At 72.1% G+C, this 56,280-nt stretch carries 52 protein-coding genes (2 of these 52 only partly in view); 17 read left to right on the plus strand and 35 right to left on the minus strand.

Annotation, left to right across the window (positions count from 1 at the left end; genetic code table 11):
- From OG408_RS06700 to glpK, 3 genes are all read left to right on the plus strand, one after another.
- Positions 1-986, plus strand: partial view of a lipid-transfer protein gene (locus OG408_RS06700; RefSeq protein ID WP_266776382.1) — the 3' portion only. 205 nt of this gene lie to the left of the window's left edge; the window shows 986 of its 1,191 coding nt (coding positions 206-1,191); the start codon falls outside the window, past its left edge; its stop codon occupies positions 984-986.
- Positions 987-1,220: 234 nt separating this feature from the next.
- Positions 1,221-1,982 carry an MIP/aquaporin family protein gene (locus OG408_RS06705; protein WP_266776384.1) on the plus strand — a complete coding sequence of 254 codons (762 nt, stop codon included), beginning with the start codon at positions 1,221-1,223 and terminating at the stop codon, positions 1,980-1,982.
- Between the two features lie 38 nt (positions 1,983-2,020).
- Positions 2,021-3,535, plus strand: a complete 1,515-nt coding sequence (gene glpK, locus OG408_RS06710; RefSeq protein WP_326668853.1) for a glycerol kinase GlpK — start codon at positions 2,021-2,023, stop codon at positions 3,533-3,535.
- A 97-nt stretch (positions 3,536-3,632) separates the two neighbouring features.
- On the opposite strand, the gene OG408_RS06715 is transcribed toward glpK, so the two are convergent.
- From OG408_RS06715 to OG408_RS06730, 4 genes are read right to left on the minus strand one after another with little or no spacing between them, the layout of a single operon-like run.
- Entirely contained in the window at positions 3,633-4,238 is a 606-nt protein-coding gene (locus OG408_RS06715) for a GTP-binding protein (RefSeq protein ID WP_266776388.1), read from the minus strand.
- Positions 4,219-4,641 carry a DUF742 domain-containing protein gene (locus OG408_RS06720; RefSeq protein ID WP_266776390.1) on the minus strand — a complete coding sequence of 141 codons (423 nt, stop codon included), beginning with the start codon at positions 4,639-4,641 and terminating at the stop codon, positions 4,219-4,221. Before OG408_RS06720 ends, OG408_RS06715 begins: the two co-directional genes overlap by 20 nt.
- A 9-nt stretch (positions 4,642-4,650) precedes the next feature.
- On the minus strand, positions 4,651-5,094 hold the full coding sequence (locus OG408_RS06725; protein WP_266776392.1) for a roadblock/LC7 domain-containing protein: 444 nt from the start codon (positions 5,092-5,094) through the stop codon (positions 4,651-4,653).
- Positions 5,091-7,967, minus strand: coding sequence for a sensor histidine kinase (locus OG408_RS06730; protein ID WP_326668857.1), 2,877 nt, complete (start codon positions 7,965-7,967; stop codon positions 5,091-5,093). The genes OG408_RS06725 and OG408_RS06730 overlap by 4 nt, the downstream gene beginning before the upstream one ends.
- Before the next feature lie 550 nt (positions 7,968-8,517).
- Here OG408_RS06730 and OG408_RS06735 point away from each other — a divergent pair.
- Positions 8,518-8,865, plus strand: a complete 348-nt coding sequence (locus tag OG408_RS06735; RefSeq protein ID WP_323178038.1) for a hypothetical protein — start codon at positions 8,518-8,520, stop codon at positions 8,863-8,865.
- 66 nt (positions 8,866-8,931) lie between these two features.
- Here the strand turns inward: OG408_RS06735 and OG408_RS06740 are convergent, their stop codons facing one another.
- From OG408_RS06740 to OG408_RS06760, 5 genes are all read right to left on the minus strand, one after another.
- A complete protein-coding gene (locus OG408_RS06740; protein ID WP_326668858.1) occupies positions 8,932-13,728 on the minus strand; it encodes a hypothetical protein in 4,797 nt (1,598 codons plus the stop codon).
- Positions 13,729-13,817: 89 nt separating this feature from the next.
- Positions 13,818-14,756: a hypothetical protein gene (locus OG408_RS06745; RefSeq protein ID WP_266776398.1), complete on the minus strand. Its 939-nt coding sequence runs from the start codon at positions 14,754-14,756 to the stop codon at positions 13,818-13,820.
- Between the two features lie 118 nt (positions 14,757-14,874).
- Positions 14,875-16,401, minus strand: a complete 1,527-nt coding sequence (locus tag OG408_RS06750; protein WP_326668861.1) for a hypothetical protein — start codon at positions 16,399-16,401, stop codon at positions 14,875-14,877.
- A 115-nt stretch (positions 16,402-16,516) separates the two neighbouring features.
- On the minus strand, positions 16,517-17,938 hold the full coding sequence (locus OG408_RS06755) for a HEAT repeat domain-containing protein (RefSeq protein ID WP_326668862.1): 1,422 nt from the start codon (positions 17,936-17,938) through the stop codon (positions 16,517-16,519).
- A 218-nt stretch (positions 17,939-18,156) separates the two neighbouring features.
- Entirely contained in the window at positions 18,157-18,549 is a 393-nt protein-coding gene (locus OG408_RS06760) for an ankyrin repeat domain-containing protein (protein WP_326668863.1), read from the minus strand.
- Positions 18,550-18,862: 313 nt separating this feature from the next.
- Between OG408_RS06760 and OG408_RS06765 the strand changes: the two genes are divergently transcribed.
- Positions 18,863-19,057, plus strand: coding sequence for a hypothetical protein (locus OG408_RS06765; protein WP_018103962.1), 195 nt, complete (start codon positions 18,863-18,865; stop codon positions 19,055-19,057).
- 38 nt (positions 19,058-19,095) lie between these two features.
- Positions 19,096-20,688: a hypothetical protein gene (locus tag OG408_RS06770; protein WP_326668865.1), complete on the plus strand. Its 1,593-nt coding sequence runs from the start codon at positions 19,096-19,098 to the stop codon at positions 20,686-20,688.
- A 78-nt stretch (positions 20,689-20,766) separates the two neighbouring features.
- Here the strand turns inward: OG408_RS06770 and OG408_RS06775 are convergent, their stop codons facing one another.
- The gene (locus tag OG408_RS06775; RefSeq protein ID WP_266776405.1) at positions 20,767-22,266 is read right to left on the minus strand and encodes an SCO1417 family MocR-like transcription factor; all 1,500 of its coding nucleotides are present in this window, start codon (positions 22,264-22,266) and stop codon (positions 20,767-20,769) included.
- Positions 22,267-22,368: 102 nt separating this feature from the next.
- Here OG408_RS06775 and yczE point away from each other — a divergent pair, with 102 nt between their 5' ends.
- The 4 genes from yczE (at position 22,369) to OG408_RS06795 (ending at position 25,874) form a co-directional block, all read left to right on the plus strand.
- Entirely contained in the window at positions 22,369-23,031 is a 663-nt protein-coding gene (gene yczE / locus OG408_RS06780) for a membrane protein YczE (RefSeq protein WP_266776407.1), read from the plus strand.
- A complete protein-coding gene (locus OG408_RS06785) occupies positions 23,028-23,792 on the plus strand; it encodes a glycerophosphodiester phosphodiesterase (RefSeq protein WP_266776409.1) in 765 nt (254 codons plus the stop codon). The genes yczE and OG408_RS06785 overlap by 4 nt, the downstream gene beginning before the upstream one ends.
- A gap of 46 nt (positions 23,793-23,838) precedes the next feature.
- A complete protein-coding gene (locus OG408_RS06790) occupies positions 23,839-25,224 on the plus strand; it encodes an MFS transporter (protein WP_266776411.1) in 1,386 nt (461 codons plus the stop codon).
- A gap of 275 nt (positions 25,225-25,499) precedes the next feature.
- The gene (locus OG408_RS06795) at positions 25,500-25,874 is read left to right on the plus strand and encodes an RNA polymerase-binding protein RbpA (RefSeq protein WP_003959706.1); all 375 of its coding nucleotides are present in this window, start codon (positions 25,500-25,502) and stop codon (positions 25,872-25,874) included.
- Between the two features lie 230 nt (positions 25,875-26,104).
- Here the strand turns inward: OG408_RS06795 and fxsA are convergent, their stop codons facing one another.
- The 4 genes from fxsA to OG408_RS06815 form a co-directional block, all read right to left on the minus strand.
- Entirely contained in the window at positions 26,105-26,680 is a 576-nt protein-coding gene (gene fxsA / locus OG408_RS06800; RefSeq protein ID WP_266776412.1) for an FxsA family membrane protein, read from the minus strand.
- Between the two features lie 67 nt (positions 26,681-26,747).
- Entirely contained in the window at positions 26,748-27,515 is a 768-nt protein-coding gene (locus OG408_RS06805; RefSeq protein WP_266776414.1) for a polyprenol monophosphomannose synthase, read from the minus strand.
- A gap of 527 nt (positions 27,516-28,042) precedes the next feature.
- Complete coding sequence (locus OG408_RS06810; protein WP_326668872.1) at positions 28,043-29,683, minus strand: amidohydrolase; 1,641 nt, start codon at positions 29,681-29,683, stop codon at positions 28,043-28,045.
- Between the two features lie 47 nt (positions 29,684-29,730).
- Positions 29,731-30,171: an Lrp/AsnC family transcriptional regulator gene (locus OG408_RS06815; RefSeq protein ID WP_024493538.1), complete on the minus strand. Its 441-nt coding sequence runs from the start codon at positions 30,169-30,171 to the stop codon at positions 29,731-29,733.
- Between the two features lie 202 nt (positions 30,172-30,373).
- Between OG408_RS06815 and OG408_RS06820 the strand changes: the two genes are divergently transcribed.
- Positions 30,374-30,775, plus strand: coding sequence for a hypothetical protein (locus OG408_RS06820; protein ID WP_266776418.1), 402 nt, complete (start codon positions 30,374-30,376; stop codon positions 30,773-30,775).
- 433 nt (positions 30,776-31,208) lie between these two features.
- Here the strand turns inward: OG408_RS06820 and OG408_RS06825 are convergent, their stop codons facing one another.
- Positions 31,209-32,381: an acyl-CoA dehydrogenase family protein gene (locus OG408_RS06825; RefSeq protein WP_285566181.1), complete on the minus strand. Its 1,173-nt coding sequence runs from the start codon at positions 32,379-32,381 to the stop codon at positions 31,209-31,211.
- 453 nt (positions 32,382-32,834) lie between these two features.
- Here OG408_RS06825 and OG408_RS06830 point away from each other — a divergent pair, with 453 nt between their 5' ends.
- Positions 32,835-34,109: a glycoside hydrolase family 18 protein gene (locus OG408_RS06830; RefSeq protein ID WP_326668877.1), complete on the plus strand. Its 1,275-nt coding sequence runs from the start codon at positions 32,835-32,837 to the stop codon at positions 34,107-34,109.
- Positions 34,110-34,399: 290 nt separating this feature from the next.
- Here OG408_RS06830 and OG408_RS06835 read toward each other — a convergent pair whose 3' ends face one another.
- Complete coding sequence (locus tag OG408_RS06835) at positions 34,400-34,552, minus strand: SCO1431 family membrane protein (RefSeq protein ID WP_266776425.1); 153 nt, start codon at positions 34,550-34,552, stop codon at positions 34,400-34,402.
- Positions 34,553-34,894: 342 nt separating this feature from the next.
- Positions 34,895-35,080 carry a hypothetical protein gene (locus OG408_RS06840; protein ID WP_326668880.1) on the minus strand — a complete coding sequence of 62 codons (186 nt, stop codon included), beginning with the start codon at positions 35,078-35,080 and terminating at the stop codon, positions 34,895-34,897.
- Positions 35,081-35,382: 302 nt separating this feature from the next.
- Between OG408_RS06840 and OG408_RS06845 the strand changes: the two genes are divergently transcribed.
- Complete coding sequence (locus OG408_RS06845; protein WP_326668882.1) at positions 35,383-35,832, plus strand: hypothetical protein; 450 nt, start codon at positions 35,383-35,385, stop codon at positions 35,830-35,832.
- 40 nt (positions 35,833-35,872) lie between these two features.
- Here the strand turns inward: OG408_RS06845 and OG408_RS06850 are convergent, their stop codons facing one another.
- The 6 genes from OG408_RS06850 to OG408_RS06875 all read right to left on the minus strand — a co-directional run bounded on the left by OG408_RS06850 (position 35,873) and on the right by OG408_RS06875 (position 40,332).
- Positions 35,873-36,028 (minus strand): hypothetical protein, encoded by a 156-nt coding sequence (locus tag OG408_RS06850; RefSeq protein WP_326668885.1) that lies wholly within the window; start codon positions 36,026-36,028, stop codon positions 35,873-35,875.
- Between the two features lie 70 nt (positions 36,029-36,098).
- Positions 36,099-36,872, minus strand: a complete 774-nt coding sequence (locus OG408_RS06855; protein WP_285566171.1) for a class I SAM-dependent methyltransferase — start codon at positions 36,870-36,872, stop codon at positions 36,099-36,101.
- Positions 36,873-37,122: 250 nt separating this feature from the next.
- Positions 37,123-38,211 carry an ABC transporter ATP-binding protein gene (locus OG408_RS06860; RefSeq protein WP_285566169.1) on the minus strand — a complete coding sequence of 363 codons (1,089 nt, stop codon included), beginning with the start codon at positions 38,209-38,211 and terminating at the stop codon, positions 37,123-37,125.
- Positions 38,208-39,068, minus strand: coding sequence for a molybdate ABC transporter permease subunit (gene modB, locus OG408_RS06865; protein WP_326668889.1), 861 nt, complete (start codon positions 39,066-39,068; stop codon positions 38,208-38,210). Before modB ends, OG408_RS06860 begins: the two co-directional genes overlap by 4 nt.
- Positions 39,065-39,886 carry a molybdate ABC transporter substrate-binding protein gene (gene modA / locus OG408_RS06870; protein ID WP_326668891.1) on the minus strand — a complete coding sequence of 274 codons (822 nt, stop codon included), beginning with the start codon at positions 39,884-39,886 and terminating at the stop codon, positions 39,065-39,067. Before modA ends, modB begins: the two co-directional genes overlap by 4 nt.
- 35 nt (positions 39,887-39,921) lie before the next feature.
- Positions 39,922-40,332, minus strand: a complete 411-nt coding sequence (locus OG408_RS06875) for a TOBE domain-containing protein (RefSeq protein WP_326668892.1) — start codon at positions 40,330-40,332, stop codon at positions 39,922-39,924.
- A gap of 138 nt (positions 40,333-40,470) precedes the next feature.
- On the opposite strand from OG408_RS06875, the gene OG408_RS06880 reads away from it, so the two are divergent.
- Together OG408_RS06880 and OG408_RS06885 are read left to right on the plus strand one after the other, a co-directional pair.
- Positions 40,471-40,953 carry a molybdopterin-dependent oxidoreductase gene (locus tag OG408_RS06880; RefSeq protein WP_266776440.1) on the plus strand — a complete coding sequence of 161 codons (483 nt, stop codon included), beginning with the start codon at positions 40,471-40,473 and terminating at the stop codon, positions 40,951-40,953.
- Between the two features lie 242 nt (positions 40,954-41,195).
- The gene (locus tag OG408_RS06885; RefSeq protein WP_326668896.1) at positions 41,196-42,773 is read left to right on the plus strand and encodes a PucR family transcriptional regulator; all 1,578 of its coding nucleotides are present in this window, start codon (positions 41,196-41,198) and stop codon (positions 42,771-42,773) included.
- Positions 42,774-42,836: 63 nt separating this feature from the next.
- On the opposite strand, the gene OG408_RS06890 is transcribed toward OG408_RS06885, so the two are convergent.
- Both OG408_RS06890 and OG408_RS06895 read right to left on the minus strand, forming a co-directional pair.
- Complete coding sequence (locus OG408_RS06890) at positions 42,837-43,229, minus strand: TOBE domain-containing protein (RefSeq protein ID WP_266776442.1); 393 nt, start codon at positions 43,227-43,229, stop codon at positions 42,837-42,839.
- A 252-nt stretch (positions 43,230-43,481) separates the two neighbouring features.
- Entirely contained in the window at positions 43,482-44,852 is a 1,371-nt protein-coding gene (locus OG408_RS06895; RefSeq protein WP_285566161.1) for a peptidase C39 family protein, read from the minus strand.
- Positions 44,853-45,026: 174 nt separating this feature from the next.
- On the opposite strand from OG408_RS06895, the gene OG408_RS06900 reads away from it, so the two are divergent.
- Positions 45,027-45,656: a uridine kinase family protein gene (locus OG408_RS06900; RefSeq protein ID WP_266776444.1), complete on the plus strand. Its 630-nt coding sequence runs from the start codon at positions 45,027-45,029 to the stop codon at positions 45,654-45,656.
- A gap of 359 nt (positions 45,657-46,015) precedes the next feature.
- The gene (locus OG408_RS06905) at positions 46,016-47,929 is read left to right on the plus strand and encodes an AAA family ATPase (RefSeq protein WP_266776445.1); all 1,914 of its coding nucleotides are present in this window, start codon (positions 46,016-46,018) and stop codon (positions 47,927-47,929) included.
- Between the two features lie 53 nt (positions 47,930-47,982).
- Here the strand turns inward: OG408_RS06905 and OG408_RS06910 are convergent, their stop codons facing one another.
- The 10 genes from OG408_RS06910 to ribD form a co-directional block, all read right to left on the minus strand.
- The gene (locus tag OG408_RS06910; protein WP_285566158.1) at positions 47,983-49,080 is read right to left on the minus strand and encodes a hemolysin family protein; all 1,098 of its coding nucleotides are present in this window, start codon (positions 49,078-49,080) and stop codon (positions 47,983-47,985) included.
- Positions 49,077-50,444, minus strand: a complete 1,368-nt coding sequence (locus OG408_RS06915) for a hemolysin family protein (protein ID WP_326668898.1) — start codon at positions 50,442-50,444, stop codon at positions 49,077-49,079. Before OG408_RS06915 ends, OG408_RS06910 begins: the two co-directional genes overlap by 4 nt.
- Before the next feature lie 184 nt (positions 50,445-50,628).
- Entirely contained in the window at positions 50,629-51,081 is a 453-nt protein-coding gene (locus tag OG408_RS06920; protein ID WP_266776448.1) for a PH domain-containing protein, read from the minus strand.
- Positions 51,082-51,101: 20 nt separating this feature from the next.
- Positions 51,102-51,950, minus strand: a complete 849-nt coding sequence (gene hisG, locus OG408_RS06925; RefSeq protein ID WP_326668900.1) for an ATP phosphoribosyltransferase — start codon at positions 51,948-51,950, stop codon at positions 51,102-51,104.
- 68 nt (positions 51,951-52,018) lie between these two features.
- Positions 52,019-52,291: a phosphoribosyl-ATP diphosphatase gene (locus OG408_RS06930; RefSeq protein ID WP_018524273.1), complete on the minus strand. Its 273-nt coding sequence runs from the start codon at positions 52,289-52,291 to the stop codon at positions 52,019-52,021.
- Positions 52,292-52,326: 35 nt separating this feature from the next.
- The gene (gene ribH, locus OG408_RS06935; protein WP_266776450.1) at positions 52,327-52,812 is read right to left on the minus strand and encodes a 6,7-dimethyl-8-ribityllumazine synthase; all 486 of its coding nucleotides are present in this window, start codon (positions 52,810-52,812) and stop codon (positions 52,327-52,329) included.
- A 45-nt stretch (positions 52,813-52,857) separates the two neighbouring features.
- A complete protein-coding gene (locus OG408_RS06940) occupies positions 52,858-54,156 on the minus strand; it encodes a bifunctional 3,4-dihydroxy-2-butanone-4-phosphate synthase/GTP cyclohydrolase II (RefSeq protein WP_266776451.1) in 1,299 nt (432 codons plus the stop codon).
- Complete coding sequence (locus OG408_RS06945) at positions 54,153-54,797, minus strand: nicotinamide mononucleotide transporter family protein (RefSeq protein WP_266776452.1); 645 nt, start codon at positions 54,795-54,797, stop codon at positions 54,153-54,155. The genes OG408_RS06940 and OG408_RS06945 overlap by 4 nt, the downstream gene beginning before the upstream one ends.
- Positions 54,794-55,411: a riboflavin synthase gene (locus tag OG408_RS06950; protein WP_266776453.1), complete on the minus strand. Its 618-nt coding sequence runs from the start codon at positions 55,409-55,411 to the stop codon at positions 54,794-54,796. Before OG408_RS06950 ends, OG408_RS06945 begins: the two co-directional genes overlap by 4 nt.
- Positions 55,412-56,280, minus strand: the 3' portion of a protein-coding gene (gene ribD / locus OG408_RS06955; protein ID WP_326668902.1) for a bifunctional diaminohydroxyphosphoribosylaminopyrimidine deaminase/5-amino-6-(5-phosphoribosylamino)uracil reductase RibD. It continues 232 nt past the right edge of the window; the window shows 869 of its 1,101 coding nt (coding positions 233-1,101); its start codon lies off the right edge, out of view; it ends in the stop codon at positions 55,412-55,414. It lies immediately after the preceding gene.

Here is a 56,280-nt window from a genome sequence, read left to right on the forward strand (position 1 = left end):
CGCTGGGCTGGCAGGGCGCCCGCGTGACGAGTGTGTACGCGGCCTGCGCGTCGGGGGCCCAGGCCGTCAACACCGCCAGGGCGCAGATCCTGGCCGGCATGGCGGACGTGGTGCTCGTGGTGGGTGCGGACGCGGCGCCCAAGGGGTTCTTCGCCCCGGCGGGCGGCGACCGGCCCGACGATCCGGACTGGCTGCGGTTCCGCGTGCTCGGTGCGACGAACCCCGCGTACTTCGGGCTGTACGCCCGCCGCCGGATGGCCCTGCACGGGGACACTCCTGAGGACTTCGCGCTGGTCAAGGTGAAGAACGCGGCGGCCGGCGCGCTGAATCCCAACGCCCGCTACCGGGCCCCGGTGACCGCCGAGCAGGTCGCCGCCTCCGCGGTGGTGGCCGATCCGCTGCGTCTGCTGGACATCTGCGCCACCTCCGACGGCGCGGCGGCCCTCGTCCTGTCCAGCATGGATTTCGCCCGGCGGCACGGGACCGCGGACCCGGTCCGTATCCGCGCCGTTTCTACCGTGACGCCCACCTACCCCAAGGCCGTGCTGGACCTGCCGGACATCGCGACCGACTCGGCCGTCGCCGCACAGCCCTCGCCCCTGAGCTTCCGCGCCTCGATCGCACAGGCGGCGTACGAGGAGGCGGGCATCGGTCCCGGGGACCTGTCGCTCGCGGAGGTGTACGACCTGTCCACCGCACTGGAGCTGGAGTGGTACGAGGACATCGGGCTGTGCCCGCCCGGCGAGGGAGCGGGTCTCGTCCGCTCCGGGGCCACGGCGCTCGGCGGACGTATTCCGGTGAACCCGAGCGGCGGACTCGCCTCCTTCGGCGAGGCGGTACCGGCCCAGGCCATCGCCCAGGTCTGCGAGCTGACCTGGCAGTTGCGGGGCGCGGCGGGGGAACGGCAGGTTCCGGGAGCGCGGGCCGGGATCACGGCGAACCAGGGGCTGTTCGGTCACGGTTCCGCCGTCGTGGCGGTGCGCTGAAGCGGCATCCGTCACCGGCACGTGCCGTCAACAGCGTTTGTTGTCCGCGTCCTTGACGACCCATCAAGCGCGGTGAACACTCCATTCCCAGCCGATGCCGTCCTCCCACACACGGCGGCCGGCTGGTCCCACGCTCGTCACGGTCGCCGGGCGGGGCACGGCTCCTGCCTGCTCCCGGCCTCCGTAGCCATGGAAGCGCCCGGCGAAACCCGCCGGACAACCACTGGGAGCGCCATGAGCAATGGAGACATCTTCACCGGGGAAGTCCTCGGAACGGCCATCCTCATCCTCTTCGGCGCCGGCGTCTGTGCCGCCGTCACGCTCCACCACTCGAAGGCCAGGGCCGCCGGCTGGGTCGTCATCGCCTTCGGATGGGGCTTCGGCGTACTGGCCGGCGCCTACACCGCCGCCCCGCTGTCGGGCGGCCACCTCAATCCGGCGGTGACCGTCGGCATCGCCGTCGACACCGGCGAGTGGGACAAGGTCCCCGTCTACATCCTGGGTCAGCTGACCGGCGCGGTCATCGGCGCGGTGCTGGCCTGGCTGACGTACTACGCGCAGTTCCGCGCCAACGCCGACCAGGAGACGTCCGGGCCCACGCTCGGCATCTTCGCGACCGCGCCGGAGATCCGGAACCCGGTGGCCAACCTCGCCACCGAGATCATCGCGACGGCCGCTCTGGTGCTGCCGATCCTGGCCTTCGGGAAGAACGCGGGAATCGGGATCGGACCGGTCGCGGGGGCCGGCGCCGGTATCTACGGCTCCGGGATCTCCGTACTCCTGGTGTCCCTCCTCGTGGTGGGGATCGGCCTCTCGCTGGGCGGGCCCACCGGCTATGCCATCAATCCGGCCCGTGACCTCGGTCCCCGGCTGGTGCATTCGCTGCTTCCGATACCCAACAAGGGCACGTCCGACTGGGGTTACGCCTGGATACCGGTCGTGGGGCCGATCGTGGGCGGGCTGCTGGGCGGGCTCGTGTTCAACGCCGCGTTCTGAGGCCTGGGCCGGAAGGATCCGACGGACAAGGGGACATCATGACGAACAGGTTTGTCGCCGCCATCGACCAGGGCACCACCTCCAGCCGCTGCATCATCTTCGACCAGGACGGTGCCGCCGTCGCCGTCGACCAGCGCGAGCACCGGCAGATCTTCCCCCGGCCCGGCTGGGTGGAGCACGACGCCTCCGAGATCTGGACCACCGTGCAGGCCGTCGTGGCCGGCGCCCTGGACCGGGCCGGACTGCGGGCGGACCAGCTCACCGCCCTCGGCATCACCAACCAGCGCGAGACGACCGTCCTCTGGGACCGGGCCACCGGGCTCCCCGTCCACAACGCCATCGTGTGGCAGGACACCCGTACCGCCGCCCTCTGTCACGAGCTGGGCGGCGCCGACGGGCAGGACCGGTTCCGCGCCACCACCGGCCTCCCGCTGGCCAGCTACTTCTCCGGGCCCAAGGCGGCCTGGCTGCTGGACCACGTGCCCGGCCTGCGTGAACGGGCCGAGCGGGGCGAGATCGCGTTCGGCACCATGGACTCCTGGCTGATCTGGAACCTCACGGGCGGCACCGACGGCGGCGTCCACGTCACGGACGTGACCAACGCGTCGCGCACGATGCTGATGGATCTGGAGACGCTCCGGTGGGACCCGTCCGTCCTGGCGGCCATGAACATCCCGGAGGCGGTGCTGCCGGAGATCAGGTCCTCGTCCGAGGTGTACGGAACGGCCGTGGGCGCGCTGGCCGGGGTGCCGGTGGCCTCCGCCCTGGGCGACCAGCAGGCCGCCGTCTTCGGGCAGGCCTGCTACGACCCGGGCACGGCCAAGAACACGTACGGCACCGGCAGTTTCCTGCTGCTCAACACCGGGAACCGTCCCGTGCCGTCCAAGAACGGGCTGATCACCACGCTGGGCTACCGGATCGGCGACGAGCCTCCCGTCTACTGCCTGGAAGGGTCGATCGCGATCACCGGGGCGCTCGTCCAGTGGTTCCGCGACCAGCTCGGGATCATCGGCAGCGCGGCGGAGATCGAGACGCTGGCGGAGAGCGTCGAGGACAACGGCGGGGCGTACATCGTGCCCGCGTTCTCCGGGCTGTTCGCCCCCTACTGGCGCTCCGACGCCCGGGGCGTGATCACCGGTCTGACCGGCTATGTCACCAAGGCGCATCTGGCCCGCGCCGTCCTGGAGGCGACCAGCTGGCAGACCCGTGAGGTCGTCGACGCGATGTACCAGGACTCCGGGGTGCCGATCACCACGCTCAAGGTGGACGGCGGCATGACCGCGAACCGTCTCCTCATGCAGCACCAGGCCGACGTGCTGGGCGTTCCGGTGATCCGGCCGAAGATCTCGGAGACCACCTGCCTGGGCGCGGCGTACGCGGCGGGGCTCGCGACCGGGGTGTGGTCGGGGCTCGACGAGCTCAAGACGCACTGGCAGCGCGATGTGGAGTGGCAGCCCCGGATGGAGCCGGAGGTCCGCGAGCGCGAGTACGGCAACTGGCGCAAGGCTGTGGAGCGGAGCCTCGGCTGGCAGGACGAGGCCGGCGGGCGGTAGGGAGCCGACGCTCCCCGTCCGTCCCATGGACGCGCGGCCCGTACCCTCGTCGGCGGGGGTACGAGCCGCGTTCCGCTGTCCGGACGGGGCCGGCGTCCTACGTCGTGGCGGGCTCGCGGAGCCGGTCCACCCGGGCCACCGCGTGTTCCACGACGGCCACCAGCACGTCCCGTACGGACGACCGGTCCCGTGCGTCGCACATGAGCACCGGCACCTGCGGATCCAGGTCCAGTGCCGCCTGCACCGTCTCGGCGGGGAAACGGCCCGCGCCCTCGAAGCAGTTGACCGCGACCGCGAACGGGATCTCCCGCCGCTCGAAGTAGTCGACCGCCGCGAAGCAGTCCTCCAGGCGGCGGGTGTCCGCGAGGACGACCGCCCCCAGCGCACCCTGTGCGAGTTCGTCCCAGAGGAACCAGAAACGGTCCTGCCCCGGGGTCCCGAAGAGATACAGCACCAGGTCCTCGCGCAGCGTGATCCGCCCGAAGTCCATCGCCACCGTCGTCGTGGTCTTCGCCTCGACCCCGTCCAGGTCGTCCACCGGACGCCCTGCCTCGCTCAGCATCTCCTCCGTACGCAGCGGTCTGATCTCGCTGACCGCTCCCACCAGGGTCGTCTTGCCCACTCCGAAGCCGCCCGCCACCAGGATTTTCAGGGTAACGGGCTCCACGGGCCGCCTGCTGCGGCTAGAGCGCCCGAAGGCCATTGATCACCTCGCGAAGAATGTTCACGTCCGGCAGCTCGGCCGGCGGAACGGGACGGGTTACGTGCACCAGCTCGTCCTCGACGAGGTCACCGACCAGGACCCGGACCACCCCGACGGGGAGGTCGAGACCGGCCGCGAGCTCGGCGATCGACTGGGGCATGTCACTGCAGAGTTCGACGATCTCCACGTGTTCCGGGGAGAGCATCTGGTCCCTGCCGGGGTCGTCCGCCGCGGGTTCGGGCATGACGATCGCGATCAGGTCGAGGCGATGCCGGGACGCACTGCTGGTGCGTCCCCTGGTCATCGCGTAGGGGCGCACCACTGGTCCCGCGTCGGCGTCGTACCAGCGCGAGGACTGCGGGTCGCCGGGGGTCTCCGGAGTGGGGGAGGTATCGGCGCTCATGCCATCCACTCACCCTCCGGAGGGCAGACCGGTCGTCCGGGGAGCGTTGGCCAGGTGGGCACCCACGCGCTTGACCATCAGCGTCATCTCGTACGCCACCTGCCCCACGTCCGAGTCCGAGTCGGCCAGTACGGCGAGACAGCTGCCGTCGCCGGCCGCGGTGACGAAGAGGAACGCCTCGTCGAGCTCGACGACCGTCTGCCGGACCCTGCCCGCGTCGAAGTGGCGGCCGACGCCCTTGGCGAGGCTGTGGAACCCGGAGGCGACGGCGGCCAGGTGCTCACCGTCCTCCCGGGTCAGGTCCTTGGACGCGCCGGTGGGGAGACCGTCGCTGGAGAGCACCAGCGCCTTGCGGATGCTGGCGACGCGTTCGACGAGTTCGTCCAGGAGCCAGTTGAGTTCACCCGACCCCTGTCGTGCGGAGTTGAGTGCTGAGGCGTGCGGTGCGGTCATGGACCGTCCCCTCCCGAAGTGGTTCCTTGAGCTGTGTCGCCGGGGCCGGTCACGTCCTCGGCGTTCTGCAGGCGTCCGCGCTGCCAGCCGCGCTGGAGCGAGGCCATGCGGCTGCGTACCTCGTCCGCGTCCCGCTCGATGTCCTCGGCGCTCTCCACCGGATCCGGCCCGGCGGTGTGCGCCGAGCCCTCGCGGAGCTGCGGGGCGAGGCTGGCCTGCCGGATGCGGCGGGGCAGTCCGCCCACGGTGTCGGGCGCGGCCTGCCCCGACGGCACCGACGACGCGGACGGCACGGCTGATGTGGAGGACCGGGGCGCCGGTACCGACGGCGTGGCGGGCCCGGCGGGTGTCCGGAAGCCGCTGGGCTGCCGGGGCTCGGTGGGGCGGCGCCGGTCCACGGACGGGACGGGGCCGGTGGCGGGGCGGGCGGGCTCCTGCTCGGCGTTCGACGGGTGGGCGCGGCCGCTCTCGTCGACCCGGCGGCCCCGGTCGGTGACGAGGGTCGGCGGGGTGCGGCGGGGCAGCGGGCGTACCCCGTCCGGCCGCAGGGCCCGCACACCGTCCGGTCCCGCCGTGTGGTCGGCGGCTTGCTGGTGCTGCTCGTGGTCGCCTTCGCGCCGGAGTTCGCGGGCGCGGAAGATGCCGCCTCGTTCGCTCTCGGTGTCGTCCAGGTCGGAGACGCCGTCGAGTGCGGGGTCCAGGCCCCGGCCCGCGACGGCTTCGAGGACCGGGTCACGGTCGAAGTCCAGCGGTGCGACCGGTCCTTCGAGCTCCACCGGACCGTCCAGCAGGGCCGGGTCCGCGAGCCCGCTGGGGACCGGTGAGAGGCTGCCGGGCCGCTCCGGCGGGCGGGCGGCGGTGAGCCGGCGGTCGGAGGAGTCCTCGCCCCGGCCGTCCTTCCGGGCGCTGCCCGGCCTGCTGCTGGCGATGGCCTTCTCGGACCTGCGGTCGAGGCGGAATCCGCTCCCGTGCGAGTCCGGGGCGTCCGTGAGCAACGGTGCCGGGATGAAGACGACGGCGGTGGTGCCGCCGTACGGGGAGGTCTGGAGCGACACCCGGACGTTCTGCCGTTGCGCCAGCCGGCTGACGACGAAGAGGCCGAGCCGGTCGGTGTCCGAGAGTTCGAACTCGGGGGTCTCGGCGAGCCGGAGGTTGGCGTCCAGGAGCACCTCGGGGGGCATGCCGAGGCCGCGGTCGTGGATTTCGAGGGTGAAGCCGTTGGCGACCTGCTCGCCGTGCACCTGGACCGCGGTGTGCGGGGGCGAGAACACCGTGGCGTTCTCCAGGAGTTCGGCGATGAGGTGGGTGAGGTCGGCCACGGCGGGGCCGCCCACGCCGATCCGCGGGAGCCTGCGGACCTCGATGCGTTCGTAGTCCTCCACCTCGGCGACCGCCGCGCGCACCACGTCCATGAGCTGGATGGGCTTGCGCCACTGCCTGGACGGGGCGGCTCCGGAGAGGATCACGAGGCCCTCGGCGTGGCGCCGCATCCGGGTGGTGAGGTGGTCGAGGCGGAACAGGTCCGCGAGTTCGTCGGTGTTCTCGGTGCGGCGCTCCATGGTGTCCAGGAGCGTCAGCTGGCGGTGCAGGAGGACCTGGTTGCGTCGGGCGAGGTTGACGAACACCTCGGAGACGCCGCGGCGCATGTCCGCCTGCTTGACGGCCGCCTCGACCGCGGCGCGCTGCAGGGTGTTCAGTGCCTGGCCGACCTGGCCGATCTCGTCGCGTTCGTAACTCAGGTGCGGGGACTCGGTCTCGACGTCGACCTGTTCGCCGGCCGCGAGCCGGCGCATCACGCTCGGCAGCCGGACCCCGGAGACCTCGTGGGCGTCCTTGCGCAGCCGGGAGAGGTCACGGACGAGTTCGCGGCCGATGCGCACGGAGACGAAGACGGAGACGAGCAGGGCCAGGAAGCCGAGGACGCCGGCGACCCCGGCCTTGATCAGGACGCCGTAGCCGGCGGGCCGGCCGCGGTCCTGGAAGCGGTTGTTCATCTCCGTCGAGTCGTTGGCCAGCCGGTCCAGGACCGGTGGGGCGACCTGCTGCCAGCGGGCGGCGTCCAGCGCGCGGGAGTCGCGGGTGGCGCCCTGGGCGATGAGCTTGTCCTCGGCGGTGCGCAGCGGTTCGCTGTCGGGGCCGGTCCAGTACTGCTCGACGCGGCGGCGCTCGGACTCGGGGAGGACCTGGAGGTTGATCTCGTACAGCAGCTCGCGCTTGGCCACGAGGTCGGAGACCTGCCGGAGCTCGGGGGCGGTGAACCGCCCCGCCAGGAGTCCCGAGGCGACCAGCGCGTCTTCCCTGGAGAGCATCTCGCGGGCCCGTGAGACACCGGTCAGCGCCCGGACCTGCTTGTCCATCGAGACGTTCTCCATCGTGTGGAGACCGGTCAGGAAGAGGTAGCAGGGGTCGATGAGGCGGTTGTAGTAGTCCATCGCCTTCGCCCGGCCGATGGTGCGCCGGTCGACGGAGTCCCGGAGGGCGTCGAGTTCCTCGACGGCGCCGAGGATCGAGCCGAGCTGCGATTCCGCGTCGGTGCTCAGGGCGTCGCGGATGTCGTCCTGCTGGGCGCTCGTGTTGACGCGTTCCACGACGCGGTCGGTGACCACGCGCTGCCTGCGCAGGACCGGCAGGGCGTCGGACGCGCGCGGGTCGGCGAGGAAGACCAGGGTCTGGCGGCGCTCGTTCTGGACCGCCCTGACCGTGTCCTCCAGGGGGTGGCCGACCTTCTCCACGACGGTGCTCGCGCTCAGGAGCTGCCCGGCCTCACGTCCCGTGAGATAGGTGGCGAAGCCCCAGAGTGCGGTGAGGGAGACGAGCGGCACCAGAAGCAACGCCACGATCTTCCTGCGGATGGACTTTCCGCGAAAGCGCATGGCCTCCCCCAGCTCGGCCCCGCGGTGCGGGAATCGTGTTCCGTCAACAAACGGCGCGAGCCTACTACCGACACACAGACAACTCGAAGGCATGTCCGGACGATTTTCGGCCGCCTTACTGGGAGTTGACCATGACTTGTCCCGGTATTCCGGGAGATGAAATTCGCGAAAGCGACAGAAGAGGCCCGCCAGAGCGGCATATTCCTCCCCGCAGCGGTTGGCTGGAACTCTTCGTTCCGTGCCATTCCGAGGGAATCTTCACGGACCGGCACTCGTCTGTCTGTACGGGGGCAGGAGAGCTGCAGAGGTGCACTTGAGCAGGACGGGACAGTCCGTCCGCGTAGAAAGGGTGCATGCGGGGCAGCAACCCTGAAGTCGGACAGTGGTGGGGAGTTGAAAGTCGTTGGACACGCAAGCGCGTCATGGCGCGGCGCAGGCGTCGCAGGCCCGGGCTGCGGAAGAGGCCGGCGCCGCGGACCCGGGAAAGCAGGGCCCGCCGGTCATTCCCCGGCAGCAGCTCTGGTTCGAGGAACCGGCGCTGCGCCGGCGGATGCCGGATCCGGTACGCAGGGCCGCCGTGCGGGCGGTACTCATCATGTCGCTGACACTCATCCAGGCGATGGTCGCCTTCCTCGCCTCGTTGGCGGGGTCCTGGCTGGCCTTCCCGATGGTGCTCAGCAGTGTGGCCAGCACGGTGGTCGCGACCTGGTCGGTGCTGGACGTGTGGGTCACCCGCCAGGTGTGGAACCAGCGCAACGGCGTGGTGTCGGTCCCGAGCAGTTCGGCCCGGCAGCTGCGCCGTGAGCGGCGCAGGGCGAGGCGGGCGGCGCGGACCGCCGAGCGGGACGGCACACGGATACGCCGGCAGGACCCGGGGCACCGGCTCTCCCGGGCCTGACCGCGTCCCGCCCTCCGCCCCGCTCGCGCCGGACGTGGGTCCGGCCCGGCCGCCGGGGGTCCGCGGCTACGGGGCCGTGCCGGGTTCCGCCGCGGTGCGGGGCTCGCCCTCGCTGCGGGCCGCGGGCACGTCCGGCTTCGCCGCGGTCCGCTTGAACATGCGGGTCGCGGTGATCTCCCCGTGGACCGTCTCGGTGCCGGGGTCCTGCTGGGGCAGCCCGGGGCGCAGGTGCTCCTCGACACTGATGTACTTCAGTCCGGCCCGCAGGTCCGCGTCGTTGCGCAACCTGATCACCAGCGGGAATTCGGCGAGTGCCGTCGTGTCGAAGAGGCCGGTGGTGTAGAGCAGCTGGACGCCCAGCGCATCCGACACCGCACGCTGGAGCTCCAGCAGATACGTGGCGTTGGCGCGGCCGATCGGGTTGTCGAGGAACAGCGTGCCCGCGTGGCGGTGCTGGTGCCGGTCCTGGCCCCGGTCGTTGCTCCGCAGGGCGGCCATCGTGCAGTACAGCGCGATGGCCGCGGTGAGCAGCTGACCGCCGGAGAAGACGTCGCCCATCTGTCCCACCGGCACCCGCTCGGCGCGGAGCACGGCGTCCGGCTTGAGGATCTCCACGGCGATGCCGCGGGGCTCCAACGCCGCCTGTACGCCGCGCAGCAGCAGGGACATGCCGTCGCGGCGGAGGTCGGAGTTCTTCTTCAGGGCCGCCTTGGTGGCCTCGTCGATGACCTCGCCGAGGCGTTCGGTGAGGGTGGCCTGGTCGGGTTCCTCGAAGCGGATCCGGAGGAATTCCTGTCCGGACCACTCCCCCAGGCCCTCGGGGAGCCGGGAGAGGCGCTGGGCGGAGCGGAGTGTGGTGAGCGCGGAGTCCACCAGCCCGCGCAGCCGGTCGACGATGGAGTCGCGGTTGCGCTCCAGCTGGGCCAGTTCGTCGGTGAGGACCCGCAGCCGGGGGGCGAAGGCGGTCGCCCACTTCTCCGCGTGCTCGGGCAGCGCGGCGGCCGGGAGTTCGCGGATCTGCTGGCGGGCGGGGGTGCGGACCTGTTCGTAGCGGGTGGAGTTGGCGTGCCGGACGAGGATGTCGCTCGCCTCCCGCACGGCCGCTTCGGCGGTGGACAGGTCGGCGGCGCAGCCGCGCAGTGAGCGGCGGGCCTCGGCCGCGGACTGCCGGGCCTCCTCCAGGCTGCCCGGGTACGGCTCGGGGGTCTCGGGCTCGTCCTCCGTGCCGTGGTCCCTCAGCAGGTCCCGGAGGAGCGCGGCGGTCTCGTCGAAGCCGCCTGCCGAGTCCTCGGCGGTGCGGTGGGCGTGGAGCAGTTCGGCGTGGGCGGCCCGGGCGGTGTCCAGGGCGGCGGTGGCGGCGGCGAGCTCGGCCGTCGCGGTGCGCAGCAGCGTCTGGGCCTGTTCGGCGTCGGCCGGGACCTGGCCGTCGGGGAGTTCGGTGTGCAGGCTCTCGCCGTCGTCGGGCGCCAGCCGCTCGGCCTCGCCGCGCAGGCGGCCCAGCTGCTCACTGGCGGCCGAGGCGCGCGTCTCCAGGAGCTGGACGAGGGATTCGGCGCGGGCGGCGGCGGCCTGCCGGGACGGGCCGTCGGCCCCGTCCGTGCCTTCCAGGAGGAGGGCGGCCCGGGTGCGGACCTTGTTGGTGAGCCGGTCGAGTTCGGCCAGTGCGGCGCTCTCGTCGCTCTCCGCGCGGGCCTGTTCGGCGCGCAGGTCGGCGCCGACGCCGACCTTCTCGTAGAGCTGGGACGCCGCCCGGTAGGCCTCGCGCAGGGCGGGCAGGGCGTGCCGCGGGGCGTCCGCATCGGGCTCCGGGAGGTGCTCGGGGGCTCCTGCGATCTCGGCCCGTTCGGCCCGCAGGGCGCGGGCGGTGCGGCGGGCGTCGTCGGCGGCGCGCTGGGCGGCCCTGCGGTCCTCGTCGGCGGCGCGGGCGCGCTCCAGGCAGACGGTGGCGCGGGCCTCGGACTCGGCCGCCTCGTCGACCAGTTCGCGCAGCTTCGCCTGCCAGCCGGCCCGTTCGCGCAGCCGGAAGGCGAGTCCGGCGAGTGCGTCGGCTGCGCGGCGGGCGCGCTGGGCGGCCTCCTGGCGCTCGTCGCGGACCCGGGCGGTGTCGGCGGCGGCCTCGTCGGCCTCGGCACGCACCGTACGGGCCTCGGCGAGGACGGCCTCCGCGGTCTCGGCTGCCGCGCGGGCGGTGCCGGCCGCTTCGGCGAGTTCGGTGAGCATGCCGGGCGGGCAGTCGGCGCGCCAGGAGCCGATGCGGGCGGCGAGCGCGCGGTCCGCGGCGAGACGGGCGGCCAGGGTGCGGATGTCCTCGTCGCGGGCCGCGGTCCGGCTGCGGAGCGCGTGCCGCTCCTCGTCTGCGGCGTGCTCGTCGTGCATCGCCGGGTTCGGCGGGACGAGGAACACCCCGTCGGTGTCGGCGGATCCGGTGCCGGGGTCCGGGACGGGGGCGAGCAGGGCTGCGGCGGTGCCCACGGCCACGGCGGAGCGCGGCAGCAGGGCGGCGGCACCGAGGACGTCACGGGCGCGGGTGTGCGCGTCCGGGTCGGTGATGACGACGCCGTCGACGAGCTCGGGGCGGGCCGCGAGTACGGCCGCGTGGTCGGCGGGGTCGACGGCCTGGGCGAGGTAGCGCCAGCCGGGCAGCGCCGGAATGCCGTGTTCGCCGAGGTATTCGACGGTGGCGAGAACGTCGGGGCCGGGCGGCAGCAGTCCGCCGTCGCCGAGGGCGCCCAGGATGCGGGAGTCGTCGGCTGCCGCGGTGCGCAGTTCGAAGAGGCGCCGTTCGGCGGTGGCCACGCCCTGGTCGAGGAGGTCCCGCAGTTCGTCGGCGTTGCGGTCGAACTCGTCGGCGGAGAGGGCCTGTTCGGTGGTCGCGGTCGCGTCGGTGTGGGTGGCGGCGGGCGATCCGGGCCCGTCAGCCGCGGAGGTGGCGGACGTGCCCCGGTCGCTCCGCTGCTGGTCCTCGGCGCCGTCCGGAGCGCCGGGCGCGCCCCGGCGGGGCCGGGGAACTCCGCCCGCCGTGGGCAGGCCGAGCAGATCGGCGAGACGGTGGTCGGCCGCGATCGACTCGGCGGCCCTGAGCTCGGCCTCGTAGGCCTGTTCCGAGGCCCGGGCGCCGTCGGCGGCGCGGGCGGCGGCGAGTTCGGCCCGGCTCTCGGCGGCGGCGGCCTGCCTGGACCGGTCAGCGGCGGCTCCGGCGGCCTCACGGGCGGTGTCCCAGGCGGCCACCGCGGACTTCTCGGCATCGTTCGCGGCGAGCGCGGCGCGGGCCGGGTCCGCGTTGGGCGCGGTGTCGTCCAGCCAGCCCGCCCGGACGGCTTCGGCGGTCTCCTGCTCCACCTCCGCGAGGCGCTGGCGCAGGTGGCCGGCCTCGCTGCGGGCGCGCTGGGCCTCGGTGGCGGCGGTGGTGGCGTCGCGGTGGGCGGCCTCGCCCGCGCTCTGGAGGGTGTCGGAGCGCTCCTCCTCCTCGTTGGCCACGCTCTCGCCCGCTTCGGCGGCGGTGTGCAGGGCCCGTACGAGATCGGCGGCGGCGGTGGCGCGGGCGGCGAGGGCCGGGGCGGCGTCCCGCTCGGCCTCGCGGATCGCGACGGCGACGCGGGCGGAGCGGTCGGCCGCGGCCCGGTGGCGGAGCACGGCCTCGGCGGCCTGCCAGGCGGAGTGCAGGGTGCGGGCGTCGCCCAGTTCGCGGCGCTGGGCGGCGGCGCTCTTCTCGGCCGCGGTCAGGGCCAGTGAGGCGTGCCGGTAGGCGAGTTCGGCGGCGATGAGGGCGCTGCGGCCGCGGGTCTCCTCGGCACCGGTGACGGTGTGGGCGGCGCCGGTGACCTGCTGGGCGAGCTCCGCGGTGCGGCCGCGCTCCAGTCCGGCGCGGGCGGAGAGCCGGCGGGCCAGGTTGCGGGTGCGGCGTTCGGCGCCGGCGTGGATGTCCCGGGTGCGGGAGCGCGTTCCGGCGGCCTCGACGATGCGGCCGAGCAGGTCGACGGAGCCCGCGGTGAAGTCGCGTTCGGCGGTGAGCTCGGCGCGGCGGCCCAGCTTGTTGCCGAAGCCGCTGACGAGGTCGGCGAGGCCGTCGGTGTCACGGGTGTCGGTGACGGCGCGCAGCAGCAGGTCGGTGAAGTCGGAGTCCTTCTTGACGGCGAAGAGTCCGGCGGCCTCGCCCTCGTCGGCGTTCATCTCGCGCTGGTAGCGGAAGAGTTCGGGGTCCAGGCCCAGGTCTCCGAGGTGCTCGTTCCAGCGGTCGTGGATCTCCTCCCAGTGCACGTCGAGGTGCTGGTAGAACTTGCCCGCCTCGGTGAGCGCGTCGCGGAAACCCTTCATGGTGCGGCGCCGGCCGCGGGCGCCGGAGACGCCTTCGGCGGGACGGCCGACCGAGGTGGCCTCGGCGACGGGCAGCGAGTCGAGGCTGAGCCCGGGCCCGGGGCGGAAGGAGTACCAGGCCTCGGCGAACTTCCTCGGGTCGTTGGAGACCTGGCGTCCCCGCCACTCGCTGACCTTGCCGACGACGACGCATTCGCCGGTCAGGGTGTGCTGCCACTCCAGCGCGACGTGCCCGCAGTCCTCGGCGAGCAGGAACTTGCGCAGGACGCCGGAGCTCGCGCCGCCCAGGGTGTTGCGGTGGCCGGGCAGCATCACCGAGAAGATCAGCTTCAGCAGGACGGACTTGCCGCCGCCGTTCTCCAGGAAGAGCACCCCGGCGGGGGCGGGGCGGCGCGGCGGGCCGACCGGCTCGTCCTCGAAGAACTCCGCCTGTGCCGGTGCGGGGTGGGGCACGGGCTCGCCGACTCCGCGCAGGTCAAGCACGGTGTCGGCGTAGCGCGCACCGGCAGGCCCGATGGAGTAGAGGCGGACCCGGGACAGCTCGTACATGGCGGCGGACTCTCGTCGTTCGGACAGCGGGAAGGCGATGTCGGTGGCGGGGCCGGCAGTGCCGGGCCCCGGGCGGCGGGGGGGGCCGGTCAGCTGTGGAAGGGCAGACCGGCGTCGGCCGCCAGCTCCAGGTCGTCGGGGTCCGGTGGCGGCAGCAGCGTCGCCGATCCGTCGGTGACCGGCACCACGCCCAGCTCCAGCAGTTCGGCCATGGCGGCGCTGCCGGCCATGTCGCGGACCTGGAGCTGGTAGCGGGCGGTGGTGCGGAAGGCGCCTCCGGCGTCGTCCCCGGTGCGCTGGAGGAAGCCGGAGTCGGTGAGGAAGGCCACGGCCTTGCCGACGATGCCGGTGGTGGAACCGGCCAGCCGGCGGGCGTCCTTCGTCGCGCCGGTGGCGCTGCGCCGGGCGTAGATCCGCCAGCTCGCCTCCAGTCCGGGGGCGTCACTGGCCGGGTCGGTGTTGTCGCCGTGCTCCTCCGCGCGCTCCTCCAGCCGGTGGCAGGCCTGGCGGACGAAGGCGTCGACGCCGTTGACCGTGATCCGGCCGATGTACGCGTCGTCGGCGAGGTCCTCGGGGCGCGGGAAGGCCATCGCGGCGACGGCCAGATGGGCCAGGCCGTGCAGGAAGCGGTCGGCGGAGTCCGAGGAGGCCCGGCGGGCGTAGTCACCCATGCGGACGGCGAAGACCGAGTCCTCGCCCGCCGTCACGGCCATGCCCGCCCGGGTGGACACCTCCAGCACGACGAGGCCGAGACCGGTGGCGACGGCGTCGGCGAGCCGGGCGAAGGCGGACTCCTCCCGGTAGCGGCGCAGCAGTTCGGCGTATTCGGCGTCGCGGGCCGGCAGGAGCTTGGGCTGGAGCCCGAAGGCGACGAGCCGGGCGGCGTCGGCGGCGTCGGCCGGGGTGACGACCGCCGAAGCCGGCTGTGCCGCCGGCCGGTCGGCGGGGTGCGCGGCCGCCCGGTCGGCCGGGTGTGCGGCGGTCGGGTCGCTCCACGCTTCGGCGTGCTCTGCGCGGTGGTCGCTCACGACGTTCGCTCCTTGTTGCGGAAAGTCTTCGGTACGGGATGAACGACGGCCGGGGTGGCGGCGGCCGCCGGCACGGGCCCGGCTCCCGCGCAGGCGCCCGGGGCCGGTCCGGGGCGCCTCATGTCGCCTCCGAGCGGTCGGCCGCCATCCCCACCGCGTCCAGCAGTGCCGTCCCCACGATCAGGTCGGCGCCGCCGAACTCGGGGTCGTCGAGCACCGTGCCGTCGTCGACGGAGAACAGGAGGCGTCGCTCGCCCTGCCGGTAGGCGGTGCCGACCGGGGGGCTCGCGGCGTGCACCGCGAGCAGGGCGACCAGGTAGGGCAGCTCCGTGTCGCGCCGCCGGGCCTCGGCCAGGAGTCCCGACAGGCGGCGTGGGGCGTCGTGTTCCAGGTCGAGCAGCTCCATGGCGGAGGCGAGCTGCTCCTCGCTGAACCGGCTGTCGTCCGGGGTGGCGATCAGGTCGGGTTCGGGCATCTCGGCGCCCAGGTGTTCGCGTTCCAGGGGCGGGGTGAGCAGCATGTCGACGAGGTCTCCCACCCGGACCGAGGTGGGGGTGCGCAGGCCGGTGCCCCGGGCGAAGAACGCGTCGGTGGCCCGGATCGCCTGCTCGACGGGGAGCGGCAGCAGCGGGGCCAGGAGCTGCCCGTACAGATCGAGCCCGGTGCGGGCGGCCGGCGCGGCGAAGGACTGCCGGTCCTGCTCGGCGCGGAACAGCGGTCCGGCCTCCAGCAGCCGGGACTGGAGCTGGGTGTGGCGGCGGATGCAGTCCTTGACGATGTCGACGAGCTCGGCGGCCCGGCGCTTGTGCTCGGGTTCCTCCGCCTCGTCGCGGGCCTTGCGGATGTTGGTGAGGATCGCGTTCTCGTGGCGGTAGCGGTCGGCCACGTGGTCGAGGGCCTCGGCGATCATGTCGGGCACGGCGTTGAGCCAGTCGACCGCTCGGACGTTGCGCCGGGTCGCGTCGAGGGTCTTGCGGAGGGTCTCCGCGTACTGCACGGTCCGGTAGCGGGCCTGTTCCGCGGCGAGCTGGGCGTCGGCGAGGCGGCCGCGGCTGATCAGGACCTCCAGCTTCACCTCGGCGGCGATCTGGGCGCTGGTGACGTCCGTGTCGAGCGCGCCGACCAGGACGTTGACCGCTTCGTCGGTGGCACGCAGATAGACACTGCCGCCGTATCCCGGGACTTCCTCGATGAGCTTGAAGTCGTAGTCCCGGCGGACGTAGACGCCGTCGGGCCCGAAGGTGCCGTACACCGCGCGGAAGCCGCGGTCCACACTGCCGACGTTGATCAGGTTCTCCAGCACCCAGCGGGCGACCCGTTCGTGCTCCTCGACGGGGCGGCGGGGGGCCTGCGCGGCGACGCGCGGGAGCAGTCTGGCCACTATCTGGTCGTGGTCGGCGCCGGTGTCGAAGTCCATGTTCAGGGTGACGAGGTCGATCGCCGCGAGGGCGACCTCGGACATCGCGTACACCGTGTACTCACCGGCGAGGTTCGCCTTGCGCACGTCGAGGTCGTGCAGCGGCGCGGTGCAGGCGAGAGCGCGCAGCCGCCGCGAGAGCCCCTCGTCGGCGGCCGGGCCGGGTGCGGGCCGCGGCCCCGCGCCGAGCCGGTGCGCGGCGTTGTCCGTGTAGGCAGGCGAAGTCACGCTGGACAGATTAGGTCCTCGGACTGACAACGGTCGAAACGGCGCAGATGCGGCCGCTTGCCCCGGAGTCGGTCATGCCCTGGCCCGGGGTGCGGCGGCAGGGTGGCCGGCGCTGTCAGAGCGCCGGTGCGTCCGGCCCGATCCTGCTGCGTACCGCCGACTGCACCTCGGCCTCCTCGGCCGGATCGGCGGCCAGCCTGCGCAGCCGTTCGGCCACCCTGATGTCACCGGTCTCCGCATGGCGTGCGGCGACCTCCCGGGTCGTCTCCTCGCAGTCCCACAGGCATTCGACGGCGAAGCCGGTGGCGAAGGAGGGGTCGGTGGCGGCGAGGGCCCTGGCGGCCCTGCCCCGCAGATGGGAGGAGGACGTCTCGCGGTAGACGTGGCGCAGTACGGGGGCGGCGCAGGCGATGCCGAGCCGTCCGGCGCCGTCGACGAGGGTCCACAGCCGGAGTGCGTCCGGTCCCTCGCCGCGTACGGCGTCGCGCAGGGCGCCGAGGACCAGGGACGCGTCCTGGGCGCTGCCGCGGCCGGCCAGTACGCCTGCCGCCGAGGCGCCGAGCGCGTCGGGCCGCCGGGCCCAGCGGCGGGCCCGTTCCACGGCGTCCTCACCGCACATCCGCTCGAAGGCGGCGACGGCCGCTTCGGCGACGGTGTGCGAGGCGCCGGCCGCCGCGGCCTCGATCAGGTCGAGCACGGCCGGGTCCCGGACCTCGGCCGCGAGGTAGTGCAGCGCGGCGCAGCGGGCGCCGTCCGGACCGCTGCGGGCGGCCTCGACGATCACGGGCCGGTCCTCGGGTCCGGCCACCGCCGAGAGGCAGCGCGCGGCCGGCACGTGCAGGACGCTGCCGCGGTCGAGCCCTTCCTGGGCCCAGTCGAAGACGGCCTGGACGCTCCAGCCGGGGCGGGGGCCGCCCGGTCGCATCTGGCGTTGCCAGCGGTCGAACGAACCCTGCTCCGATGCTGCGCGCACCCGGGCACCGACCGATTCACGCGGGTCGTCGGCCCAGAGCCGCCAGGGCCGGGGCTCGAAGGCGTCGCGGACGGTGGCGGCCAGCTCGGCGCGGCCCTCGGCGTCGTCCGGGAAGCGGGCGAGCACGGGTACGGCGAGTGACCGGAGTCCGGCGTCGTCGTCGCGCAGCGCCAGCTCGTCCAGGGCCCACGCCCAGTTGGAGCCGGTCGCGGCGTAGCGCCGCAGCAGGTCCAGGGCGTCGTCGCGGCCGTAGGAGGCGAGGTGGCCGAGGACCGCCAGGGCCAGGCCGGTCCGTGAGTCCTCCGTGTCGAGGTGGTCGTCGGCGTCGAACAGGTGCCGCTCGATCTCCTCGATGCCGCCGTCGAGATCGAGATACAGACGTGCGTAGTAGAGGGAGCGGTTCTCCACCTGCCAGTCGTGACGCGGATCGCTCAGGACGCAGTGATGGAGAGCCGCCAGGGCCTCGGGGCGTGGTGCGGCGAGTGCGTGGAGCGTGCCGTCGCCGCGGCCCCTCTGCAGCAGGCCGAGCAGCGTGCCGCTCGGCGCTATGAACGGATCGAACATGGGGAAAGCCTCACATCAAGCTGTCGACGCAACCGGGACTGTGCAGTTCCATGTGCCGGGTGGGCACTAGACCGCGCAGCAACATGATCGGCCGACCGCCGTCTTCTGCCTGGTGCAGACCATCTTCCCTGCCTCTCGTCGGTGGCCCGAATCGGGCCCGCGACGTCATGATGACCCAGCCATTTCGCCACCGCGACCACATTTACGGCGAAGCCCGGTCAGCGGGTGCCGAAGAGTTCCAGCAGGTCGGCCTTGCCGAACATGCGCGCCGTGTCCACCGCGGAGGGTGTTCCGGACGCCGGATCGGCCCCCGCGTCGAGCAGCGCCCTGATCACCGCGTCCTCGCCCTTGAAGACGGCTCCGGCGAGCGGCGTCTGCCCGCGGTCGTTGGCACGGTCCGCGTCGGCGCCACGGGAGGTCAGGGCCGTGACGGCGGCCACGTGCCCGTGGTAGGCCGCGAGCATCAGGAGCGAGTCGCCGCGGTCGTTGGTGAGGTTCACCGGGACTCCGGCGTCGACGTAGGCGGCGAGCGCGTCGCTGTCGCCCTGCCGTGCCAGGTCGAAGACCTTGGCCGCCAGTTCGATCACCTCGGGATCGGGGGTTTCGCTCATCGGAGGACCGCCTTCCATTAACGGTTCGGGCCGGCTCCGGCCCGCTGGGGCGTGTGCCGCGTGGGCCGTACGAGTGAATCGACAGGGTACTGCCAGGAGGTTCACATACCCCGGCCCGCCCTTGGCAAATGATCACGTCGTGTGACGGCGGAGAGATGTCCGTCACGCCGGAGGCCGCCCACCGGAGCCTCCGCGTCCGCCAGTCCAGTGAAAAAACCGACTTTTCACCCAATTGCAGCTTTTATCCTATAGATACTTCCGGTGAGCTTGGAAGGACTCATGGTGACTGTCCCCCCAACCAGGAGAACCACTCATGATCCTTTCCATGTCAGGCGTCGTCATCCTCGGCATCATCGTCTTCCTGTTCTTCAGGAAGGACGGCCTCAAGGCTTCGCACGCCCTCGTCACCGCCCTGTTCGGCTTCTACCTGGCCGGCACCGCCATCGCACCGAGCATCACCGCGGGCGGAGCGAGCCTCGCCGGCCTCTTGGGCGGGATCAAGTTCTGACCCTCCGCTCCCGCTCCCACCCCCTTCAGGAGACAGACGTGGCCCGGCGACCACTCCCCCGCATTCTGAGCAGCGGCAGCGCTTCGATCACTCGCAGTCGAGAGTTCGCGCGCACGGCCGCCGACAGCGCCACCGACGTGCTCCATCCGCTGATCATGATCACTCGTGGTCTGCGGTTGCTGGCCGGTGCAGGACGGCAGAAGTGGGCCGCGACGCCCAAGGACCGGCGTGGTCCCACGCTGTTCCTCGTCGCGGCCTGCGTGCTCGTGGTCGCGCTCATCCCGTACGGGCCGCTCCTGGCTCTCGTCACGGTGATGGGCGCAGCCGCATGGAAGGGACGGGAACGCACACCCGTCAAGACCGGCCCCGACGAGGCGGAGACCGGGCGCCTGCAAGCCCTGTACGAGGCGCTCGTGCCGTACTTCTCGACGGCCGACGACCCCAGTCCGCTGTTCGCCCACGGCGGCGACTGGGACAAGGTCTTCAGTGGGTACGCGTTCGACGGAGACGGCCGTGTCAGCCGTCTCAGCGTCACGTACCCCGCCTACTTCACCGACAGCGAGGCCGACTCCCGGGCCCGGATCGAACAGCTGCTGCACGCCAAGTCGGGCCGCGGCCGGGAGTACCGCTTCAGCTGGGACGAGGAGGGCAACCGGCTCGTGATGAACGTGCTCGACGCCCTGCCCACCTCGATCACCGCCCAGCGCTTCGTCACCGCCCCCGGCGAGACCGTCCTCGGCTTCACCGACGAGGACGCGGTGCAGCGCACCGTGCCGGTCAGCGACGGCGACGACACCCGGGACGCGCCCGGGGTCGTCTGGCGGACCGGCGCCCGCTCCACAGAGCCGCACCTGCTGATCGCCGGCCAGCCCGGCAGCGGCACCACCACGCTGATGCGCTCCATCGCCCTGCAGGCGCTCCAGCAGGGCGACGTCCTGATCATCGAGGGCAGCGGCACCGGAGAGTACGCGTGCTTCACCGGACGCGAGGGCGTCCTGGCCGTCGAGTGCGGGCTCGCCGGCGCGCTGTCCACCCTGGAGTGGGCGGCCAGCGAGACGGAACGGCGGCTCATCGAGGCCAACCGGGCCCGGCAGTCCGGTCACGCCGCGCCCGAGGACACCCGGCGCCCGCTCTGGATCCTGCTGGACCGGCCGAGCGTGCTCGGCCACCTCGCCGCAGCCGACGGCGGGCCCGATCCGCAGGAGTTGCTCCAGGTGCCGCTGCGGCACGGCCGGGCCGCCAATGTCACCGTCGTGATGACCGAGCAGTCCGACACACTCGACGGCCTGAGCGAGACGGTACGGACCCACACCAGGGCCCGGGTCGTGCTCGGCCAGTGCTCCCCCGCCCAGATCGAGTCGGTCCTGGGCCTGGAACCGCACACCACCCCCACCCCGGACGTCCCGCCCGGCCGTGGGTACGCGCGCCTGGGCACCGGCCCGGTGCTGCGCATCCAGGTCCCCGCCACCCCCGATCCGTACGACGACGCGACGAGCGAGGCACAGCGCCAGGCGGTGCTGGGTCTGCTGCCAGAACGGCGTACGGCGATCGAGGCGAACGTGCCCGACCCGGTGACGGCGGAGACCGTGACCGCCTCGGTCGGCATCGAGGGACTCGCCCTCAGCGACTGAGCAGGCGGAACAGCAGGACGGAGGCGGGGGCCCGCGGATCCGCGGGCCCCCGCCTCCGTCCTGTCAGGATTCAGGCGCTCAGGCCACGAAGGTGCGGGGCGCCTCGGCCCCCGCGCCGGCGCCCGAGCCGACCAGCTGGGCGGCGGCCGCGAGCCGAAGCGCCGCCTCCTCCGCCACCGGACCGCCGACCGTGAACGGCAGCCGCACATAACCCTCGAAGGCTCCGTCGACCCCGAACCGCGGCCCGGACGGCACCCGCACCCCGACCCGCTCCCCCGCCACCGCGAGCCGCGAGCCGGACAGGCCGCCGGTGCGCACCCAGAGCGTCAGCCCGCCGCGCGGGACCGCGAACTCCCAGTCCGGCAGCTCCCGGCGCACCGCAGTGACGAGCGCGTCCCGGTTGTCCCGCGCCTGCTCCCGGCGGATCTGCACGGCCTGCTCCCAGCCGCCGGTGCGCATCAGCCAGTTGACGGCCAGCTGTTCGAGGACCGGGGTGCCCATGTCCGCGTACGCGCGGGCGGCGACCAGGCTGCGGATCACGTCCGGGGCGGCGCGCACCCAGCCGATGCGCATCCCGGCCCAGAAGGCCTTGCTGGCCGAACCGACGGTGAGGACGGTGCTGCCGGCCGGGTCGAAGGCGCAGACCCGGCGCGGCATGTCCACGTCGTCGTCCAGGTACAGCTCGTGCATCGTCTCGTCGACGACCAGGACCGTGCCGGCCGAGCGGGCGGCGTCCACCAGCGCGCGGCGGCGGTCCTCGTCGGCCAGCGCCCCGGTCGGGTTGTGGAAGTCCGCGACGACGTAGGCGAGCCGGGGAGCCGCGTCCCTCAGCACCTGGCGCCAGCGGTTCATGTCCCAGCCGCCGAGCCCCTCCTCCATGGCCACCGGCACCAGACGGGCGCCGGCCTCCCGCATCAGCTGGAGGATGTTGGCGTAGCTCGGGGACTCCACCGCGATCCGTTCGCCGCGGCCCGCGAAGAGGTGACAGATCGCGTCGATCGCGCCCATCGCCCCGGTGGTGACCATGATCTGCTCGGGCATCGTCGGGATGCCGTCGGCGGTGTACCGGTCGGCGATCATCTGCCGCAGCGCGGGGAGCCCCGCCGGATAGTCGCCGTGGGTGTGCGCGTACGGCGCCAGCTCCTCCAGGGCGCCCTGGACGGCCCGGGTCAGCCACGGTTCGGGGGCGGGCAGCGAGGCGCAGCCCAGGTCGATCATCGATCCGAGCGCCTCGGGCGGCAGCGGTTCCAGTCCGCGGGCGGGCAGCGGGTTGCCCGCAGGCACCGCCGTCCAGCTGCCGGCCCCGCGCCGCGACTCGAGGAAGCCCTCGGCCCGCAGTGCCTCGTAGGCGGCGGCGACCGTCGTACGGCTGACGGAGAGGGCCAGCGCCAGTTCGCGCTCGGCGGGCAGCCGGGCGGCGACCGGGACCCGGCCTTCGAGGACGAGCAGCCTGATCCCGTCGGCGAGCGCGCGGTAGGCCGGCGGCCTGCGGGTGCCGGGGCCCGCGGGCCGGGGCTGCTGGGCGTGGAGCTGCCGGGCGAGCTGTGCCGCACCGACGGCCGAAGTCCACTGCGCCATGAGAATCAGTCCACCTTCCTCGGATTGGCCATAGTTGGCAGCCAATCCCCTGCCACAGAGTGACATGCAGCAGTCCACGACCACCACACCAGGGGGCACCACTTGTCCATCACCGCCGTGCCGCGCGGGGCGCACCTCACCCGTCGCCTGATCCAGCTCTACGCGGGCCTGGCCCTGTACGGGGCGAGTTCGGCACTGCTGGTCGTCGCTGGCCTCGGCCTGGAGCCGTGGGGCGTGCTGCACCAGGGGCTCGCCGAACGCACCGGGATCAGCATCGGCGTCGTCTCGATCATCATCGGCGCGATCGTGCTGCTGCTCTGGATCCCGCTCCGCCAGCGGCCGGGGCTGGGCACCGTATCGAACGTCTTCGCCGTCGGTCTCGCGATGGACGGCACCCTCGCGCTCGTCCCCGAGGTGCACGGGCTCGTGGCGCAGGCCGGGGTGATGGTGGCGGGGATCGTCCTCAACGGTGTGGCGACCGGGCTCTACATCGCCGCCCGGTTCGGTCCCGGACCGCGCGACGGACTGATGACCGGGCTGCACCAGCGGACCGGCCGGTCCATCCGGCTCGTCCGCACGGCGATCGAGGTGGCGGTCGTGGCCACCGGATTCCTGCTCGGCGGTTCCCTCGGCGTGGGCACGGTCCTGTACGCCCTGGCCATCGGCCCGCTCGCCCAGTTCTTCCTGCGCTTCTTCGCGATCACGGAAAGCGGTGGCACCACGGTCACCGCCCCGCCTTCCGCGCAGGCCATACTGCCGCAGTGACTTCCGTACGCCACCCCTATCTGGACCACCCCGCACCGCTCGCGTTCGCCCACCGGGGCGGGGCGGCGGACGGGATCGAGAACACGGCGGCCGCGTTCCGCCGTGCCGCCGACGCCGGGTACCGCTACTTCGAGACCGATGTGCACGCCTCGGCGGACGGCCGGCTGGTCGCCTTCCACGACTCCACCCTGGACCGGGTCACGGACTCCCGGGGCCGGATAGCGGAGCTGCCGTGGAGCGAGATACGGCGGGCCCGGGTGGCCGGGCGTGAGCCGCTGCCCCTGTTCGAGGAACTGCTGGAGGCGTTCCCCGGGGCCCGCTGGAACGTGGACATCAAGGCCGGCCCCGCCCTCGGACCCCTGGTCGAGCTGATCCGCCGGACGGACTCCTGGGACCGGGTGTGCGTCGGTTCGTTCTCCGAGGCCCGGGTCGCCAGGGCGCACCGGCTCGCGGGCCCCCGGCTCGCCACCTCCTACGGCGTCCGCGGAGTCCTGGGGCTGCGGCTGCGCTCGTACGGCATTCCGGCGGCGCTGCGGTCCGGCGCGGTCTGCGCACAGGTCCCGGAGACCCAGGGCGGTGTACGGGTCGTCGACCGGCGCTTCGTGCGCGAGGCGCACGCGCGCGGACTCCAGGTGCACGTCTGGACGGTGAACGAACCGGAACGGATGGCAGCGCTCCTGGATCTCGGAGTGGATGGCATCATGACCGATCACATCGAGACGCTGCGTACGGTGCTGAGCGAGCGGGGGGCCTGGGCCTGACGCCGGCCCGGATGACGTCTCCCCGGGGAGAGACGAGGGGTGCGCCATGACCGCCGAGACCGCGGACACCGCCGAACCGGCGGACGGCACGGGCGGTACGGGCGGTCCCGAGGAGCGGCGGCGGGAACAGCGCGGCTGGTACTTCTACGACTTCGCGTGCTCCGTCTACTCGACGAGCGTCGTCACGGTGTTCCTCGGGCCGTATCTGACCTCGGTCGCCAAGGCCGCCTCCGACGCCGAGGGGTACGTCCATCCGCTGGGCATCCCGGTCCGCGCCGGATCGCTCTTCGCCTACACGATCTCGGCCTCGCTCGTGCTCGCCGTGATCCTGATGCCGATGGCGGGCGCCGCGGCCGACCGTACGGGCCGCAAGAAGCCGCTGCTCGCGGTGGCGGCGTACACGGGTGCCACCGCGACGGCGGCGATGTTCTTCCTGGACGGCCACCGCTATCTGCTCGGCGCGTTCCTCCTCATCGTGGCGAACGCCTCGATCTCGGTGTCGATGGTGCTCTACAACGCCTATCTGCCGCAGATCGCGGAGCCCGACGAACGCGACGCGGTCTCCTCCCGGGGCTGGGCCTTCGGCTACACGTCGGGGGCGCTTGTCCTCGTCCTCAACCTGATCCTCTACACCGGCCACGACTCCTTCGGCCTCTCCGAGTCGGACGCGGTGCGGATCTGTCTCGCCTCGGCCGGTGTCTGGTGGGGTGCGTTCACCGTCATACCGCTGCGCCGGCTGCGCGACCGGGCGATGCCCGGCGGCGGCGAGGCGGCTGGTTCCGGAGCGGTCGGCGCCGGGTGGCGGCAGCTGAGGGCGACGTTGCGCGACATGCGCCGTCACCCGCTCACCCTCTCCTTCCTGCTGGCCTACCTCGTCTACAACGACGGCGTGCAGACCGTGATCTCGCAGGCCTCCGTCTACGGTTCCGAGGAACTGGGCCTCGACCAGACGACGCTGATCACGGCGGTGCTGCTGGTCCAGGTGCTCGCCGTCGCCGGGGCCCTCGGCATGGGACGGATGGCCCGGGTCCACGGCGCGAAGCACACGATCCTCGGGTCGCTCGTCGTCTGGACGCTGATTCTCGTCGCCGGCTACTTCCTGCCCGCCGACTCGCCGGTGTTCTTCTACGCACTGGCGGCGGCGATCGGCCTGGTCCTCGGCGGCAGCCAGGCGCTGTCGCGCTCGCTCTACTCGCATCTGGTGCCGCGCGGCAAGGAGGCCGAGTACTTCTCCGCGTACGAGATGAGCGACCGCGGACTGAGCTGGCTGGGGCCCCTGGTGTTCGGGCTCGCGTACCAGCTGACCGGCAGTTACCGGGATGCGATCATCTCGTTGGTGATCTTCTTCGTGATCGGTTCCGTGCTGCTCGCGAGGGTGCCGGTACGGCAGGCCGTGGCCGCGGCGGGCAATCCTGTTCCCGAACGGATTTAGACGTTGAAGTGAAAGGCCGGTAGTGTACGCCTTTGGCCTGCCCGGGAGGACCGTTACTGCGAGTGGAAGCACCCGAACCGTTGGGTGACAACTTCCGCCAGATGTGACAAACCGGGCATGGGCGGGTACATGAACACTCGCAAACCTGAAAATGCAGCGGCACGACGGGCGACGCATGACCGGCAACGGGAATCTTTGCCGCCGACCGGACGTTGACCGGATGACGACGACAGCGACACCTGTCCTGTGGGCGACAAGCCCGGGAGGCACGATTCATGAGTGAGCGAGCTCTCCGCGGCACGCGACTCGTGGTTACCAGCTACGAGACGGACCGCGGCATCGATCTGGCCCCGCGCCAGGCGGTGGAGTACGCATGCCAGAACGGACATCGATTTGAGATGCCGTTCTCGGTAGAGGCGGAAATTCCGCCGGAGTGGGAGTGCAAGGCGTGTGGCGCCCAGGCACTCCTGGTGGACGGGGATGGCCCCGAGGAGAAGAAGGGCAAGCCTGCGCGCACGCACTGGGACATGCTCATGGAGCGGCGCACACGCGAGGAGCTGGAGGAGGTGCTGGCCGAGAGGCTGGCGGTTCTGCGCTCCGGCGCCATGAACATTGCCGTGCATCCGCGGGACAGCAGGAAGTCTGCCTGACCGCGTAGCACCGCATCGAGACAGAGCCGCGGGCCGCGACACCTTGTGTGTCGCGGCCCGCGGCTCTGTGCGTGGGCCTTGGGCGACCGACTGCGGGGGTGCGGTGCGGGTTGCCCTCTTGGACCTGGGCCCGTCTCGGCGGTACGGCTCGGTCCCGTTCGGCCGAGGCCGGAGACGTCCTCAAGCGCCGGACGGGCCTGGTACTCGCCGGACGGGCCTGATCCGGCCGGTTACTTCGTCAGCGGCGGGCGCGGGGGGTCCGTCGGGTTGGGGGGCTCCTCGCGGATCACCTCGCCCTGGACGACCTTTCCGTCCGGGCGGTGCATGCGGGCCTGCTGGAAGGCGTCCGAGAGGCCGCCGGGGGCCGCCGCGGTCATCCGGCGTTCCAGCGAGCGCTCCGTGTACCTGCTGAGGGCCGACCGGACCGGCGGCACCAGGAGCAGCAGTCCCGCCACGTCCGAGATCATCCCCGGAATCATGATGAGCAGCCCGCCGAGCATCAGGAAGCCGTTGCCCCGGGTGCTCGAAGGGGCGGGCGAGGAGCCGGCCGCTCCGGGCTGCCCCGGCATCTGCTGGAGCGTCTCGGTGAGATTGCGGAAGGCGCGGCGGCCGGCCCGCTTCATCACCACGGCCCCGAGGACGACCCCCGCGGCCAGGAGCAGCAGCACGGTGAAGGCGCCTGCCGCGTCCGCCACCACGATGAGCAGCCAGATCTCGAGCACCGCCCAGGCGGCGATGGCGAGAGGTACGAAGGTCCGGGCGCGCGAGCGCCTGCGGGCGGTCGGGGGCGGTGTGCCGGTCGTCATACTCCCAGTGTGCCTGGCCCGGCGTCCGGACGGGGTAAGGGGGTGACGGCGGCCCACCGCGGCCGGATCAGGGCGTGCGGCGGCCGAGCACCCGGTTCGTACGGCTGGTGACGCCCCACGCGGTCACGCGCCACAGCGCCTCGACGAGGATGTCGCGGCTCATCTTGGAGTCGCCGACCTCCCGGTCCACGAAGGTGATCGGGACCTCGACGACGTGGTAGCCGGCCTCGATCGAGCGGCGGGCCAGGTCGACCTGGAAGCAGTAGCCCTGCGAGGCGACCTCGTCGAGGCCGATGCCCTGCAGGGTCTCGGTGCGGAAGGCCCGGTAGCCGCCGGTGACGTCGCGCGTCTGCAGCCCGAGCATGATCCGCGAGTACGTGCTGCCGCCGCGGGAGATCATCTCGCGGGACTTGGGCCAGTTGACCACCCGGCCGCCCGGCACCCAGCGGGAGCCGAGGACCAGGTCGGCACCCTTGAGGGCGGTGAGCAGCCGGGGCAGTTCCTCGGGCTGGTGGGAGCCGTCCGCGTCCATCTCGACGAGGACGCCGTAGTCGTGGTCCATGCCCCAGCGGAAGCCGGCGAGGTAGGCCGCGCCGAGCCCCTCCTTGCCCTTGCGGTGGAGCACGTGGACCTGGCCGTCGGCCGCGGCCAGTTCGTCGGCGAGCTTCCCGGTGCCGTCGGGGCTGTTGTCGTCGGCGACCAGGATGTCGGCCTCCGGCACGGCGGCGCGCACCCGGCTGACGATCGGCTTGATGTTCTCGGCCTCGTTGTAGGTCGGAATGATCACCAGAGCTCTGCCGAGCGGGCCGTATCGCCTCTGACCGCCGTCGTTCACTTACTGCCCCTTAAGTCCGTACGCAGGTGCACACCATATCGAGCGCGGCGGCGCCGCAGACCGGCCCGGTCGGGCGGCGCGGCAAGCGGCGGCGGACAGAAGAGCGGAAGTGCGGACAGAACTGCGGATCGGGGCCCGGCGTCCTTCGGGCCGACCTGGGACCCGCCGGCTGCGGGTCGACCTAGAGCCGTTGTCTACTGAACGTCCGGGCCCCACCCGGGTCGCACCCTCCGCCCGGCTGAAACCTTCCCTCGCCCCCGAGGCGCGGGCGCTGAACCTGGCTGTCAGTGGCGGTACGCCGGTGCGGCGCACCACCCCATGACCCAGCGGCGTTCGACGACTGCGTGGACGTTTAACCGGTCGGACGTCCTGTGGTGGACTCGACCGAACCTACCGGCCGGTGGGCGCATTCTGTCAATAGTTGCCTGACCTGCATCGTTTACCGAACGTGCCTGGTCAGTCCCGAAGATCCCCAGGTCGTGGCAGAGCGGGGGCACCTTCGATCGGCGGTACGAAATGTCCGGACGTCACTCGTTCGGCCGTACGTAGACAGTTTGTCCGAACACGACCGTGCGCAGGCAGACCGGGAGTTCGCCGCCCGGGCTGAGATCGGGCAGCCCGGGCGTCCCGGACCTCGGGTCGGTCGACCAGCGGGCGACCCGGTCGTCCGGGGCCTGGACCACCAGTTCGTCGGTGCGCCAGACCGCGTAGTCGGCCGGGGCGCCGGGCACCAGGGTGCCCGCGTCGTCGCGGCCGACGGCCCGCCAGCCGCCCCTGGTGTGGGCGGTGAAGCCGGCCCGTACGGAGATCCGGTGCTCGAGCGTCCGGTGGAACGCGGCGGCCCGCACGGTCCCCCACGGGTCCAGCGGGGTCACCGGGCTGTCGGAGCCGAACGCGAGGGGCACACCGGCCCGCAGGAGCGCCGCGTAGGGGTTCAGGGTCCTGGCCCGCCCGGCGCCCAGCCTGCGGGCGTACATGCCCTCCTCACCGCCCCAGGCGGCGTCGAAGGCGGGCTGCACCGAGGCGGTGAGGCCGAGTTCGGCGAAAGCGGCGACGGTCTCGGGGGTCAGCATCTCGGCGTGCTCGATGCGGTGCCTGGCGGCCCGGACCCGGCCCAGGCCGACCTTCTCGGCCGCCGCCCTGAAGCCGTCGACGACGGCGGTGAGCGCCGCGTCGCCGATGGCGTGGAAGCCCGCCTGCAGCCCGGCCCCGGTGCACGCCGCGACATGGGCGGCGATCTGCGCGGCGTCCAGATGGGCGGTGCCGGAGACCGGCGCGTCCGCGTACGGCTCGTGCAGGCAGGCGGTGTGCGAGCCGAGCGAACCGTCGACGAAGAGGTCCCCGGCCGCGCCCACCGCGCCGAGCTCCCGCACACGCTGGGCGTCCTTCTCGTCGCCGACCCGCTCGGCCCAGTAGCCGAAGACCCGCGGCCCCGGCTGTCCGGCCGCGAGCTTCAGCAGCGAGGTGAAGTCCTCCTCGTCGGAGATGTCCGGGCCGCCGCACTCGTGGACCGTGCCGATCCCGAGGGACGCGGCACGCGCCAGCGCGGCCCGCTGGGCGTCGGCGCGCTGCCGCGGCGAGACGGCGCCGTGGGCGGCCGCGCGCACCGCGTGGTGGGCTGCGCCGGTCAGCGGCGCGTCGGGCCGGTAGCCGGTCATCGCGGTGACGCCGGGGACGAGATCGAGCAGCGCGGTCGTCACGACCGCCGAATGCACGTCGACGCGGGGCAGGTAGACGGCCCGGCCGGCCGCCGCCTCGTCGAGCTCGGCGCGCGAGGGCGGGCGCTGCTCCGGCCAGCGCGTGGCGTCCCAGCCGTGGCCCAGGACCACCCCGCCCGCGGGGTGCGCCGCCACGTACGTCCGGACGAGGGCGAGGGCCTCGCCGAGGGTGCGGGCTCCGGAGAGGTCGAGGCCGGTGAGGGCCAGACCGGTCGACGTGGTGTGCACGTGGGCGTCGGTGAACGCGGGCGTGACCAGGGCCCCTTCGAGGTCGATCACTTCGTCGACGCCGCTCGCGAAGGCGTCGGCGGCCCCTTCGGAGCCCACCCAGGCGACATGCCCCCGTTCGACCACCATGGCGGTGGCGAAGGGGTCGGCGGGGCTGTGGACGTCTCCACCGCGCAGCAGCACGGTGCGGTGTTCGCTCTGGGGGGCGGTGCTCTCGGTCATGAGCACCAGTCTCCCGCCTGCCGGGGCGCGGGCGGCGCGCGACCCCCTCAGATCTGCGGCGGGCGCGCCTCGTAGGGCGTGGAGAGCACCACGGTGGTGCGGGTGGACACCCCGGCGAGCGAACGGATCCGGGTGAGGAGGTGCTCCAGCTCCAGCGGGGTCGCGACCCGCACCTTGAGGATGTAGTTCTCGTCGCCCGCGACGCTGTGGCAGGCCTCCAGCTCGGGGACACCGGCGAGCCGTTCCGCGATGTCGTCGGGAGCGCTCGGGTCGAAGGGCTTCACCGAGATGAACGCGGTCAGGGGCAGCCCGACGGCCTCGGGGTCGACGACCGCGGCATAGCCCCGGATCACCCCGCGCTGCTCCAGCCTGCGGACGCGCTGATGAACGGCCGAGGTGGACAGGCCGGTGGCCTTGCCCAGGTCGGTGTAGCTCATCCGCCCGTCCTTGACGAGCAACTCCACGATTTGACGGTCCAGCTCCTCCATATGGATCAATCTATGGCCCCGGCACCCTCCAGGCACAGCCGTGTGCGGCCGGGAGAGGCACCTGCGGCGGGCATGTGACCAATGCCACAGGTTTACGGGTCAGTAGCCGGGCGCCTTGCGGTTACCGCGGATGCCCGACGGGAAGTGCTTGCTGTGGTCGAGGCCGTGGCGCCTTGTCGGCCCACCCGAGGGGGGAATTCCCATGCAGAGCCTGAAGCTCACCGGACGTACCGAACCGGAGCCCGTTGATCCTTTCGAGGACACCGCTCCCGACGCGTACGACACGTTCGAGATGTACCGGGTCATCTGCCCGGACTGCGCGCAGCCCATCGCGCTCCTGGCGGACGAGGACGTGCTGCCGGAGCACGCGCTGTGCCCCACTCCGTGGAACCCGTTCGTCCTGACGGTGTGCGCCGGCACCGGCCGTGCCGCGTCGAAGGCCCGGCCGGCCGACGAGTCGGCCGACGCCCAGGAGCAGGAGACGGCCCTGCTGCTGACGCTCCCCCAGGGACTCGACTGGAGGATGCAGCCGTTCTCGCACGCCGGCAGCAGCGGCTCGCGCCCGTTCCGGGTGCCGCAGCAGCTGCGCCGCGACGCCGCCTGAGGCAGCCCGGGCCCGGTCCCGTCGTCCTCGGACGGCGGGGCCGGGAGACCGGCGCCGCAGCGGGGTGGCAGCCGCCCCTGCGGCGCGCCATGAGGACCTGACGAACAGGCGCCCGAATCGGCCGGGCAGTGACCCGGCGCCGCCCCGCGCCGTTGGCCCGTCATGACCCTGCTGCACTCCACGGCCGGCCCCGGTCGCCGCCGCCTCGCCGCTCCGGCCTCCGAAGAATCGGTTCCGCAGTCCCGCACGGCGCCGACGCAGACCGAGACGCCGCGTCCGGCGCCGCGCTCCGGGCCCCACTCGACCGATCCGCCCATCTACCGGGCGCTCCTGCGGCACTGGGAGGGCACCGGCCGGACCCTGCCGGGCCGCCATGACCAGGAGTGGAACCGGATCATGACGACACCGGTGTGGTCGGACCGGCCGCTGCGGGTCAGCGGGTCTCAGGACCCGCGAGGTGGCGGGCGATGACCATCCGCTGGATCTGATTGGTCCCCTCGACGATCTGCAGCACCTTCGCCTCGCGCATCAGCCGCTCGACGGGGAAGTCCAGCGTGTAGCCGTATCCGCCGAGCACCTGGACGGCGTCGATGGTGACCCGCATCGCCGCGTCCGTGCAGAACAGCTTGGCCATGGCCGCCTGACGCGAGAAGGGGCTCCCCGCGTCGCGCAGCCGGGCGGCCTCGAGGTAGAGCGCGCGGCCCGCCTCGATCTGGGTGGCCATGTCGGCGAGCATGAACCGCAGTCCCTGGAAGTCCGCGATGGGGCGGCCGAACTGCTTGCGCCCGGTGGCGTAGGCGACGGCCTCGTTCAGCGCCGCCTGGGCCACACCGATGGCGCAGGCCGCGATGCCCAGCCGGCCGGAGTCGAGCGCGGACAGGGCGATCGCGAAGCCCTGCCCCTCCTCACCGATCCGGCGCGCGTCGGGCACCCGCACCCCGTCGAAGTGCAGCTGGGCGGTGGGCGATCCCTTCATCCCCATCTTCTTCTCGGGGAGGGCGGCGCTCAGCCCCGCCGCGTCGCCGGGGACGAGGAATGCGGTGATGCCGCGGGCACCCTCGGCTCCGGTGCGGGCCAGGACCGTGTAGAAGTCGGCGACGCCGCCGTGGGTGATCCACGCCTTGGTGCCGGTGATCACCCAGTCGTCGCCGTCCCGGACGGCCTTGGTGGTCAGGGACGCGGCATCGGAACCCGAGGCGGGCTCGGAGAGGCAGTAGGCGCCCAGCAGGCCGCCGCCGAGCATCGCCGGGAGGTGTTCGGTCTGCTGGTCCTTGGTGCCGTAGCCGGCGACCGCGTGACAGGCCAGGGAGTGGACACTGACGCCGAGTCCGACGGTGAGCCGGGCGGCACTGAGCTCTTCGAGGACCTGGAGGTAGACCTCGTACGGCTGGTCGCCGCCGCCGTGGGCGGAGTCGTAGGGCAGGCCGAGCAGTCCTGACTCGGAGAGCAGGGTGAAGACTTCGCGCGGGAACCGGCCCGCATCCTCCTCCTCGGCCGCCCGCGGCGCGATCTCCCGCTGGGCGATGTCGCGGACGAGCGCGATGAGTTGCCTGGATTCCTCGGTGGGCAGACGACGTTCCACCAACTGCGGGGCACGGTCGGACATGACGGCGCTCTCCTCCCTGTCGGGCGTTGCGGCGGTCGCGCGCGCGGGGTGTGAGCGGCGCCGCCGGGGGATCTCCGGACGATGCCCGGAAAACACTGCTGCCCAGCCGATGTTGCCCTCCCGGATTACGAGAGGCGCTGGCCAGCGGCTGTGGCGGCTTGAGTATGCCCGATCGGACGGTATCCGTCACCGGTTGGCAGAAGACGCCCGGAAAGAGGCGGTGACGGCCGGGACGATCACCGGAATTGGTCCGAACCATTGACCCGACTGGTCTAGTCCATCTACGGTTCCCAGCGAAACCGGCTTTCCGCGTTCATGCCAAGTTCGTCTGCGTGCACCGACGGGTACGCATTCGTGTCCGCGCGACCGTACGTCCGCTCCACAGGTGCGCGTTCGCATGTCGTCGAGAGCCGGCCGTCCACTGGCACGTCCCCTCCCCCACGAGGAGCAACCATGACCGGACTGCATCGCCCGGGAGCCCGCCTCAGGGCCCTCGCCGCTGCCGCCTGTACCGCCGCCCTGGGCGCCGCCCTGCTGGGCGTCGCGGGCACCGGATCCGCAGGCGCGGCCCCCGCCGCCGCGCAGGCGGCCGCACCGGCAGCAGCACCGGCCGCCCCCACAGCGGCCGGCAGCAAGGTGGTCGGATACTTCACCAACTGGGGTGTCTACGACCGCAATTACCACGTCAAGAACATCGAGACCTCCGGCTCGGCCGACAAGCTGACGCACATCAACTACGCCTTCGGCAACGTTCAGGGCGGCAAGTGCACGGTCGGCGACTCCTATGCCGACTACGAGAAGACCTACACCGCCGACCAGTCGGTCGACGGGGTCGCGGACACCTGGGACCAGGATCTGGCCGGCAACTTCAACCAGCTCCGCAAGCTGAAGAAGCTGCACCCGGACCTCAAGGTGATCTGGTCGTTCGGCGGCTGGACCTGGTCCGGCGGTTTCGGTGAGGCCGCGCAGAACCCGGCCGCGTTCGCCGAGTCCTGCTACAACCTGGTGGAGGACCCCCGCTGGGCCGATGTCTTCGACGGCATCGACATCGACTGGGAGTACCCGAACGCCTGCGGTCTGACCTGCGACACCAGTGGCCGTGACGCCTACGGCAACCTGCTGGCGGCGCTCCGCTCCAAGTTCGGCACGGACAACCTGGTCACCTCGGCCATCACCGCGGACGGCTCCGAGGGCGGCAAGCTCGACGCCGTCGACTACGGCGGCGCTTCGAAGTCCGTCGACTGGTACAACCCGATGACGTACGACTTCTTCGGCGCCTGGGACGCGAAGGGCCCGACGGCCCCGCACTCCCCGCTCACCTCCTACACGGGCATCCCCAAGGAGGGCTTCAACAGCACGGCGGCCATCGACAAGCTGAAGGCGCAGGGCGTCCCGGCGTCCAAGCTGCTGCTCGGCATCGGCTTCTACGGCCGCGGCTGGACGGGCGTCACCCAGGACGAGCCGGGCGGCACGGCCACCGGTGCGGCGGCGGGCACGTACGAGGCGGGCATCGAGGACTACAAGGTCCTCAAGAACAGCTGCCCCGCCACCGGAACGGTCGCCGGCACGGCGTACGCGCACTGCGGCACCAACTGGTGGAGCTACGACACCCCCGCCACCATCGGCACGAAGATGGCGTACAAGAACGAGCAGGGGCTGGGCGGCACCTTCTTCTGGGAGCTGAGCGGTGACACCACCAACGGCGAGCTGATCAAGGCGATCAACTAGGGTCTTTCGTTTGGATCTGGCTGGATCAGGGAGCGGGGTCCGGTGCGTGCAGCTGCAAGGCGGAGGAGGGAGTCGGATGGGGTCTCCCCTGCTCGAGCGAAGCCGAGAGCATGGGCGACTGACGACAACGCGGCAGATGCGTGTGCCGGGGCCCGCGAGCCCGGCATGATCCGAACGAGAGGCCCTAGGTCTCACGGGCACGGGTTGGAGGCGGGGCGGGGAGCCGGGCGGGCTCTCCGCCCCGCCTCACGTCGTGGCTCCGCCCCGGGGCGTCACGGCCCGCGAGGCGGTCACATCAGGCCGAGCTGGGTGACGAGCATGGCGATGACGACGACGAGCGTCCAGCCGGCGAGGTTCTCCAGCAGCTTGGAGCGGTCCTCGGGCCCGCCGGTACGGGTGCGGCGGCGGGCGGAAGTGGTGGTTGCGGCGGCGGTCGCGGTCATGGCATCTCGCTCGGTCGGCTGACGGTGGGTGTCCCCCGAGGACCCGACCACAGTGCCAGCCCCGCGGACCCGCGGGGTAGAGACGTGCGTCACTGCCGCGGGCGGGACGGCGCCCGCCGACGGGTACCCGCAATGGCCGGATCCCGCCGACGGCGGGGATCCGGGTGCGCGGGCGGGTCCGGCCGCCCGGCGCCGTCTGTGCCCGATCCCACACGGCGTGCCGGGGCGCGGACACGGAAAGGCCGGCCCCCCACCGCCGTGCGGTGGGGGGCCGGCCGCGTTCCCGCGAAAGGCGTGGCCCGGTATCCGTGAGCGGCCGCGCCCGCGCCGTTCCGACGCCACTCAGCGCCGGCGCGAGCGGCCTCCTCCCGCGCTCCAGCCTGCGCCGACTCCCGCGACGTGCAGGGCAAGCAGCATCAGACCGAGCAGCATGATGTTGCCCGATGCGAACACGTCGTTGGTCGACATGTCGGCTGCGTTGATCAGGAATGCGATGAAGAACAGGACTGCGGCGGCTATACCCAGCATGGGGTGCTCCCTTTCGGTTCGTGGAAGCCGTGTGCCCCCGAATCGCGAAGGTAGGCGCGGTCCGTCGCTCACCTGTTCTCACCCGGCACGGATCAGATCAAGCCGAACGAAGGCAGCGCCCGGCGCCGAGCGGGTGCGGGGCCGGCCGGCCGGCAGGGCCACTCGTGAGACGGCGCGGCGTCAGAGGTGCTGCACTGACCCTCTGGTAACCGCCTACCGCCCGGGCTGCTGCCGGAGTCGGTGACGGGGCCGTCGACCGGGCGCAGGAGCACGGAGTGGCAACCTCTGAAGGGAGAGCTGTGATGGATACTTCTCCGCTGCCGTTCGTGGACGAGCACGCCGAGGTCATCGCGGCGGAGGCCGATGTCGTCTGGTCCCATCTGGGTGAAGTCCTGGACGAGTCGTTCTCACGCCTCGGCGTCGCCGGTTACGCAAGGCTGGTCGGCTCCGCCGACCGCACGGCGTCCGGGCCGCGGCCCCTTGCCGCAGGCTCGACCCTGCCCGGGTTCCGGGTGGTTGCCGCGGTGCCGGGACGTGAGCTGGTCCTGCAAGGGGCCCATCGCTTCTCGACGTACGCCTTGATCTTCCGCATTGAGCACGCAGGCCCGGGCCGGTCACGGTTGAGGGCCGAGAGCCGGGCGGCCTTCCCCGGGCCTGCCGGTGGCATCTACCGATGGCTCGTCATCGGAACGGGTGGACATGTGATCGGCATGCGCCGGCTCCTGTCCTCGATCCGCCGCCGATCCGAATAGCGCACTCTCCCTCCGACCGGTCGCGGACATGCCTCCGTCATCAGGGGGCGACGACACCGCCCACGCCGGCCGCTTTCGCGATCGACTGGAGGGTTGCCTCCGGGGCTGCGGCGAAGGCCGCGCTCGCGGCCGCGATGATGCGGGCGCGGTTGTCCTCGACGTCCGAGCGCATCAGCTGTCGACGGGCCTTCGCCATCTGTTCGTTCGCGGAACGGGAGTCGGTCCTACGGTCCTCGCCCCCTTCTGCGGAGGCGTCTCGGTTCTTGTCACGGGGTGGCGCGCAGGAGGACGAGGGATCCGTCGTAGACCGGCCGGCTGCGGAGGTGGCCGAAGGCTTCGTCCCAGGCACCTGAACCCAGCGCGCGGCGCAGGGAGATGTCGAAGTCCTGACGCGCCCGGTCGTCGATGAAGCTCCAGGCGGAGCAGCCCTGGCGGGCGGCGGGGTTCAGGAGCATCTCGGGGCGGCCGTAGTACGCCTCGTTGAAGCCGTCGGTGCAGTCCAGCGGCACCGGCACGGACTGGATGGTGGTGGCTCCGCCGAGCGCGGTCGTGAGCCGGTCCAGGGACGGGTAGCGGCCGGCCTCGATCTCCAGGACGTCGGGGGCGTACTCGTAGAGCCAGAAGTCGCGCACGCGTGCGGGGTCGCAGGTCAGTACGGCGACAGGGCCGCGCGTGACGCGTCGCATCTCGCGCAGTCCCGCCTCGACGTCGTCCCACTCATGAACGCTGAAGAGGGCCATCGCCGCGTCGAAATGTCCCTGGGCGAAGGGGAGGTCTTCGGCGACTGCGTCGATGGCGGTGGCGAGGCGGGCCGGCCGCCGGGCACGTTTGGCCGGGGACGGCTCGACGGCCGTGATCGTATGTGCCGCGGTCTCGTACGATCCGGTGCCCGCGCCGACGTTGAGGACGATGCGCGCGTCACCGAGAGCCTGGGCGATGACGCGGGCGATGCGCCCGTCCGGGCGGCGAACGGGAGCGGCTAGGGATCCGATGGCCCCGTAGCCGGCGTCACCCCTGCCGTCGTAGGTGTGCATGACCATCCGGGGACCTCCGCCTTTCGGGCCTGGCCGGAGCGGCGGTACTCGCGCCCCGAGCGAAGGCTTCCATCTTGCATCTGCCGGACAGAATCTCCTAGTGCCTGGTGAATGACTGGCTGATCGGCCAAAGTCTCTTGCATGTGCGCCGATGCGTTTGGACGATGCGTCGGCGCGGTGGCGTGAGTGCCGCCGGCCAGTTGCCGGGGCCGGCGATGTTGCGGGGCGCGTTCGTAGGCCGTCTCGTCCGGAGTCCTCAGACCGGGTAGGCGTGGGTCTGCGTCGCCTTCACCGTCGCCCAGACCTCCGCCCCCGGGCGCAGGTCGAGTTCCGCGGCGGAGGCCGTGGTCAGATCCGCGGCGAGCGGCAGCTCTCCGGTGAGGTCGGCGCGGATCTGGTCACCGTGGGTCTCCAGACCCGCGATCCGGCAGTGCCAGAGGTTGCGGGCGCTCGCGCCGGCGGGGCGGTCGCGGTGGAGGGTGACAGCGTTCGGCGGGAAGGCGACGAAGACCGGGCCGGACAGGTCCTCCGTGGTCGCGACGGCGGGCCCTGCATCGAGGCGGACGGTGTGGCCGTCGGCCGTACCCCGGTAGAGGTTCAGGCCGACCAGCTGGGCGATGTAGTCCGTACGGGGATGGCGGGCGATGTGGGACGGCGCCCCCTCCTGGACGACCTGGCCGTCCTCGACGACGACCAGACGGTCGGCCAGCACCATGGCGTCCAGTGGATCGTGCGTGACCAGGACGGCGACGGCCTCGAACTCGGCCAGGTGCTGCCGGAGCTGCGATCGGACCTCCAGCCGGGTGCGTGCGTCCAGTGCCGCCAGCGGCTCGTCCAGGAGCAGCAGCCGGGGGCGGGTGGCCAGCGCGCGTGCCAGGGCGACACGCTGGGCCTGGCCGCCTGACAGCTTGCGCGGCCTGGCGTCGGCGTGGTCCGCGAGACCCAGCCGCCCCAGCCACTCGGCGGCTTGTGCCCGTGCCGCCGCCTTGCTCGCGCCCTGGCAGCGCGGTCCGAAGGCCACGTTGTCCAGGGCGGTGAGGTGCGGGAAGAGCAGGTAGTCCTGGAAGACGACGCCGACGGGGCGTGACTCCGGCGGCGTGCGTTCCAACGCGGCGCCGTCCAGGCGCAGGTGGCCGCCGGTGAGCGGGGTGAGGCCGGCGAGGGTGCGCAGGGCGGTGGTCTTGCCGGCGCCGTTCGGGCCGAGCAGGGCGACGACTTCGCCGGGTGCGACGGTCAGCGTCACGTCGAGCCGGAAGGTGCCGCGCTCGACGACGAGGTGGGCGTCGAGGCCCTCTTCGGGCCTGTCGGCACGGATGTCCCGGGCGGGATCGGGAGTCTTGGTCATCCTGCTGTCATCCAACGGTCGCGCAGGCCGGCCAGCACCGCGATGGACACGGTGAGCAGGACCAGGCTGAGGGCGATGGCCGCCTCCGGGTCGCTCTGCAACGCCAGGTATACGGCCAGCGGCATGGTCTGGGTACGGCCGGGGAAGTTGCCGGCGAACGTGATGGTCGCGCCGAACTCGCCCAGGGCGCGGGCCCATGCCAGTACCGCGCCCGCGGCGATGCCGGGCGCGATCAGCGGCAGCGTGACCCGGCGGAACGCGGTGAAGCGGGAGGCGCCGAGTGTGGCGGCGGCCTCCTCGAAGCGCGGATCGGCGGCGCGCAGGGTGCCTTCGACGCTGATGACGAGGAACGGCATCGCGACGAACGCCTCCGCGATCACGACTCCCGCCGTGGTGAACGGCAGGGTGATGCCGAACCAGTCGTCGAGCGTCTTCCCGACGATGCCGTTGCGGCCGAGCGCCATCAGCAGGGCGACACCGCCGACCACGGGGGGAAGGACGAGCGGCAGGGTGACGAGGGCCCGTACGAGACCGCGGCCGGGGAACTCGACGCGGGCCAGCAGCCAGGCCAGAGGCACGCCGATGACCAGACTGACCGCGGTGGCGGCCGTGGCGCAGACCAGGGACAGCTGGAGCGCCTGCCAGACCTCGGCGCTGGTCAGCAGCTCGGGCAGACTGGTCCACGGGGCCCGTACGAGCAGCGCGATCAGTGGCACGATCAGGAAGGCCAGACCGAGCAGCGCGGGCACCAGCAGTGGCAGCGGTACGCCACGACCGCCGCCCGTCCGGGCGCGCCGACGCCGCGGCCGGCCCTGGAGGGTGCCGGTCGCGGCGTCGGCCTTGTTGAACTTCGTCACGGCTTGAGGAACCCGGCCCCGGTCAGGACCTGCTGACCCTGGGCCGACCGCACCAGGGCGATGAACGCCTTGGCGGCCTCGGAGTTCTTCGTGTCCTTGAGCTCGACGATCGGGTAGTCGTTGATGGCGTCCGCGGACTCGGGGAAGTCCACGCCCTCCACCTTGTCGCCGGCCGCGTGCACGTCGGTCTTGTAGACGACGGCCGCGTCGGCCTCCTTCAGCTCGACCTTGGTCAGCGCGGACTTGACGTCCTGCTCGTAGGAGACGGGGGTGAGCTTGAGCTTGCTTGCGTCGAGGGCCTTCTGGGCGGCGGCGCCGCAGGGCACCTCCTTGTCGCAGAGGACCACCTTGAGGCCGGACTTGGTGAGGTCCTTCAGGGAGGAGACCTTGTCCGGGTTGCCCGGCAGGGTGGCGATCTCCAGCTGGTTGCGCACGAAGGTCGCGGGTGTACCGGAGGCGTCGCCCGCGTCGGTGACGATCTTCATCGTCTTGGGGCTGGCAGAGGCGAACACGTCGGCCGGGGCACCGCCGGTGATGCTCGCGGCGAGGGAGTCGCTGCCGCCGAAGCTGAAGGTGACCTTCGTGCCGGGGTTCTCCTTCTCGAACTCCTTGCCCAGCGCGGTGAAGCTCTCCTTGAGGGAGGCGGCGGCGAAGACGGTCACCGTCCCGGACAGCTTGTCCGACGAGGACGCGGAGGAGTCCGAAGTGGCCGACGAGGAGTCGTCGGACGACGAACATGCGCTCAGGGCCAGCAGGGCAGCGGCGCCGGCACCGGCCACCTGAAGTGTCCGGCGGGTCCGGCGCGCGGTACGGGTCATCACGGTTCTGCTCCCTCTTGTCCTGACGGACACAATCACCTGCGGTCCTGGCGGACCGTCCAGGGTCTCTCGACGACCACGTTGGTCGACTTGATCACGGCAACCGCCGGAACACCGGGCTCCAGCTTCAGTTCTTCAGCCGACTCGCGGCTGACCGGCGCCACGACCCGGAACGGCCCGGCCTGGATCTCCACCTGCGCCGACACGCCGCCGAGCAGCACATCGGTGACGATGCCGGAGAGCCGGTTGCGGGCCGAGGAGGCCGCGGACTCCCGTTCCACACGGTGCATGTACTTGGCGTGGGCGGCCAGGGCCCGTCCGGGGATGGTCCGGCGGTCCAGCTCGTCGCGTTCGGCGGTGAGTTTCCCGCCGTCGACGAGGCGCCTCACGGTGTCGGCGCTGACACCGAGCAGGGTGGCCGCTTCCCCGATCCGGTAGGTGTGCATGCGCAGATGATACTGCCGCAGATGCGAGGGAAAAGTCTGCTGTCGCTTCGCATGAGGTAGAGCCAGGATTGCTGTGGCTGGTATGTGCGTTTGTACGGGGTCTGCGCCCGGGTAGCTTGACCGGGGAGGTGGTAGCCCGTGAGCCAGTCCCTCACAGCCGTCGGTACGACCGCCGGCCCGGTGCCGGAGATCGCCCTCACCGGCGACCTGGCCCGTCCGGCCAGGCTGACGGTGTCCGACCTGCTCGCCTGGCCTCAGCACGAGGCCGCCGTCAGCTTCGAGTGCGCCACCAGCGGTGTCCAGCACCACCGCTTCACCGGCCCGTTGCTGCACGACGTGCTCGCGGGCGCCCTCCCCCGTTTCGATCCGGCCCGCCGCAAGGACCGTCTGCGCTTCCTGATCGCGGTGTCCGGTGCGGACGGCCACCACACCCTGCTGTCCTGGGCGGAGATCGACCCGGATTTCGGCCGGGCCCCGGTCCTGCTCGCGGTGACCATCGACGGCGCCCCGCTCGACCGCACCGGCTCACAGCTCGTCCTCCCGCAGGACCGCTGCGGCGGACGGCACATCAGCGGCATCAACGCCGTGCGCGTGGACGGCGGGTACTCGAGGTGGGAGTGACGTCGGGCCCCGTCACGGGCGGGCGCCCCGCCGTCCGGACCGTGGCTCCCGGCCCGGGGACGGCTGCTTCACCGGACGGAAACACACACCTCCCGACCGATCCATGGAGGATCAGCCAAGAGGTGTTTCCGTCCTTTCTTCTGGCACTTACCATGCAGGAACCTGAAGTCACCTAGCTGATGCAATATCCCGGATCAAAGTCGGCGGGCGGCTGGATCCGGGCCGTACGAGGAGCCGAGTACATGCACGTCGAACACCTGCTGAGGGACGAGACCCTCGGCCTGCGCCTGCTGTGGGCCGAGGAAGCGCTGCTGGACCGGGAGATCAGTGGAGTGACAGTCACCGACCTGGAGGGGCCGGCTCGCTTCGTCCGTCCGGGGGAGGCAGTGCTCAGCGGACTCGTGTGGTGGACGCCGGACAGTGAGCAGGGCAGGACGGAACGGTTCGTGGCCGGGCTGCGAAGCGCGGACGCCGCCGTGCTGCTGGCCGGGGAGGAGACACACGGCTCGGTCCCCGACGACCTGATCGAGGCATGCGTACGGCACCGCATCCCGCTCGCGGCCGTGCCTGCGCACGTCATGTTCCGGGCCGTCACCGACAAGGTGTACCTGCAGCAGTGGGGCGAACTGAGCCGCCACCACGCACTGCCCGAGAATGCCCGCAACCGCCTGAGCCACCTCGCGGCCCAGGGCGGGAGCCCCGAGGAGGTCGTCACAGCCGCGTTCACCCATCTCGGCCAGGGGGCCGTCGCCTACGTGCTCACCGCCACCGGTCGCACGGTCGCGGCGACACCCGGCGCACCCGGCCTTCCCCTCGTCAAGGCTGCCGCGTTGCTGGCGAGTGGTACCGGCGCAAGGGTGCCCGTCGACACGGAATCGGCGACCACGCCGTACAAACGCTGGCACCTCTACCTGCCGGATCCGGGCACGGCGCCGCCCCGGATGCTGCACGAGGTCGCCGCGGTTCTGGGCCGCTGCCAGGAACAGGAGGCTCAGCGAGAGACCGGCAGGGACCGGGCGGCGGCCCAACTGGGCCTGCTGCTCACCAGAGACGGTGCGGAGAGCGCGACCGTGGTGGCAGCGATGCGCAGCTGCGGGCTGCCGACCACCGGGGAGTCGTACCGCGTCGCCACCGCCACCACGGGAGTGCAGGGCACGGGGCCGGCGGAGGACGCACTGTCAGAGGCTGTTGCGCAGGTGGCAGGGACGGGGCCCACCGTTGTGGGGCGGCTTCCGGACGGCACCGCATTCGCGGTCGCACTCGGCACCGCCGACGGCCTGGGCGAGGTGTGGCCCCGAGTCGCCGCATGCGAACCGTCGGTGCCCCTGCACGGGGGAACCGGCGCACCGGCCGCCGGTCCGCAGGACCTGGCCGCAGCCCTGGCCGAGGCCCGCTTCGCGCTGGCCTCGGCACAGAGCACAGCTCCGCGAGCCTCACTTCTGGTCGACGCCAGCTCCCTCACCGGCCTCGAAGCACTTCTGACCGGCATACCCGCGGAGGTGCGCACCGCGTTCAGCCGCACCGTTCTGGGCTCGCTCCTCGACAGCCGGAGCGCGTCGGCTGCCCCGCTGCTGCACACCCTGCGTACCTTTCTCGACTGCGACGGCTCATGGGCTCGTACCGCGGAAGTCCTGCATCTGCACGTGAACACCGTCCACTACCGCATCCGGCGCACCGAGCACTTCACCGGCCGGGACCTGTCCCGCCTCGCTGACCGCCTCGACCTGTGGGCCGCGCTCCTCTGCCACAAGACCGTCCCCTCCGCCGACATCCCGCACGGACCGGCCCAGTTCGAACCGGACGCGGCGAGGACGCGTTAGGTCTGCCCGAGTGCCCGTCGCCAGGCGACGGTGGAACTGCTCGAAGCCCTTAGGCCCGCACGGTCAGGTGCGGTCGATGTGCACGTTCGTCGACTTCACCCGCGCGGTGGCCTCCACGCCGACCTCCAGCCCCAGCTCCTCCACGGCCTCCCGCGTCAGCAGTGACACCAGGCGGTGCGGCCCGGCCTGGATTTCCACCTGGGCGGCAACGTCACCGAGTTTGACCGCGGTGACGATCCCGGGAAACGCGTTGCGCACTGAGGTGTAGGGGGCGTCCATCCCGTCGCCACTCTTGGCAAGCTCGACGGAGAAGGCCGCCAGGTCCCTGCCCTCGATGAGGCGCCGCCCGCCCTCGTCCCGGCGCGTGGCCATTCGCCCGGCGTCGGCCCACCTGCGCGCGGTGTCTGGACTTACGCCAAGCAGACGCGCTGCCTGGCCGATTGTGTAGGACTGCATGCGCGCCAACCTATGCGATCGGAGGCGAGCCGTTCGTACGCATCCGTGTGACCGTGCAAGGGGGCGGGCAGGGCCCGTCGCCGGTTGCGGCACGGTAGTGGATGCCGCACGGCGACGCCTCCGTTCACGGGGTGTCCCGCCGCCCCGGGCATCGCCCGGTCAAGGTCACGGTGGGCCGGTACGGCCACCTCGCACAGGACGGCCACGAGCACTGCCGCCAGGGGGTCGAGGTGGCCGTGAGCCCCTACATGCTCACAGCAGGCCGAACGAACGCAGCGCCCGGCGCTGAGCCGGTGTGGGGTCGGCCGGCCAGTACAGGTAGCAGACGCCGCCCGTGCCCGAGACCACACTGCCGCTCGCGTTGTAGCGCTTCGTCCTCAGCCAGATCGTCTCCCACTCGTGCCGCTTGTAGACGTGGCGCACCGCCTCGTCGTCCGGCGACGCGGGGTCGTTGGCGATCACGTCGCCGTCCTCGGTGAAGCCGATCACCGTCATCAGGTGGCCCGAGGTGCCGTAGCCGGCGCCGGTCAGCTCCTCCTTGAGGAACGACTGCGACGTTATGGCCGGGATGCCCGCGCGGATCAGCGTCTCCAGGTCCTTCAGCGAGCCGAGCCGGGTCACGACGGCGCTCATGTCCGGGTACGTCGCGGCGTAGGCGGCGTTGAACGGCCAGTTCCCGCAGCCCTCGTACTGGTTGTCGTACGTGAACCGCGCCGCGTGGCAGACCTGCGGGTCCTCAAGACCGGGCTTGACCCAGGAGAGGTCGTCGGCGGAGGGCCTGCGCCCCCAGTACTCGATGATCATCTGCGAGGAGGTGGGGCTGCACCACGCCTCTCCGCCGTTGTCGTACTCCGGGTACTGGCCCACGTGCACGTTCTGCGAGAAGCGCGGCACGGGGAGCTCGCGGGCGAGTCCGGGCGTGCTGGCGGGCACGGTGAAGCGGTCGGGGATGTCCGAGGCCATCGCGCCCAGGCGCCACACCGTGGGCGTGAGCCGCGTGCCCGGGGTGCGGTACAGCGTCAGCCGCAGCCGGTAGGACAGCAGCCGCAGGCCGCTCGCCGCGTCGTCCACCGAGAAGGTGTCGGTCCAGATGGAGCTCTTGCCGTCGGTCTGGTCGTCGACGGAGGTGCGGCGGATGTCGCCGTCCCCCGCGGCCCAGCGGCCCATGACGTACCAGGGGGTCTCGGTGCCGTCCGAGTAGCTGCCGCGCAGCTCGATCTGGATCCAGGTGCCGGCCGGTGTGTCCGCGTTCCAGGACGCGATGACCTCGGTGGCCGGGACGGCGGAGCGGTGGACCGGGGAGGTCCAGGTCGCGTACTCCCAGGCGGCGGTCGTACCGGTGTGCGGGTCGGTGTAGTCGGTACGCCCCAGCGGGTGGGCGATCGCCAGTCCCGCCCGGCGGCCGGCGACGGCGCGGGTACCGGCGCCGGAACCGCAGCGCCAGTCGGTGTACGTGGTCCATGCGTGGTTGTCCACGAGCGAGGCTGCCGCCGAGGGTGCGTGGTGCGGGTGACGGGACGGTGCCGCGGCGGCTGCGGAGGCGGCGGACGACAGCGCTCCGGCGCCGGCCGCTGCCGCGATCGCGGCGGTGAGCACGGTTCTGCGTGAGGTCGGACTGGGCATGGGCGAGACCCCCGGTCGTAAGCGGAATGGGGCTGCAGGTACACGACAGTGGGCCAACTATTGCGGGTCCGTACCCGGTTCGGCCAGCGATTCGGCTCGCGTCGAACGACCAATATTGGTCTCCACCACTGGCGTGACCTGCGGCTGCTTCACCCCGGCTCGTAGGCTGGGGGCATGAACGACCTCTCCCGCCACGCCGCGCGGCTGCGCGCCCTGCCGCCGTCCTGCGGGCCGGTCCGGCTGATCGCCGTCGACGGCCACGCGGGATCGGGCAAGAGCACCTTCGCCGCCCGGCTCGCGGCGGCGCTCGACGACGCCCCGGTGCTGCATCTGGACGATCTGGCCACCCACGAGGAACTGTTCGGCTGGACCGGCCGGCTGAGCGAGCAGGTGACCGGGCCGCTGTCGCGCGGCGAGACCGCGCGCTACGCGCCGTACGACTGGACGGCGCGTAGCTTCGGGCCGCCGCGCACCCTGGACCCCGCACCGGTGGTGCTGATCGAAGGCGTGGGGGCGGGCCGGCGGGCCCTGCGGCCCGCGCTGGCCCACCTGTTGTGGATGGACCTCCCGGCGGCGGAGTCCTGGGCGCGGGGCCGGCGGCGGGACGGGCCGGCGCTGAGCGGCTTCTGGGACGGCTGGACGGCCGCCGAGGAAGCCCATTTCTCGGCCGATCCCTCACGCCCCTCCGCCGATGCTCTGGTACGCCAGTTGCCTGTGGGGTACGAGTGGCAGGAGTGGTCCCCAACGACAGCAGGAACGAACCATTCCGTCACCCAAAGTGATCAGCCCGCACCGCCATACTGAGCAGTCGGAAATCGGCCCGGAAGTACCTCAACTCCGCTTGACCCGGGGCCGGTACAGGTCTTACGTTCTCAATGTGCGGCTTTTCGGAGCCCCCGCAGACGCGAAGCCCCCGGTTGTTCCCCCGTGATCGGGGGCTTCGTTCTGTGCTCCACCCCGCATTCCGGCCGCACTTCACCCCCTTCCGCTCACCCTGGGTCACGGTAGGTCTTGGGCCTGCGGCGCCCTTAGTCGCACACTCCCTGCGCAGGTACGATGCCTCTCGGTGCGGTCAATTCCCGTCCATGGCACAGTGATTCGGCGCGCCTCGGCGGGCTGTCGTGCGGCGGGACATCCTGGGGGCACGGTTTGTGGGGGACCTGATGGATTTCGGCACGCAGGGCGCACAGGCCCCGGCCGACCTCGCGTGGCTGCGCGGCGTGGACGCCTACACGATGGGCGCCTACCCGCAGGCCGAGGAGGAGTTCAGAGCGGCGGTGCGCCTCGATCCCGGGATGGCGGACGCCTGGCTCGGCCTCCATGCGCTGCGGGTCGACACGACGACGGCCTTACTGCACATGTACCGCCACCGCGACCGCTTCGGCGATCAGCGCGGGCGGCACCGCCGCACCCTCAACTCCTGGTACTGGCTGGGCTGGTGGGTTCAGCCGGTGCTGGAGAGCCCGCGCGACCTGCTGCTCGCGCACGCCTCGCACTGGCTGGACGGCCGCCATGTGCCCGAGCTGGACCGGGCGTTGGCCGGTCTGCCGCCGGTGGACGCCGACCCGCAGGTCCGCTTCCTGCACGCCTGCCGCTCCTACCTCGTCAAGGACTGGGAACAGCTCGTACGCCATACGGAGCAGCTGATCGAGGATCCGCTGCTCGGCATCGAGGCCGGGCTGTTCGGCGGCATGGCGCGGGTGCGGCTGGAGATGTACGGGCAGGCCGAGCCGCTGCTGGCCACCGCGCTGATGCGCTGCCGCAGTGAGCAGCCGCAGCGCAAGGAGCTGCGCTACTGGCTGGCCCGGGCGCACGAGGGGACCGGCCGCAGTGCTGCCGCGCTGCCGCTGTACCGGGCGGTCCACCGGATCGACCCGGCGTTCATGGACACCTCGGCACGGCTGGCGGCGATCGCGGACTACGACGGTCTGGACGGCTCGGAGGAGGCATCGGGCCTGGCCGCCGTCTCGCTGACCGGTCTGGGCGCCGACGGCACGTTCGCCGAGGCGCAGCCGGACGGCGACTCGCTGCTGGGCACCGATCTGGTGGACGGACGGGAACCGCGTCCCGGCGGCGAGCCGCAGGACCTGCCGGGCATCGCGGTGCCGCCGGCGGGCGGGGCCCGGGAGAAGACCGCGGTCCCGGGCCGGCCGGCGACGCAGCCCTTCCCGGCCGGGCCCAGCGATCCGGTGCTGCTCGCCGAGGCGCTGGCGGAGCTGGAGCGGATGGTCGGCCTGGAGCCGGTGAAGCGCCAGGTCAAGGCGTTGTCGGCGCAGCTGAACATGGCGCGGCTGCGGGCGGGCCAGGGGCTGCCCGTACAGCCGCCGAAGCGGCATTTCGTCTTCTCGGGACCGTCCGGGACGGGCAAGACCACGGTGGCCCGGATTCTGGGCCGGGTGTTCTACGCGCTGGGCCTGCTGGGCGGGGACCATCTGGTTGAGGCGCAGCGGGCGGACCTGGTGGGTGAGTTCCTGGGCCAGACCGCGGTGAAGGCCAATGAGCTGATCGACTCGGCGCTGGGCGGGGTGCTCTTCGTCGACGAGGCGTACAGCCTCTCCAACACGGGATACAGCAAGGGCGACGCGTACGGCGACGAGGCGCTGCAGGTCCTCCTCAAGCGCGCGGAGGACAACCGCGACCATCTCGTCGTCATCCTGGCGGGCTACCCGGAGGGCATGGACCGGCTGCTGTCCACCAACCCCGGTCTCTCCTCGCGCTTCACCACCCGGGTGGACTTCCCCAGCTACCGCCCGCTGGAACTCACCTCGATCGGCGAGGTGCTGGCCGCGGAGAACGGCGACGCGTGGGACGAGGAGTCACTGGACGAACTGCGCTCCATCAGCGGCCATGTCGTCGACCAGGGCTGGCTCGACGAGCTGGGCAACGGCCGATTCCTGCGCACCCTGTACGAGAAGAGCTGCGCCTACCGCGATCTGCGGCTCTCGGGATACACGACGGTGCCGACGCGGGACGATCTGGCGACGCTGCGGCTGCCGGATCTGATGCAGGCGTACGGCGAGGTGCTGTCGGGCCGGGGCCCGGTGGGGCGGGGCCGGCAGGAGCCGCCGGAGATGTGAGACGCGACCGCCCCCGGCCACCGGTGCGACCCGGCGGCCGGGGGCGGCGCGCGCTATCCGACCAGGGCGGACAGTTCGTCCGAGCCGCTCTGCCGGTCCTCGTTGCGGCGGGGCTCCGTGACCCGGTGCGCCGGGTCACGTACCTCCCCGACCAGCATCTCCAGTACGTCCTCCATGGCGACCAGGCCGAGGACCCGGCCCGACGCGTCGGCGACCTGGGCCAGATGCGTCGCCGCGCGGCGCATCACGGTCAGGGCGTCGTCCAGGGGAAGCTCCGCCCGGACGGTCGCCATCGGGCGCCACACGTGCTGCGGGACCGCCCGCTCGCCGTCCTCCAGATCGAGGACGTCCTTGACGTGCAGGTAGCCCATGAACGGGCCGCCGCCCTCCGCGCAGACGGGGAAGCGCGAGTAGCCGGTCCGTACCGTGAGCTCCTCTATCCGGCGCGGGGTGACGGAGGGGTCCACCGTCACCAGGTTCGCCCGGCGCAGCAGCACCTCGGTGACGGGGCGGCTGCCCAGTTCCAGGGCGTCCCCCAGCCGTTCCTGCGCCTCCGGCTCCAGGAGTCCGGCCTGTCCGGAGTCCTCGACCAGCCGGTTGAGCTGCTCGCTGGTGAAGACGGCCTCCACCTCGTCCTTGGGCTCGACCCCGAAGAGCCGGAGCACCAGCCGGGCGCAGGCGCCCAGCGCCGAGGTGACCGGGCGGCAGAGGCGGGCGAAGCCGACGAGGCCGGGGCTGAGCCACAGCGAGGTCTTCTCCGGGGCCGCCATCGCCAGGTTCTTCGGGACCATCTCGCCGATGACGAGGTGGAGGAAGACGACGGAGACCAGCGCCAGCACGAAGCCGAGCGGATGGACCAGCTCCTCGGGCAGACGGGCCGCGTGGAAGACCGGCTCCAGCAGCCGGGCGACGGTCGGCTCCGCGACGGCGCCGAGGGTCAGCGAGCAGACGGTGATGCCGAACTGGGCGGCCGCCATCATCTGCGGCAGGTTCTCCAGGCCGTACAGCACCTGCCGGGCCCGGCCCGACCCGGCTGCCGCCAGGGGTTCGATCTGACTGCGGCGCACGGAGACGAGAGCGAACTCCGCGCCGACGAAGAAGCCGTTCGCCAGGACGAGAAGTCCGGCGAAGACCAACTGGACCAGGCTCATCGTGCGGCCTCCAGAACACCGCGGGAACCGTGCTCGGAGACGGCCCCGGAGGGCTCGGACAGGCGCACGAAGCGGACCTTCTCGGCCCGGTAGTGGCCCACCTGGCGGACGGAGATCCGCCAGCCCGGCAGTTCGGCCCGGTCGCCGGGGGCGGGAATCCGGCCCAGCAGATCGGCGACCAGTCCGGCCACCGTCTCGTACGGGCCGTCGGGTACGTCGAGGCCTATGCGCCGCAGGGTGAGGACCCGGCAGCTGCCTTCGGCGTCCCAGGCGGGCCGGCCGTCCTCGGGGGCGGCGGGGCCCAGCTCGGGACGGTCGGCGCCCACGGCGTCGTGCTCGTCCCTGACCTCACCGACGAGCTCCTCGATGATGTCCTCCAGGGTGACGACCCCGGCGGTGCCGCCGTACTCGTCGACCACCACGGCGATCGGCTGCTCCTTGCGCAGCCGCTGGAGCAGCTGCTCGACGGGCAGCGTCTCGGGCACCAGCAGCGGCGGCACGGCGATCCGGCCCGCCGGGGTCCGCAGCCGGTCCTGGACGGGGACCGCCAGCGCGTCCTTGAGGTGGATCATGCCGACGACCTCGTCGATGCGCTCCCGGTAGACGGGGAAGCGGGAGAGGCCGGTGGCACGGGTGAGGTTGAGGACGTCCGCCGCGGTCGCGGTGGACTGCAGCGCACTGACCTTCACGCGCGGGGTCATCACGTGCTGGGCGGTGAGCCCGGCGAGCGACAGGGTCCGTACGAAGAGGTCCGCGGTGTCCTGTTCGAGGGTGCCGGCCTCGGCCGAGTGCTTCGCGAGGGAGACGAGCTCGCCCGGTGTACGGGCGGAGGCCAGCTCCTCGGTCGGTTCGACGCCCAGCAGCCGGACCAGCCGGTTGGCGACGGTGTTCAGCAGGCCGATCACCGGGCGGAAGACCCGGGTGAAGACCTGCTGGGGTGCGGCGACGAACCGGGCGACCTGGAGCGGCCGGGAGACCGCCCAGTTCTTCGGTACGAGTTCGCCGATGACCATCTGGACGGCGGCCGCGAGCAGCATGCCGAGGACCACGCTGATGCCGGGGACGGCACCGTCGGGCAGACCGGTCAGGGCGAGGGGTCCGGCCAGCAGCTGGGCGAGGGCCGGCTCGGCGAGCATGCCGACCACCAGGGAGGTGATGGTGATGCCGAGCTGGGTGCCGGAGAGCTGGAAGGAGAGTTCGCGCAGGGCGTCGACGACGGTACGGGCCCGTCGGTCGCCCTCGGCGGCGGCGCGTTCGGCGTCCGCCCGTTCCACGGTGACGAGCCCGAACTCGGCTGCCACGAAGAACCCGTTGGCGAGGATGAGAAGGAATGCCGCGCTGAGAAGCAGCAGGGGGGTGGTCATGCCGCCGCCTCCACAGAAGGGGCGGCGCAGGTACTACCGGACGATCCGTCCATTGCTGGAGGGAGTCACTCCTTGGGTCGCAGGAAAGCCCCGCAGGCCTCGGGGGCCTCTGGTGCGGGGCGGGGCGCACAGGGCGCCGCCGCCCTCCAGAGTAATCAACAAGAGGCCGTGCGGGGCAGGGGGCTCAGCCGTTGTCGTTGCCGGTGCCGTGGTTCTCGGCGAGGGCGCGCAGCGCCCGGGCGTCCCGGATGGCCTGCTCCTTGGCGATTCCGGGCTGGATGCCGAGGGCCGGCATGCTGGTGCCGTCGCTGAGGTCGAGGAAGACCCACGGGTCGCCCGCGCGCAGGTTGACGCGCACGATCTCCGCCCAGGACAGCCGCCGGGAGCGGGTGAGATTGACCACCGTCACCCCGCTGTCGTCCGCGACGACCCTGGGGCGGCTGAGCAGCGCCAGGACGCCGAAGAACAGCGCGGCGGTGAAGACGAAACTGGCCCGCTCTCCCCCGCTGAGCTGTTCCAGTGTGAAGGCGACGACGGTGATGACGGCGAACATCACCGCTCCGACGCTCAGCAGGACCACCCGGGTACGGGTCGGCCGGAAGGTGACCGGGAGGTCGGGGAGTACGGGGGCTGACATGGTCTCTTCCGTCCCCGCCGTCAGAGGCGGCAGGCGTGGATGGCCGTGGTGAGGATCGCGCGGGCGCCCAGGTCGTACAGGTCGTCCATGATCCGCTGCGCCTCCTTGGACGCGACCATCGACCGGACGGCGACCCAGCCCTCGTGGTGCAGCGGGGAGATGGTCGGCGACTCCAGGCCCGGGGTGAGGGCGACGGCGCGCTCCAGGTGCTCGACGCGGCAGTCGTAGTCCATCATCACGTAGCTGCGGGCCACCAGGACGCCCTGGAGACGGCGCAGGAACTGCTGGACCTTGGGCTCGTCGCCGGGAGCGCCCTTGCGGCGGATCACGACCGCTTCCGACTTCATGATCGGCTCGCCGATCACTTCGAGTCCGGCGTTGCGCAGGCTGGTGCCGGTCTCGACGACGTCGGCGATGACCTGGGCGACGCCGAGCTCGATCGCGGTCTCCACGGCACCGTCGAGGTGGACGACGGAGGCGTTGACGCCGGTCTCGGCCAGGTGCTTGGCGACGATGCCCTCGTAGGACGTGGCGATCGTCATGCCGTCGAAGTCCTCGGGGCCCGCGGCCGTGCCCGGCTTGGTGGCGTAGCGGAAGGTGGAGCGGGCGAAGCCGAGCTGGAGGATCTCCTCGGCTTCGGCACCGGAGTCCAGCAGCAGGTCGCGGCCGGTGATGCCGATGTCGAGGCGGCCCGAGCTGACGTAGATCGCGATGTCGCGCGGGCGCAGGTAGAAGAACTCGACCTGGTTCTCGGGGTCGACCAGGACGAGTTCCTTGGACTCCTTGCGCTGCTTGTAGCCGGCCTCATGCAGCATCGCCATCGCAGGCCCGGAGATAGCACCCTTGTTGGGGACGGCGATGCGCAGCATGAGGTCGGGTTTCCTTTGCGACAGGGGTGTCTGGATACGTAAGGACAGGTGCGGTGCGGTGGTCGTGCTCAGAGGTGGGCGTAGACGTCGTCGAGGGAGATTCCGCGCGCGACCATCATCACCTGGACGTGGTACAGCAGCTGCGAGATCTCCTCGGCGGCGGCGTCCTTGCTCTCGTGCTCGGCGGCCATCCAGACTTCGGCGGCCTCCTCGACGACCTTCTTGCCGATGGCATGCACGCCCTTGTCCACCAGTTCGGCGGTACGCGAGGTGGAGGGGTCGCCGTTGGCGGCCTTGAGCTGCAGCTCGGCGAAGAGCTCTTCGAAGGTTTTGTTCGCCATGATGTCCTTAAGAATACGGGGTCCCGGACCCGCACTCAGCGCCAGGGTTCGCTGACCGAGCGCAGTGTGGTGGCGGTGGCCACGGCGGCGGTGACCGCTTCGTGCCCCTTGTCCTCGTTGGACCCCTCCAGGCCCGCCCGGTCGAGTGCCTGCTCCTCCGTGTCACAGGTGAGGACGCCGAAGCCGACCGGGACGCCGGTGTCGACCGCGACCTGGGTGAGGCCGTTGGTGACTCCGTGGGACACGTATTCGAAGTGCGGGGTGCCGCCGCGGATGATCACGCCGAGGGCGACGATCGCGTCGTACCCGCGTCCGGCGAGCACCTTCGCGACGACCGGGAGCTCGAAGCTGCCGGGGACCCGCAGCAGGGTCGGCTCGTCGATGCCCAGTTCGTGCAGGGCGCGCAGTGCACCGTCGACGAGCCCGTCCATGACCTTCTCGTGCCACTGCGCCGCGACGACGGCGACGCGCAGGTCACCGCAGTTGCGTACGGACAGTTCGGGTGCGCCCTTGCCGCTCATGTTTCTGCCTATCTCGATCGGATGACTGCTGGGACGTGCTGACGGTTACTGGTTGCCACAGGTCGACACCGCGGCGGCGTCGAGCCAGGGCAGGTCGTGGCCCATGCGGTCGCGCTTGGTGCGCAGGTACCGCAGGTTGTGCTCACCGGCCTGCACGGGCATCGGCTCCCGGCCGTTGACGGCCAGTCCGTGCCGCAGGATCGCGGCGGTCTTCTCGGGGTTGTTCGTCATCAGGCGCAGGCTGTGGACGCCGAGGTCCTTGAGGATCTGGGCACCGGCCGCGTAGTCCCTGGCGTCCGCGGGCAGACCGAGCTCCAGATTGGCGTCGAGGGTGTCGACGCCGCGCTCCTGGAGTTCGTACGCCCGCAGCTTCGACACCAGGCCGATGCCGCGGCCCTCGTGGCCGCGCAGATAGACGACGACGCCGCGGCCCTCCTCCGTGATGCGCCGCATGGAGGCGTGCAGCTGGGGGCCGCAGTCGCAGCGCTGCGACTGGAAGATGTCGCCGGTCAGGCACTCGGAGTGGACCCGGACCAGGACGTCCTCGCCGTCCCCGATATCGCCGTGGACCAGGGCGACGTGCTCGACGCCGTCCACGGTGGAGCGGTAGCCGTACGCGGTGAACGCGCCGAAGTTCGTCGGCAGCCGCACCTCGGCCTCGCGGCGGACGGTGGGCTCGGAGGTGCGCCGGTAGGCGATCAGGTCCTCGATGGAGATGATCGTCAGCCCGTGCTTGCGGGCGAACGGCACCAGCTGGGGCAGCCTCAGCATCACACCGTCCTCGCCCGCGATCTCGACGATCGCCCCGGCGGGCCGCAGCCCGGCGAGCCGGGCGAGGTCCACGGCGGCCTCGGTGTGGCCGTTGCGCACGAGCACCCCGCCGGAACGGGCGCGCAGCGGGAAGACATGGCCGGGGCGCACGAAGTCGCCGGGGCCCGCCGTGCCGCCCGCCAGCATCCGGAGCGTGGTGGCCCGGTCGGCGGCGGAGATGCCGGTGCTCACGCCGTGCGCGGCCGAGGCGTCGACGGAGACCGTGAAGGCCGTCTTCATCGACTCGGTGTTGTGGTCGACCATCTGCGGCAGTTCGAGCCGCTCCAGCTCGTCGTTCTCCATGGGCGCGCAGATCAGACCGCGGCACTCGCTCATCATGAAGGCGACGATCTCGGGCGTGGCCTTCTCGGCCGCGATGACGAGGTCGCCCTCGTTCTCCCGGTCCTCGTCGTCGACGACCACGACCGGCCGGCCGGCGGCGATGTCGCGGATGGCCTGCTCGACGGGGTCGAGGGAGAGGTCCTCGATGGGTGCGTCGTGTTCCCGGTGCAACCAGGTGGGCTGGGCAGTCATGCCGTGGCTCCTTCCAGAGCGGGTGTCCGCGTACGCAGCCACCAGTCGCGCATGCCCCACAGGACGAGGGCCCCGTAGACGACGTAGATGAGACCGGAGAAGGCGAGACCGCTGTGGAAGTTCAGCGGGACGCCGACCAGGTCGACGAGGAGCCAGGCGAACCAGAACTCGACCATGCCGCGCGCCTGGGCGAGCATCGCCACGAGCGTTCCGGCGAATATGTACGCGTCCGCCCACGGGCTCCACGAGAGCGAGGGGAACGCGGTGAACAGCCCGCCGACCGCCAGAGTGCCGACCGCGGCCCCGCCGAGCAGGTAGCCGCGCTCGCGCCAGGTGGCGAACCGTACGGCGATCGAACCGTCCTGGGCCTGCTGCCGGCCCCGGGTCCATTGCTGCCAGCCCCACACGGCGACGGCGATGACGATGAGCTGCTTGCCGACGCTGCCCGCCTGGTGGACGGAGACGTTGGCGGCGACCAGGACGACGCCCGACAGCAGCTGCGCGGGCCAGGTCCAGATGGAGCGGAGCCAGCCCAGCGTCAGGGCGATCAGACCGATCGTGTTGCCGATCATGTCGGACCAGATGATGTGCTGGTCGAAGACGGTGAACGCCTCCGAGTTCAGCCAGTGCAGAGCGCTCACTTCGCCGGCCCCCCGGGCTCCTGCGCGGAGTTGCCGAGCAGCCGCTCGACGTACTTCGCGATGACGTCCACCTCGAGGTTGACCGGGTCGCCGGGCTCCTTGATGCCCAGCGTGGTCAGGGCGAGCGTGGTGGGAATGAGGCTGATGGTGAAGTAGTCGGGTCCCGCGTCCACGACGGTCAGGCTCACGCCGTCGACGGTGATCGACCCCTTCTCCACCACGTAGCGGGTCAGGTCCGCCGGCAGGGAGATCTTCACGATCTCCCAGTTCTCGGAGACCTTGCGCTCGACGATGTGGCCCGTGCCATCGACATGGCCCTGGACGATGTGCCCGCCGAGCCGGCCGCCGAGCGCCATGGGGCGCTCCAGGTTGACCCGGGAGCCGGTCGCCAGCGCGCCGAGGCTGGAGCGGTTCAGGGTCTCGGCCATCACATCGGCGGTGAACTCGTGCTCGCCGAGGTCCACGACGGTCAGACAGACGCCGTTCACCGCGATGGAGTCGCCGTGCTTGGCGCCCTCGGTGACGACGGGACCGCGCAGGCGGAATCGGGAGGCGTCGTCGAGCTTCTCGACGGCGGTGACCTCACCCAGTTCTTCGACAATTCCGGTGAACACTCAGTTTTCCTTCCGGGCGGGGCCGGGAACGGCGGTGATCCGCAGATCGGGGCCGATGCGTACGGTCTCGGTCACATCGAGGCGCAACGCCTGGGCGATGGTGGAGATTCCGGCGTCGGCGAGGGCCGCGGGGCCGGCGCCGAGGAGCACGGGGGCGAGATAGCCGACGACCCTGTCGACCAGTCCCGCCGCGACGAAGGCCCCGGCCAGGGTCGGGCCGCCTTCGAGCAGTACGGAGCGGACGCCGCGCCCGTGAAGCGCGGCGAGCAGTGCGGGCAGGTCCAGTCCGGGGCCGTCCGCCGCGCGGGGCAGCCGCAGGACGGCCTCTTCGGGCAGGTGGCGGGCGTCGGCGTCGTCGGCGACCGCGATCACGGTGGGTGCGGTGGGGTCCAGGACCCTCGCACCCGGCCGTACGGCGGTCGCGGCGGTGTCCACGACGACCCGCAGCGGCTGGACCGCGCCGTCGATGCCCCGCACACCGAGCTGGGGATCGTCGGTGCGGGCGGTACCGGCGCCGACCAGGACCGCGTCCGCCTCCGCGCGCAGCCGGTGCACGTCGGCGCGGGACTCCGCCGAGCTGATCCAGCGGCTCGTGGCATCCGCGGCCGCGATCCGGCCGTCCAGGGTCGCCGCGTACTTCCAGGTGACGTGCGGGCGTCCCAGACGCATCGACGTCAGCCAGGCCGCGTTGCCCTGCTCGGCCTCCTCGGCGAGGAGCCCCTGCTCGGCCTTGACCCCGGCCGCGCGCAAGGTGTCGGCGCCGCCGGTGGCCTGCGGGTTCGGGTCGCCGACCGCGTAGACGACCCGGGCGATCCCGGCATCGATGAGCGCCTGTGCGCAGGGGCCGGTGCGGCCGGTGTGGTTACAGG

The sequence above is a fragment of the Streptomyces sp. NBC_01257 genome (genome assembly GCF_035917255.1).
Lineage (GTDB): Bacteria > Actinomycetota > Actinomycetes > Streptomycetales > Streptomycetaceae > Streptomyces.

Bases quoted from the DNA above. Each gene is read 5' to 3' on its own strand.
- OG408_RS06705 (WP_266776384.1), top strand. From the start codon at position 1,221: ATGAGCAATGGAGACATCTTCACCGGGGAAGTCCTCGGAACGGCCATC.
- glpK (WP_326668853.1), top strand. From the start codon at position 2,021: ATGACGAACAGGTTTGTCGCCGCCATCGACCAGGGCACCACCTCCAGC.
- OG408_RS06715 (WP_266776388.1), bottom strand. From the start codon at position 4,238: ATGGCCTTCGGGCGCTCTAGCCGCAGCAGGCGGCCCGTGGAGCCCGTT.
- OG408_RS06720 (WP_266776390.1), bottom strand. From the start codon at position 4,641: ATGAGCGCCGATACCTCCCCCACTCCGGAGACCCCCGGCGACCCGCAG.
- OG408_RS06725 (WP_266776392.1), bottom strand. From the start codon at position 5,094: ATGACCGCACCGCACGCCTCAGCACTCAACTCCGCACGACAGGGGTCG.
- OG408_RS06730 (WP_326668857.1), bottom strand. From the start codon at position 7,967: ATGCGCTTTCGCGGAAAGTCCATCCGCAGGAAGATCGTGGCGTTGCTT.
- OG408_RS06735 (WP_323178038.1), top strand. From the start codon at position 8,518: ATGCCGGATCCGGTACGCAGGGCCGCCGTGCGGGCGGTACTCATCATG.
- OG408_RS06740 (WP_326668858.1), bottom strand. From the start codon at position 13,728: ATGTACGAGCTGTCCCGGGTCCGCCTCTACTCCATCGGGCCTGCCGGT.
- OG408_RS06755 (WP_326668862.1), bottom strand. From the start codon at position 17,938: ATGTTCGATCCGTTCATAGCGCCGAGCGGCACGCTGCTCGGCCTGCTG.
- OG408_RS06760 (WP_326668863.1), bottom strand. From the start codon at position 18,549: ATGAGCGAAACCCCCGATCCCGAGGTGATCGAACTGGCGGCCAAGGTC.
- OG408_RS06765 (WP_018103962.1), top strand. From the start codon at position 18,863: ATGATCCTTTCCATGTCAGGCGTCGTCATCCTCGGCATCATCGTCTTC.
- OG408_RS06775 (WP_266776405.1), bottom strand. From the start codon at position 22,266: ATGGCGCAGTGGACTTCGGCCGTCGGTGCGGCACAGCTCGCCCGGCAG.
- OG408_RS06790 (WP_266776411.1), top strand. From the start codon at position 23,839: ATGACCGCCGAGACCGCGGACACCGCCGAACCGGCGGACGGCACGGGC.
- OG408_RS06795 (WP_003959706.1), top strand. From the start codon at position 25,500: ATGAGTGAGCGAGCTCTCCGCGGCACGCGACTCGTGGTTACCAGCTAC.
- fxsA (WP_266776412.1), bottom strand. From the start codon at position 26,680: ATGACGACCGGCACACCGCCCCCGACCGCCCGCAGGCGCTCGCGCGCC.
- OG408_RS06810 (WP_326668872.1), bottom strand. From the start codon at position 29,683: ATGACCGAGAGCACCGCCCCCCAGAGCGAACACCGCACCGTGCTGCTG.
- OG408_RS06815 (WP_024493538.1), bottom strand. From the start codon at position 30,171: ATGGAGGAGCTGGACCGTCAAATCGTGGAGTTGCTCGTCAAGGACGGG.
- OG408_RS06820 (WP_266776418.1), top strand. From the start codon at position 30,374: ATGCAGAGCCTGAAGCTCACCGGACGTACCGAACCGGAGCCCGTTGAT.
- OG408_RS06825 (WP_285566181.1), bottom strand. From the start codon at position 32,381: ATGTCCGACCGTGCCCCGCAGTTGGTGGAACGTCGTCTGCCCACCGAG.
- OG408_RS06830 (WP_326668877.1), top strand. From the start codon at position 32,835: ATGACCGGACTGCATCGCCCGGGAGCCCGCCTCAGGGCCCTCGCCGCT.
- OG408_RS06835 (WP_266776425.1), bottom strand. From the start codon at position 34,552: ATGACCGCGACCGCCGCCGCAACCACCACTTCCGCCCGCCGCCGCACC.
- OG408_RS06840 (WP_326668880.1), bottom strand. From the start codon at position 35,080: ATGCTGGGTATAGCCGCCGCAGTCCTGTTCTTCATCGCATTCCTGATC.
- OG408_RS06845 (WP_326668882.1), top strand. From the start codon at position 35,383: ATGGATACTTCTCCGCTGCCGTTCGTGGACGAGCACGCCGAGGTCATC.
- OG408_RS06850 (WP_326668885.1), bottom strand. From the start codon at position 36,028: ATGGCGAAGGCCCGTCGACAGCTGATGCGCTCGGACGTCGAGGACAAC.
- OG408_RS06855 (WP_285566171.1), bottom strand. From the start codon at position 36,872: ATGGTCATGCACACCTACGACGGCAGGGGTGACGCCGGCTACGGGGCC.
- OG408_RS06860 (WP_285566169.1), bottom strand. From the start codon at position 38,211: ATGACCAAGACTCCCGATCCCGCCCGGGACATCCGTGCCGACAGGCCC.
- modA (WP_326668891.1), bottom strand. From the start codon at position 39,886: ATGACCCGTACCGCGCGCCGGACCCGCCGGACACTTCAGGTGGCCGGT.
- OG408_RS06875 (WP_326668892.1), bottom strand. From the start codon at position 40,332: ATGCACACCTACCGGATCGGGGAAGCGGCCACCCTGCTCGGTGTCAGC.
- OG408_RS06885 (WP_326668896.1), top strand. From the start codon at position 41,196: ATGCACGTCGAACACCTGCTGAGGGACGAGACCCTCGGCCTGCGCCTG.
- OG408_RS06890 (WP_266776442.1), bottom strand. From the start codon at position 43,229: ATGCAGTCCTACACAATCGGCCAGGCAGCGCGTCTGCTTGGCGTAAGT.
- OG408_RS06895 (WP_285566161.1), bottom strand. From the start codon at position 44,852: ATGCCCAGTCCGACCTCACGCAGAACCGTGCTCACCGCCGCGATCGCG.
- OG408_RS06900 (WP_266776444.1), top strand. From the start codon at position 45,027: ATGAACGACCTCTCCCGCCACGCCGCGCGGCTGCGCGCCCTGCCGCCG.
- OG408_RS06905 (WP_266776445.1), top strand. From the start codon at position 46,016: ATGGATTTCGGCACGCAGGGCGCACAGGCCCCGGCCGACCTCGCGTGG.
- OG408_RS06910 (WP_285566158.1), bottom strand. From the start codon at position 49,080: ATGAGCCTGGTCCAGTTGGTCTTCGCCGGACTTCTCGTCCTGGCGAAC.
- OG408_RS06915 (WP_326668898.1), bottom strand. From the start codon at position 50,444: ATGACCACCCCCCTGCTGCTTCTCAGCGCGGCATTCCTTCTCATCCTC.
- OG408_RS06920 (WP_266776448.1), bottom strand. From the start codon at position 51,081: ATGTCAGCCCCCGTACTCCCCGACCTCCCGGTCACCTTCCGGCCGACC.
- hisG (WP_326668900.1), bottom strand. From the start codon at position 51,950: ATGCTGCGCATCGCCGTCCCCAACAAGGGTGCTATCTCCGGGCCTGCG.
- OG408_RS06930 (WP_018524273.1), bottom strand. From the start codon at position 52,291: ATGGCGAACAAAACCTTCGAAGAGCTCTTCGCCGAGCTGCAGCTCAAG.
- ribH (WP_266776450.1), bottom strand. From the start codon at position 52,812: ATGAGCGGCAAGGGCGCACCCGAACTGTCCGTACGCAACTGCGGTGAC.
- OG408_RS06940 (WP_266776451.1), bottom strand. From the start codon at position 54,156: ATGACTGCCCAGCCCACCTGGTTGCACCGGGAACACGACGCACCCATC.